Source organism: Streptomyces sp. DH37, from assembly GCF_029813835.1.
Lineage (GTDB): Bacteria > Actinomycetota > Actinomycetes > Streptomycetales > Streptomycetaceae > Streptomyces.
Map to the genome: position 1 here is coordinate 1 of NZ_JARVKV010000051.1, position 51234 is coordinate 51234.

Here is a 51234-nt window from a genome sequence, read left to right on the forward strand (position 1 = left end):
CTGAGCGCACGCCCCACGACGGGGGCGCCCGCCGGACGGCGGGCGCCCCCGTGGTGTCACACCGTGTTCAGGGAGTGCTCAGGGCGTGCTCAGAGCGCGACGCCCAGCAGGGCGTCCACGGCCCGCGAGACCAGGCCGGGCGCTCCGGCGTCCGTCCCGCCGCCCTCGCGCTGGCGCTCGGCCCAGCGGTCGACCGCGGCCAGCGCGGCGGGGGCGTCGAGGTCGTCGGCGAGGGCCTCGCGGACCTCCTCCACCAGCGCCTCGGCCGGCGGCCCGTCGGGGCGGGAGACGGCGGCGCGCCAGCGCCCGAGCCGGGCCGTGGCCTCGTCGAGGACGGCGTCCGTCCACTCCCAGTCGGTGCGGTAGTGGTGGGCCAGCAGCGCCAGGCGGATGGCGGCCGGGTCGGTGCCGTCGTTGCGCAGGGCGCTGACGAAGACCAGGTTCCCCTTGGACTTCGACATCTTCTCGCCGTGGAGCGCGACCATCCCGGCGTGGACGTAGGAGCGGGCGAAGGGGTGCCGCCCGGTGAGCGCCTGGGCGTGCGAGGCGCCCATCTCGTGGTGGGGGAAGGCCAGGTCGGAGCCGCCGCCCTGGACTTCGAAGCCCATGCCGAGGTGCTCCAGGGCGATGGCGACGCACTCGATGTGCCAGCCGGGGCGGCCGGGGCCGAGCGAGCCGCCGTCCCAGGAGGGCTCGCCCTCGCGGGCGGCCGTCCACAGCAGCGGGTCGAGCGGGTTCTTCTTGCCGGGACGGTCCGGGTCGCCGCCGCGCTCGGCCGACAGGTGCCGCATCGTCTCGGCGTCCAGGCCGGAGACCTCGCCGAAGTGGGGGTCGGAGGCGACGGAGAAGTAGACGTCGCCGTCGAGGTCGTAGGCGGCGCCGGCCTCCCGCAGTCTCTCGATGACGGGGACGATCCGGGGTATGGCCTCGACGGCCCCGACGTAGTGCTTCGGCGGGAGCATCCGCAGGGCGGTCATGTCCTCGCGGAAGAGGGCCGTCTCGCGCTCGGCGAGCGCCGTCCAGTCCTCGCCGGTGGCGGCGGCCCGCTCCAGCAGCGGGTCGTCGACGTCGGTGACGTTCTGCACGTAGTGGACCTGCCGCTTGGTGTCGAGCCACACGCGCTGCACGAGGTCGAACGCGTTGTAGGTCGCCGCGTGCCCGATGTGGGTCGCGTCGTACGGCGTGATGCCGCAGACGTAGAGGCGGGCGACGGGGCCGGGGGCGAGGGTCACCCGTCCGCCGGTCGCGGTGTCGTGGAGGCTGAGGTCGCGGCCCTGACCTGGCAGGGCGGGCACCTCGGAAGCGGGCCAGGCATGCATGGTCATGAGCGTAACCGGCACACGGTGATGCCCACGAACGGGATGTGCGCAATGGCCGGAACGGTGCGCCGCGGCCGGGGCGGCCCGCTTGACGGCCGGTCGGACGGCCCCTCCGGCGGATCCTCGCGGCGGGCCTCCGGCCGCCCGCCGGCGGCCCTCCGGGGTCTTCCGGCCGCCCTTCCGGGGGCCTTTCCGGGGCCCGCCTGACCGGCCCGGCGCGGCGGCCCGGTCAGACGGGCGGCCAGGGGATGGCGGGCCAGTCGCCGCCGGGCAGCGGGTGGCGTCCGGTGCCGATCAGGGCGTCGGTCCGCTTGCGCAGGGCGTCCAGCTCGGCGGGGGTGATCAGTTCGGCCAGCCGGGTGGCGAGCGGGCCGCCGTCGGCCAGCGCGGCGGACAGACCGCGCAGCGGCTCCAGCGTCCCGTCGGGCAGCGGCTCGCCCGCCCAGCCCCACAGCAGGGTGCGCAGCTTGTCGTCGGTGTGGAAGGTCACACCGTGGTCGATGCCGTACAGCCGCCCGCCGGGGGCGGTCAGCAGGTGCCCGCCCTTGCGGTCGGCGTTGTTGATCACCGCGTCGAGGACGGCCAGCCGGCGCAGCCGCGGGTCGTCGGCGTGCACCAGCAGAGCGGTGCGGCCCTCCCCCACGTCGACCGGGCCGACGGGCTTCCAGCCCGGCCCCGGCTCCCCGCCCTCCACCAGCGCGAGCAGCCCCGCGGCGGCGGGCTCGTCGCCGTCCTCCTCCGGTCCGTCCGGCCGGGGCCCGATCCACAGCTGGCACATGCCCTCGCCGTACGGGCCGTCGCGCAGCACGGTCGGCGGGACCAGGTGCCAGCCCAGCGCCTCGGAGACCTCGTACGCCGCCACCTCGCGCTGGGCGAGGGTGCCGTCGGGGAAGTCCCACAGCGGGCGCTCCCCGCGCACCGGCTTGTAGACGCAGGGCACCTCGCGCCCCGCGCCGGCGACGGTGCAGTACAGCACCGCGTTGGAGGCGTCGCGGAGTTGCCCGCGCACCGTCAGCTCGCCGCGGGCCAGCAGTTCGGCCGCCATCTCGTCGGCCGCGGCGTCGGGCGTCACGTCAGGCGTCGCGTCGGGCGCAGCGTCGGGCGTCACGGCCGGCGGCGGTATCCGTTCTGGCGCGGGCATACGTGTCCCTCCGGGTCGAGCGGCAGACTGCACAGCGGGCACGGCGGCCGGCCGGCCCTGACGACCTCCATGGCACGTTTGGCGAAGGCCCGGGCCATGGTGCCGCTGATCCTCACCCGCAGCACCGGCGGGCCGTTCTCGTCGTCCCGCAGCAGCCTCTCCTCGGCCTCGGCGAGGTCCTCCTCGGAGTCCGCGTCGATCTCGACGAGGGCCTGCGCCTCCACGATCACGCACTCGTCCTCGCCGTCCCAGGCCAGCGCCATGGTGCCGACCCGGAACTCCTCCTCCACCGGGGTCCGGAGCGGGGCGTTGTCGGCGGTCTCGGCGGGCGCGACGGCCGGGACCGGGGCGCTGCCGCCGGTCCGCCGCACGACCTCGTCCAGGAGCTCGTCTATGCGCTCGGCGAGCGCCTCGACCTGCGCCTTCTCCAGGGCGACGCTGGTGGTGCGGCCGGCCGCGGACGCCTGGAGGAAGAACGTCCGGCGGCCAGGCAGCCCGACCGTGCCGGCCACGAAGCGCTCCGGTGGGTCGTAGAGGAACACCTGACGGGACACGTCCTGCTCCATCGGGTCGACTGCTGGGACACTGGCACCCTACTGCGCCCGGCGATCACCGTGCCGACCACCGCGCTCGCCACCGTGTCCGGGCCGGGTGCGCGGACGGCGCGGACGGTGGGCGGGCGGGGTCTAGGCGCCGCCTCCGACGACCGCGCCGCCGTCGCCGTCCGCCGCCGGGGCGCTCTGCGCGGCGTCCGCCTCGCGCGGGGCGAGCGAGGCGAGGTCGCCGGTGTCGCCGAGCCGCAGCAGGAAGGGCCGCAGCGGGGTGTAGCGGATGGCGGTGACCGAGCAGGGCTCGACGTGGATGCGCTGGAAGAGGTCCAGGTGCATGCCGAGGGCGTCGGCGACCAGCGACTTGATGATGTCGCCGTGCGAGCACATCAGGTACGTGGCGTCCGGGCCGTGCTCCCGCCCGATCCGGTCGTTCCACTCCCGTACGGCCTCCACCGCCCGGGCCTGCATGCCGCGCATCGTCTCGCCGCCGGGGAAGGCCGCGGCGGAGGGGTGCTGCTGGACGGTGGCCATCAGCGGTTCGTCGTTGAGCTCGGCGAGCTTGCGGCCGGTCCAGTCGCCGTAGTCGCACTCGCCGATGCGCTCCTCGGTGTGCAGCGGGAGCTCCGGCCGGGTGCGGGCCAGCGGCGCCAGGGTCTGGCGGCAGCGCTCCAGCGGGCTGTGGACGGCGGCGGACAGCGGGAGCGCGGCCAGGCGTCCGGGCAGGGCGGCGGCCTGGGCGGTGCCGAGTTCGTCCAGGTCGACGCCGGGGGTGCGTCCGGCGAGCAGTCCGGAGGTGTTGGCGGTGGACCGGCCGTGCCGGACGAGGAGCAGCGTGGGCATGGCAGCCAGCGTAGGCGAGGACGGCGGAGGTGAGGAGGGGAGGGCCGGAGCGGAGGAGAGCCGAGGAGAGCGGAGGGGAGCCGGGGGGGGGGAGCCGAGGGGAGGGGACGGCCGCCGCGTGCTCCGGTGCGCGGAGGGGGAGAATCGCCGGTGTGATTGTGGACTGTGCGATCTACCGGGAGGGGCGGCGCGCCGAGGGGCCCTCCGGCCTGACCGAGGCGCTGGAGGCGGCTCGCGCGGACCGTGACGCCTTCCTGTGGATCGGGCTGCACGAGCCCGCCCAGGAGGAGTTCGACCAGGTCTCCGCGGAGTTCGGGCTGCACCCGCTGGCGGTGGAGGACGCCCTCTCGGCCCACCAGCGCCCCAAGCTGGAGGTCTACGAGGACTCGCTGTTCCTGGTGCTCAAGCCGGTGGACTACGACGACGAGGCCGACACCGTCGCCACCGGGGAGCTGATGCTGTTCGTCGGCGACTCCTTCGTGGTGTCGGTGCGGCACGGCGGGACCAACCCGCTGGGCTCGGTGCGCGAGCGGCTGGAGCGGAACCCGGGTGTGCTGCAGCACGGTCCGACGGCCGTGATGTACGCGGTGAGCGACGCGGTGGTCGACCACTACATGGACGTGGCCGCCGAGCTGCAGACGGACCTCGAGGAGCTGGAGGAGGAGGTCTTCACCCCCGACGGCCCGGCCCGCGGCACCATCGCGGGCCGCATCTACGCCTTCAAGCGCCAGGTGCTGGAGTTCCGCCGGGCCGCGGGGCCGCTGGCGGAGCCGATGGAGCGGCTGGCGGGCAGCGGGGTGCCGTTCGTGCACGACGACTCGCGTCCGTTCTTCCGCGACGTGAGCGACCATCTGACCCGGGCGAACGAGCAGGTGGAGGCGTTGGACCGGCTGCTGTCGGACATCCTGTCCGCCTATCTGGCGCAGGTGGGCGTCCGGCAGAACGACGACATGCGCAAGATCTCGGCGTGGGCGGCGATGGCGGCGGTCCCCACCATGATCGCCGGGATCTACGGGATGAACTTCGACCACATGCCCGAGCTGACCCACCCGCTGGGCTACCCGGGGGTGGTGGTGGCGATGGTCGCCGTCAGCGCGGGCCTGTACCGGCTCTTCAAGCGCCGGGGCTGGCTGTAGCGGCCCTCTCGGGCGCCGTCCCCGGCGCGCTCCCGGGCACGGCGCGCGCGGCGCCGGGCGCGGGCGGGTCCAGTCGTACGGCGCGGCGCCAGCCGGCCAGCCGCTCGTAGGCGTACCGGGCCTGGACGCGCGCCTCCAGCGCCACCGACCTGGTCATGCGCCAGCCCAGCAGGTGGCCGGTGTGGGCCAGTACGGCGAGGCCGGCGTCGCGGTGGGCGCGGATCTCCGCCAGCGCGTTCTCCCGCAGCACCAGGTCGACGGCGGCGCCGTGCCCGGCGCGGGCGAAGCGCAGCAGCTCCTCGCGGCACCAGGCCAGGTGCTCCCGCTTGGTGCGGGAGACCTCCCGCACCGCCCGGCCGGCCCCGGGGTGGCCGGCGGCGTGCCCGGCGAGCACGGCGAGCCAGGCGGCGGCGCGGGCCGAGGCGACGTGCCCGTGCGCGAGGTGGGCGATGACGTCCCGCTCGTTCAGGGGCTCGCCGCGGCGCAGCTTGGCGTGCGCCAGGCAGCCTCCCCGCCGTTCCAGCAGCGCGGCGTGGTCCGCCCCGGGCGGCACCTCGACCGGCTCCAGGCCGCGGGCGGCGGGCAGTGCGGCCAGCAGCCGGGCGTGCCGCTCCTCCAGGTCGCCGAACCGGGCCATCGCGGGGGCCAGGTCGCGCCGGCCCTCCGGGACGAGGGCGGCGATCCTGCGGTTCTCCCGTCCGTTGCGGGCCTCGGTGGCGGCGGCCAGGGAGCACAGCAGCCGGAAGGAGGCGTCGTTGCCGAGGACCTCCCGCACCAGGTCCCTTCTCCAGAGCCTCCAGGGCATGGCCCGACACCTCCGTGGACATATCCGCAGAAGTCGAGTCAAACGGTACGGATGGGCGGCGGCAACAGCACACCGTCCCGCCTGCGCCGAACGGAGGTGCCCACCGCGCCGGGCGTAACCCGCGCGCGGCCGGGCCGTTGTGCCGGGGGACGGCCGTGGCGGGGAGGACCCCGAGCCCCCACCACGGCCGCGGGCACGTCCCGGTGCGGGGCGCGGCCGGACCCGCCGTCCGGCCGCGCCCCGCACGGCGGTTCCGGGAAGGCGGGGGCCGGGGGCCGGGGGAGGAACCGTCAGGAGGCGGTGCCGGACCGCTCCAGGGCCTCCACGCCGGCCCGCAGCGAGGCGATCCGCTCCTCGAGGGTGAAGCCCGCCGGCGCCAGCGACAGCGTGGTCACCCCGGCCTCGGCGTAGGCCCGCATCCGGTCGGCGATCCGCTCGACCGGGCCGAGCAGCGTGGTGGAGTCGATGAGCCGGCGGGGCACGGCGGCCGCGGCGCCCTCCTTGTCGCCGGACAGGTACCGCTCCTGGATCTCGGCGGCCTCCTTCTCGTACCCCATGCGCTGGGCGAGCCGGTTGTAGAAGTTCTGCTTGCGGCTGCCCATGCCGCCGACGTACAGCGCGGTGTACGGGCGGAAGGTGTCGGCCAGGGCGTCGATGTCGTCGCCGACGGCCAGGGGCACGGTGGGCACCACGTCGAAGCCCTCCATCGTCCTGCCCGCCTTCTCCCGCCCGGCGCGCAGCGCGCCGAGCGTGGTCTCCTCGGCGTGCTCGGGGGCGAAGAAGATCAGCAGGGCGCCGTCGGCGATCTCGCCGGTCTGCTCCAGGTTCTTCGGGCCGATGGCGGCGATGTAGAGCGGGACGTGCTCGCGGACGGGGTGGACGGTCAGCTTCAGCGGCTTGCCGGGGCCGTCCGGCAGCGGCAGCGTCCAGTGCTCGCCGGCGTGGGTCAGGCGCTCGCGGGACATCGCCTTGCGGATGATCTCCACGTACTCGCGGGTGCGGGCGAGCGGCTTGTCGAACCGCACCCCGTACCAGCCCTCGGAGACCTGCGGGCCGGAGACGCCCAGGCCCAGGCGGAAGCGCCCGCCGGAGAGCGTGTCGAGGGTGGCGGCGGTCATGGCCGTCATGGCGGGGGTGCGGGCGGGGATCTGGAAGATGGCCGAACCCACGTCGATCCGCTCGGTCTGGGCCGCCACCCAGGCCAGGACGGTGGGGGCGTCGGAGCCGTAGGCCTCCGCGGCCCAGCAGACGGAGTAGCCGAGCCGGTCGGCCTCCCGGGCCACCGCGAGATTGTCGGCGTCCATGCCGGCGCCCCAGTAGCCGAGGTTGATGCCGAGCTTCATCCGCGTCCCCTTACCGATCGGTAACGTGCCCGTCGCCGGGACTCTAGCGCGCGGCCGCAAGTACTCTCAACGCCCATGGAGCACAGGCACGTGGGCCGCACCGGCCTCCGCGTATCCCGGATCGGGCTCGGTACGCTCACCTGGGCGCGGAACACCGGGGAGAGGGAGGCAGCCGACCTGCTGAAGGCCTTCTGGGAGGCTGGCGGGACGCTGGTGGACACCGCCGACGTGTACGCCGACGGCGGGGCCGAGTACCTCCTGGGGCGGCTGGTGCAGGACCTGGTGCCCCGGCGGGACCTGGTGATCGCCACCAAGGCGGGCGGCGTGCCCGACCCCGAGCGCCGCTTCGACTGCTCGCGCGGCCATCTGCTCGACGCGCTGGACGCCTCCCTGGAGCGGCTGGGCACCGACTACGTGGACCTGTGGCAGGTCCACGCCTACGACCCCTTCACCCCTCTGGAGGAGACCCTCCAGGCCCTCGACACCGCGGTGGGCAGCGGCCGCGCCCGCTACGCCGGGGTGGCGGGCTTCTGCGGCTGGCAGCTGGCCAAGGCCGCCTCCTGGCAGCTCGCCGCCCCGGGCGCGCGCACCCGGCTGGCCAGTACGCAGATGGAGTACTCCCTGCTCCAGCGCGGTGTGGAGCGGGAGGTGCTGCCGGCCGCGCTGGACCTGGGGGTCGGGCTGCTGCCGTCCTCGCCGCTGGGCCGGGGCGTGCTCACGGGCAAGTACCGGCACTCCACGCCGCCGGACTCGCGCGGGGCCTCGGAGCGCCTGGCGCCCTTCGTGGCGCCCTACCTGGACGACGCGGCGGCGCGGATCGTCGACGCGGTCGCCATAGCCGCCGACGGCCTGGCCGTCACCCCGCTCCAGGTGGCGCTGGCCTGGGTGCGCGACCGGCCCGGGGTGGTCGCGCCGGTCATCGGCGCGCGCACGTCGCAGCAGCTCACCGAGGCGCTGTCAGTGGAGAGCCTTACGCTTCCTGACGAGATCTGCCGGGCGCTGGACGACGTGTCGGCCCCGGTGCACCGCTATCCCGATCACGACTGGAGCACGCTGTGACCGCGTCCGGCGCCGGCAACGCCGATCAGACCGACCAGGCCGGTCAGGCCCCGATCGCCCCGGCCGCCCCGGCCGGCCGGGACAAGGCCGCGGAACTCATGGCCGCCGTGCGCGCCGTGGAGAGCGGCGAACGCCCGGCCGCCGAGTTCTTCGCCGAGCCGAAGCCCGCGCCCCGGCCCCGTCGCACCGCCCCGGCTCCCCGGCCCGGCGCCGCCCCCGGCGGACCGCGGACGGCGCCGGGCGGCGGCCCGGTGGCCGTGCCCGAGGGCGTCGCCGCGCTGCTGGCCGAGGGCGGCGCGCCCGGGGCCCTGGGCGCGCGGGTGGTGGAGACCCTCGGCGAGGGCGCCGAGGAGGTGCTGCGCTCGGATCCGTGGGAGCTGCTGGCGGTCCCGGGCGTGCTGCCGGAGCAGGCGGACGGCTTCGCGCGGGCACTGCTGGGGTCCGGGTGCGGTCCGGGCGACGAGCGGCGCGCCCGGGCGCTGACGGTGTGGCTGCTGGAGCGGGCGGCGCTGGCCGGGCACACGGTGCTCGGCCCGGAGGCCCTCGCCGAGGGGCTGGCCCGGTACGGCGTGCCGGATCCGGACGCGGCGGTGGGCGAGGCCGTCGACGCGGGCGCGGTGCTGGCCTTCGAGGACGCCGCGGAGGACGCGGGCGCCGGAGGGGCCGGAGCTGCCGGGAGGGCCGTCCCCGAGGCGGACGGGGAGGACGCCGACGCGGACGGGGAGGGCGGCGAGCGGCCCGTACGGCTGCTCCTCGGCCTGGACCGCCACGCGCTGGCCGAGGAGAGCCTGGCCGAGGGCCTGGCCCGGCTGGGCAGCACCTTCACCCCGCCCGACGAGAAGGACGCGGTCCGCTGGGAGGAGGCCGCCGGCCGGGCGCCCGGCCCCTCCGCGGCCGAGCTGGTGCGCGCCGCCGCACGCAGCGGCCTGGTCGCGCACACCGGCGGCGAGGCCGCCCGCGCCGAGCCCGCGGCGCTGGTGGCCGCGGCCCGGTCGCTGGGGCTGCGGGCGTACGCCGCCGCGCACAGCGAGGACGGCAGGCGGCGGCTGGCGGAGCTGCTGGACGCCGGGAGCGGCGACGGGGGCGAAGGCGGTGACGGCGGACCGGACCCGGCGGCCGTCACCGTCGACGGGCTGCTGGCCGGGCGGGAGGGCCCCGGGCGCGACGAGGAGGGCGCGTACGCGCTGGACCTGCTCGCCGTGCTGGACGCCCCCCAACTCGACGCCGAACGCGCGGCGATGCTGGTCGAGGCGCTGCCGGACGGCGCCCGGCTGGTCCTCAGCGGCGATCCGCGGGTGCTCGGCGCGGCGGGTCCGGGCCAGGTGCTGGCCGACCTGCTCGCGGCGCGCGTCTGCCCGCAGGTGGTCTCCCGCACCCCGGATCCGGGGCCGGTCGGCGAGCTGGTCTCGGGCATCGGGATCGGCGAGCTGAACCGGGTGGAGGCGCCCGGCCGGGAGGTGGTGATCGTCCCGGTGCGCGACGCCGGGGAGGCGGTGCACCGCACCGTGCAGCTCGTCGCCGACTCGGTGCCGCGCGCGCTCGGGGTGCCCGCCGAGCGGACGCAGGTGATCACGCCCGGCCACGGGGGCGCCGCGGGCACCCGCGTGCTCAACGCCGCGCTCAAGGAGCGCCTCAACCCCGGCCCCGGCCGGTTCGGCGGCTTCGACCCGGGGGACCGGGTGGCCCACTCCCCCGCCCCCGGGCACACCGCGCTGGGCACGGTGGTCTCGGGGGACGAGGAGGGCCTGCGCCTGGACTGCTCCGGCCGCGCCGTCACCGTCCCGCGCGAGCGGGTGGCGCAGACGGTGCGGCACGGCTGGGCCCTCACCGCCCACCAGGCCGTCGGTACGCGCTGGCCGGCGGCCGTGGTGGTGCTGCCGGGCGACGCCGCCCCGGTCCTCGACCGGTCCTGGGTGTACACGGCGTTCGGCCGCGGCGAGCGGCATCTGTCCGTGGTGCACGGCGTGGACCAGGCGCTGCCGCGGGCGGTGGCGGAGGTCCCGGCCCCGGAGCGCACGACCCGCCTGCGCACGCTGCTGCGCGCGCAGGCCGTGGCGGCACCGGGGCCGGACGCGGCGGGCTAGCGGCCGGCGGGCCCTACCGGGCCGTGGGCCCCCTCAGCCGGCGGCCCGGGCCGCCGGCTGAGTCGTCCTCCTCGTCCCCGTCGTAGAAGCCGTCCTCCTCGTCGAAGACGGCGCTGACGTCGAAGCGGCAGACGACCCGCTCGGGATCGGCTCCCTCGAAGGGCGAGCCCAGCCACTCCCCGGGCTCGGCGGGCTCGTCGCCCGCGATCACCCAGAGCGTGGAGTCGCCCTCCTCCAGACCGAACTCCTCGTGCCGGGTGGCGATCTCGTCCGGCTCGTACTCGCCGAACAGCACGCTGAGCGCGGCGTGCACCCCGCTCCCGGCGAAGGGGCCCTCCAGCGCGTCCTCGTCCGCGTCCGCCGAGTCCGGGTCGAGCGCGGTGACGCGCTGCGCCTGGGCCATCAGCCGCTGCGGCTCCACGACGGTGTAGTCGCGGCGGACGAGGACGCTGAGGGAGCCGGGCTCCTCCGGTCCCGCGTAGGCGGGCATGCTGTCGCCGCTCGGGATCTCGAAGGGCGTGACCTCGTCGTAGGCGTCGTACAACAGCTCGTCGTACGCCTCGCCCGCCGCGGCGAGTTCGTCGAAGGCGGCGTGGACGGCGGCCTCGGCCCGGGCCGCCCCGGCGCCCGAACCCCCCTCGGCAGACCGTCGTTCGACGGCTTCGAGGTGACGGTCCAGCGCGGTCTTCAGCGCTTCGGCGGCGGCTCGTACCTCGGCAGCACTGGGCTGCGCAGCATCAGACATAGTGCAGACGCTATCCGTACCGGGGCCCTGCACGCACAATAGATGTGATGCCGGAATACGAATTTCGCGATGTGTACGTCCCGCGCGGGGTCTCCCGCAAGGCCACCACACGCCTGCTGACCGAACACGCCGAGTACGGACACTGGGAACTGGACCGCCTGAGGCTCAACTCCGACGGCAGCCGCCGGGTGCGGCTGCGGCGGCGGATCATCCGCCAGCTGCGCGCCACCTGGTGACCCGGAAGGCGAGGGAGCGGACCCCGGCCCCGTTGTGGGGGCGGAGTCCGCTCCTCGCCGTGCGCCGGGTCGTGTGCCGGGACGTCGGTCAGCCCCGCACGGCGCGGGCGCGCCGGTAGAGCAGGGCGCCGCCGAGCAGCGCCCCGGCGCCGACCGGGACCATCGTGCCCAGCCCGAGCCCGCCGGTCTGGGCCAGCTCGCCGCCCATGACCTGGGGAGCGGGCTTCCCGGGGGCCTCGGCACGGGGCTCGTCCCCGCCCCTCGGCTTCTCGGGACCGGGCTTCTCGTGTCCCGGCTTCCCGGGACCGGGCTTCTCCGGCCCCGGCTTCTCGGGACCGGGCTTCTCCGGCCCGGGCTTCTCGGGTCCGGGCTTCTCCGGCCCGGGCCGCTCCGGCGCCGGCCCGCGGTCGTCCACGTTGGCGCACTCGTTGCCGAAGGCCGGGTTGAGGGCGCCGACCGCGTTCACGGAGTTGCCGCAGACGTTCACCGGCGCGTGCACCGGGACCTGGACGGTGTTGCCGGACAGCACGCCCGGCGAACCCGCGGCGACGCCCTCGGCCTCGGCGCCGCCCTGGCCGCCGTGCTGCCGGGTGTGACCGCCGTCGTGCTTCCGGCCGCCGTCGGAACGGCCGCCCTCGTGGTGGCCACCGCCCTCGTGGTGACCGCCGGGGTACTCGTGGTGGCCGCCCTCCTGGGAGCCCACGTTGGCGCACTCGTTGCCGAAGGCCGGGTTGAGACCGCCGCCGGCCGTCACGGTGTTGCCGCAGGCGTTGACCGGCGCGTGCACGGGAGCCTGGACGGTGTTGCCGGACAGCACGCCCGGCGAACCCGCGGCGACGCCCTGGGCCTCGGCGTCCGCGTGGGCGTGGCCGCCCGCCATGGCCAGCACGCCACCGGCCGCGGCGATGGTGATCAGGCCCTTCCTTGTGACCTGTCGCATGTGTACTTCCCCTTGCCCTCTACTGTGCGGGTGGCTTGCGATCGCGGGCGAAGGGCACTCCTCGTCCCCCCGCCCGCCGAAACGGAGGCCCCGGAGCGCATGGCGCGCACTCCGGGGCCGCCGTGCGTCAGGCCCTCACGGGCCCGGACGCGACGTCAGTCGTTGACGCAGAAGTTGCCGAAGGCGGGGTTCAGCAGCCCGATCAGGGTGATCGTGTTGCCGCAGGCGTTCACCGGAATGTGGATCGGCGCCTGGACCACGTTGCCCGAGACGACACCGGGGGAGCCGATGGCAGCGCCCTGGGCACCGGCGTCGGCGGCGGCCACACCCGCACCCGCGAGCACGAGACCACTGGTGGCAGCCGCGACGGCGACGACCTTCTTGATCATTCTTCCTCCTTGTTGGCAATGCGATCCCAGCCGCGGACCGCACTCCCTGTAACGACGGCGGAGGAACCGGGCTACGGCCCGGAGGCGCTTTCACCCGTCCTGGTGACGGGCGTACACAGGGGCGATTACCGGTGCCGGGGCCGGCTCCGCGGAGGGCGCGCGGGCGCGGCCGCCGGGCGGCTCAGCACTGGTCGATGAAGCGGTCCAGCACCCGCACGCCGAACTTCAGCCCCTCCACCGGCACCCGCTCGTCCACCCCGTGGAACATCCCGGCGAAGTCCAGCTCCGGCGGCAGCTTCAGCGGGGCGAACCCGAAGCAGCGGATGCCCAGGTCGTCGAAGGACTTGGCGTCGGTGCCCCCGGAGAGCATGTACGGCACGGCCCGCGCGATCGGGTCCTCGGCCCGCAGCGCGGTCTGCATGGCGTCCACCAGGGCGCCGTCGAAGCCGGTCTCCAGCGCCTTGTCGGAGTGCACGTCCTCGCGCTTCACGCGCGGGCCCAGGATGCGGTCGAGGTCGGCCAGGAACTCCTCCTCGTACCCGGGCAGGAAGCGCCCGTCGACGTGGGCGGTGGCCTGGCCGGGGATGACGTTGACCTTGTAGCCGGCGCCGAGCATCGTCGGGGCCGCGGTGTTGCGCAGCGTCGCCCCGATGAGCTTGGCGATGCCGCCCAGCCTGGCGAGGGTCTCCTCCATGTCCTCGGGGTCCAGCTCGACCCCGAGGGCGTCGGAGAGCTCGTCGAGGAAGGAGCGGACCGTCTTGGTCACCCGGACCGGGAATCTGTGCCTGCCCAGCCGTCCGACCGCCTCGCACAGCTCGGTGATCGCGTTGTCGTGGTTGGTCATCGAACCGTGCCCGGCGGTGCCGTCCACGGTGAGCCGCATCCAGTGCATGCCCTTCTCGGCGGTCTCCACCAGGTACAGCCGCAGCTTCTCGTTGACGGTGAAGGAGAAGCCGCCGACCTCGCCGATCGCCTCCGTCACGCCCTCGAACAGCTCCGGGTGCCGGTTCACCAGGTGCTTGGCCCCGTAGGTGCCGCCCGCCTCCTCGTCGGCGAGGAAGGCCAGCACGATGTCGCGCGGGGGCCTGCGGCCGCTGCGCAGCCGGTCGCGGACGACCGCCAGCGTCATCGCGTCCATGTCCTTCATGTCGACCGCTCCGCGGCCCCACACGCAGCCGTCGGCGATCTCGCCGGAGAACGGGTGGTGGGTCCAGTCGTCGGCGTTGGCCGGGACGACGTCGGTGTGGCCGTGGATGAGGAGCGCGGGCCGCGAAGGGTCCTCCCCCTCGATCCGGGCGACGGTCGAGGCCCGGCCCGGGTGCGACTCGAAGATCCGCGGCTCCAGTCCCACCTCCGCGAGCTTCTCCGCCACGTACTCGGCCGCGGCCCGCTCGCCCGGCCCGGAGTGGTCGCCGTAGTTGCTGGTGTCGATCCGGATGAGATCACGGCACAGGTCGACGACCTCGTCCTCGCCCCTGACCGCGTCCGCCGCGGTGGTGGTCGCGTTCGGCTCGCTCACACTGCCTCCTCGTGTTGCGGGGTCCGCGCCCATCCTCCCGCGTCCGGGGCTCGTGGCACAGGAGCCGGGGTGATCGCCCGGCATCGCTCCAGTGCTATGGTTTACACGTCGCCACGACCGCGGTCGACGGCGCACCTGTCCGGGTGGCGGAATGGCAGACGCGCTAGCTTGAGGTGCTAGTGCCCTTTATCGGGCGTGGGGGTTCAAGTCCCCCTCCGGACACCGGTGGAACGAAGAGAGCCCCTCGCGGATTCCGCGAGGGGCTCTTCGCCGTCCGGCGGCGGCTACGGGCGCGGCGGGGAGCCGCCGACGCGTCCGCCCCGGGCGGCCCTGCCGCGCCGGACCAGCCCGGCCGCGGCGGCGAGCGGGAGGACGAGGACGGCGAGCGAGGTGGCGATCCACGCCGGGACGCCGCCCCAGGTGAGCAGCTCGTCGTCGTACTCCACGGCGCGGTAGGGGGTGTCGGCCTCCGCGCGGCGCAGCTCGTGGTCGCCGCTGATGCGCTCCGGGTGCGGGAAGTCCTGGGCGAGGGCGGTCAGGAACACCTCCCCGTCCGCCTCCCCACCCGCCGGCTCGCCCACCAGCTCGCGCAGCCCGGTCCGGCCCGCCAGCTCCGCCCCGGTCAGCCGGCCGGCGTGGAGGACCTCGGGGCGCTCCCCGCCGATGGGACCGGCGGGCTCCATGCGGTGGGGGGCCAGGACGTACAGCCGCAGGGCCTGGGGCGTGCGCGCGGCGCGGGACAGCCGCATGGGGTAGACCGGCCGGTCGGAGCCGAAGGTGATGCTCAGGGGGTCCAGGGCCCCGCCGAGGACCGGCGGCGGGGTGTCGCCGTTCTTGCCGTCGCCCTCGTTCCCGTCCTCCCGCGCGGGGGCGAGGCGGACGGCGACGTACTGCCACTCCTCCTCGACGTACGGCTCCAGTTCGCGGGCGAGGCGGTCGGGCAGCTCGAAGCCGTTGTCGCGCAGCCAGCCGTCCAGGGCGCCGGGGTCGGTGGCGGTGAGGCGGGCGACGTCGAAGGGGCCGAGCCGCTCGCGGCCGACGACGCCCACCGGCGGGGCGGCGCCGCCGGGCGGCGCGCCGGCCACGGCGCCGTCGGCCCCGTCGAAGGGCCAGTCGCCGGAGCGGGGCCAGAAGTGGCGGCGGGTCTCCCGGACGGGCGCGGTGACCTCCTCCAGCTCGTCGAAGAGCGCGCGGTCGCCCAGTTCCACGGTGGCCCGGCCGGGCACCGGCATGATCCAGGCGGCCTCGGAGGCGTCGCCGCCGACCGTGAGGCGCATGACGATCCGCTCGGTGCGGCCGTCCCAGCGCACCACGGAGGTCTCCTCCCGCACGCTGACGGTGGTGCCCCCGGCCGGCACCATGCCGCCGCAGCCGCAGGCGTGCGCGGGCCGGGCCAGCCAGACGGATTGAACGAGGAGCAGCAGGGCGGCCACCGCCGCCGCCCGGCGCCGCGCGCCCCCGTACCGCTCCCCCGCCCGTCCGGCGCGGATCGTCTCCGTCCCCACTCCCGCTCCCCCTCCGTGCGCCGTCCGCCGGCCGGAATCCCCGGCCGTGCGTTCCCGGCCACAGACGGTCCGGGCCCCCGCGCGGTTCCCGGCGGTGGGTGCCCTCCCCGCAGGCGGCCGGTCCACCGCCCGGCCGGATCAGCCCACGGCCTTCGCCGCCGCGCGGCCCGCGGCGCGGCCCGAGAAGAGGCAGCCGCCCAGGAAGGTGCCCTCCAGGGAGCGGTAGCCGTGCATGCCGCCCCCGCCGAACCCGGCGGCCTCCCCCGCCGCGTAGAGGCCGGGCAGCACCTCGCCGCCCCCGGTGAGGACGCGGGAGGACAGGTCGGTCTCCAGGCCGCCGAGGGTCTTGCGGGTGAGGATGTTCAGGCGCACGGCGATCAGCGGGCCCGCCCCGGGGTCCAGCAGGCGGTGCGGCGGGGCGACGCGGATCAGCTTGTCGCCGAGGTAGGTGCGGGCGCCGCGGACGGCCGTGATCTGGAGGTCCTTGGTGAAGGTGTTGCCGATCTCGCGGTCGCGGGCGGTGATCTCGCGGCGCAGGGCGGTCTCGTCGATCAGGTCCTCGCCGGTCAGCGCGTTCATGCCGCGCACCAGGGCGGACAGGTCGCGCTCGACGACGAAGTCGGCGCCCCGCTCCATGAAGGCGCGCACCGGGCCGGGCGCGCCCGCGCGGGCCCGGCCGAGGACCTGTCGGACGCTGCGGCCGGTGAGGTCGGGGTTCTGCTCGGAGCCCGAGAGCGCGAACTCCTTCTCGATGATCTTCCGGGTGAGGACGAACCAGGTGTACTCGTGGCCGGTCCGCATGATGTGCTCGAGGGTGCCGAGGGTGTCGAAGCCGGGGAAGAGCGGCACCGGCAGCCGCTTCCCGGTGGCGTCCAGCCACAGGGACGACGGGCCGGGCAGGATGCGGATGCCGTGCCGGGCCCAGACGGGGTTCCAGTTCTCGATGCCCTCGGTGTAGTGCCACATCCGGTCGCGGTTGACGATCCGGCCGCCGGCCTCCTCGGCGATGCCGAGCATCGCGCCGTCGACGTGGGCGGGGACGCCGGAGAGCATCCGCTTCGGCGGGGTGCCCAGCCGCTCCGGCCAGTTGGCGCGCACCAGGTCGTGGTTGCCGCCGATGCCGCCGGAGGCGACGACCACGGCCTGGGCCCGCAGGTCGAAGACGCCGGTCGCCTCCCGGCCGCTGGCCGTGCCGCGTTCGGCGCCGCTGGGGGCGAGCACCTCGCCGGTGACGGTGTCCACGGCGCCCGCGCTGCGGGCGAGGCCGGTGACGCGGTGCCGGAAGCGCAGGTCGACCAGGCCCCGCTCGGCCGCCTCCCGCACACGCCGCTCGAAGGGTTCGACCAGGCCGGGCCCGGTGCCCCAGGTGATGTGGAAGCGCGGCACCGAGTTGCCGTGGCCGGTGGCGCCGTAGCCGCCGCGCTCGGCCCAGCCGACGACGGGGAACAGCCGCACGCCCCGGGCGCGCAGCCAGGCCCGCTTCTCGCCGGCGGCGAAGTCGACGTACGCCTCGGCCCAGCGGCGCGGCCAGGCGTCCTCCTCGCGGTCGAAGCCGGCCGTGCCGAGCCAGTCCTGCCAGGCCAGTTCGCGGCTGTCGCGGATGCGCATGCGGCGCTGCTCGGGGGAGTCGACGAGGAACAGGCCGCCGAAGGACCAGTGCGCCTGGCCGCCCAGCGACGCCTCGGGCTCCTGGTCGAGCAGGATCACCTTCCGCCCGGCGTCGGCCAGTTCGGCGGTGGCCGCGAGCCCGGCCAGGCCGGCCCCGATCACGATCACGTCGGCGTCGTACGCCATCTGCCCACCCGCTCCTCGGCTCGTCCGCGCTGGTGAACCGGAGGGTAACCGCCCGCCCGGGCGCACGGCACCCCCCACGGGTTGCTTTGATGGTCGGATGACGAGCGAGGAGACGGCGGGCCGGTCCGCGGACGAGCTGCTGGACATCGTGGACGCGTACGACCGTGTGATCGGGCGGGCCCGGCGCGGTACGGCCGTCGCCCGGCGGATGCGGCACCGCTGCGTGTCGGTGCGGGTGCGCGACGCCGAGGGGCGGATCTTCGTGCACCGCCGCACCCCGGACAAGCTGGTCTTCCCCTCGATGTACGACGTGGTGGTCGGGGGCGTGGTCGGCGCGGGCGAGAGCTACGACGAGGCGGCACTGCGCGAGGCCGAGGAGGAGCTGGGGGTGAGCGGGCTGCCGCGCCCGGAGTACCGGCTGACGTTCCTGTACGAGTCGCCGGAGCACACCTGGTTCCTGGCCGTGTACGAGGTGCGGTGCGACCTGCCGGTGCGCCCGCAGGCCGAGGAGGTCGCCTGGTGGGACTTCCTGCCGGAGGACGAGCTGGAGCGGCGGCTGGCGGAGTGGGACGTGGTGCCCGACGGGCTGGAGTGCCACCGGCGGCTGAGGGAGTGGCACCGGGAGCGCGGCGGGAGCCCCGCGTAGGGTCGGGAGCATGATCGAACGCCTCTGGGACCGGCTCCGGGACCCGGTGCGGCTGTGGCTGGCGCCGGAGCGGATGCGGACCGAGGGCACCACCCCCGACTACCGCTTCTCGCTGGCCAACGAGCGGACCTTCCTGGCGTGGATCCGCACCTCGCTGGCGCTGGTCGCGGGCGGCATCGCGGTGGACCAGTTCCTGACGGGGATGCGCGCCGGGGCGCGGACGGCGATCGCCGTGGTGCTGCTGGCGGGCGGCGCGCTGTGCGCGGTGCGGGCGGTCAACCACTGGCTGCGCACCGAGCGGGCCATGCGGCGCGGCGAGGACCTGCCGCTGTCCCGCTTCCCCGTCCTGCTGGCGCTGGGCACGGCGGTGGCCGCGCTGGTGGTGGTGGCCGGGGTGGTGCTCGGGGAGCTGGGCCGGTGAGCGCGGACCGCCGGCCCCGCGACGGCGGGTCCCGCGGGGCCGGGGCGGCCGTACGCGATCCGGCCGCGCAGCCGGAGCGCACCCGGATGGCGTGGCGGCGCACCACCCTCGCCTTCGCGGTGGTGGTGGCGCTGCTGGCCCGCGGGGCGGTGCACGACGGCGGGCCGCCGCGGGCGTACGCGGCGGCGCTGGGGGCGCTGGTGTGGCTGGCGTTCCTGGCAGTGGCCCACCGCCGCGCCCGCGCGCTGGATGTGCCCCGCCCGGGTCCGCTGGGTACGCGCACGGCGTACGCGGCGGTCGTCTGTACGCTGGCCGTGCCGATTTCAGGAGTGGTGGTGTGGCTGTGGTGAGTGCGCTCGTCGTGGTGATGGGTGTGTCCGGGTCCGGGAAGACGACGGTGGGCACGGCCCTGGCGGAACGGCTGGGGGTGCCGTACGCGGAGGCCGACGACTTCCACCCGCCGGAGAACGTGGCGAAGATGGCGTCGGGCGTCCCGCTGACCGACGCCGACCGCGACCCCTGGCTGGACGCGATCGCCGCCTGGCTCAAGGCCCAGGACGGGGAGGGCGGCGTGGTCACCTGCTCCGCCCTCAAGCGCGCCTACCGCGACCGGTTGCGCCGGGCCGCGCCGGAGGTGTTCTTCCTCCACCTCGACGGCTCCCCCGAGCTGATCGGCGGTCGACTGGCGGGCCGCGAGGGCCACTTCATGCCGCCCGCGCTGCTGAGGTCCCAGTTCGAGACGCTGGAGCCGCTGGACGCGGACGAGGCGGGCGCGGCCGTCCCCATCGACGGGACGCCGGACGAGGTCACGGAGCTGGCCGTCGCCGCCGTCCCCCGCTGACGCGCCGCCGGCTCCGGGGCGCGTGCCGCAGCCGGTGGGCCAGGGCGCGGACCGCGCGGTCGGCGGCCGCGGGCTCGGCGAGCATGCCGCGCGCCAGGGCCTGGCGGACCTCGGGGGTGCGCCCCGCGGCGACCACGGCCAGGGACTCGGCGAGCGCCCGGGGAAGCGCCTGGTGGCGGGGCGGCCGGCCGGCGTCCTCGTCGAACCAGCGCTCCGCGGGGAACGAGCGGTGCACCTTGGGCTGGTGGTCGCCGAACCAGCCCCACACCGCCCCGTGCAGCGAGACGTTCACCACGTTGCCCGCGGGCAGCGTGCGCGTCCAGGCGTGGCTCCCGCTCTGCTGCCAGCGGGGGTGGTGGGGGCTGGTCCTGCCGCGCCAGGTGACGCCGACGTACCGCAGGGTGCGGCGGATCACCGGCCACGGCTCGCGGTTCTCCTCGGCCCAGGCGGCGATCTCGCGGTGCAGGAGGGCGAAGGTGTCGCCGGAGTGCACCACGTCCACCAGGGCGACCGGCCGTCCGCGGCGGGCCAGGTCGTACGGGCTCAGCCCGGTGGCGGCGAGGTGTTCGCGCAGCCTGGCCCGGGCCCCGGGGGGAACGCCCCGCCACAGCCCGGCGCCGGAGACCGGCAGCCGCCGCAGGCCCGGCCGGTCGCGCGGGGGCACGTCCTCGACGGCGCCGGTGAGCAGGTCGTACATGCTGTCCAGGGAGCGTCCGACGAAGCACAGGTCCCCGGCGCCGGAGCGGGCCAGCACCTTGGCCGCGCAGTCGGTGAGCTCGTCCAGGTACCACAGGTCGGCGGGCGGGGCGCCGGCGGCGAGGGCGCCGATCCGGTCGGGGCGGCCCGTCCGGCCGGAGCCGGCCAGTGTCCAGCGGAAGGGGCGCGGCGGCGCGGGCCGCGGGGCCCGGGGCGGTCGGTGGGGCACGGCGCCAGTCCACCACCGCGCCGCCCGGCCGGTCATCCGGTTTTCCGGCCCCTCTCTGGACTCCATACCGACTGGTCGGCATCATTACCCGGTACGTACGACCACCTTCTCCCCGCCGAGGAGCCTTCCGATGACCGAGCACCACCCACCGGGCCTCGATCCCGCGCGGCTGCGCGCGTACCTGGACGCCGAGCGCCCGGGGCTCGTCCGGGGGCCCCTGAGCGCGGAGCTGATCGAGGGCGGCCGGTCGAACCTCACCTACCGGGTGACCGACGGCTCCTCCCGCTGGGTGGTGCGGCGGCCTCCGCTGGGCCACGTCCTGGCCACCGCCCACGACATGGCCCGCGAGCACCGGGTGATCAGCGCGCTGGGCCCCACCGACGTGCCCGTGCCCGGCACGGTGCTGCTGTGCGAGGACGACTCGGTCCTCGGTGCGCCCTTCTACGTGATGGAGTACGTGGAGGGCACGCCGTACCGCACCGCCGGACAACTCGTCCCGCTCGGCCCCGAGCGCACCCGCGCGCTGGTGCTCGGCCTGGCGGACGCCCTGGTGAAGCTGCACTCGGTCGACCCGGCCTCCGTCGGCCTGGGCGACTTCGGGCGGCCGGACGGCTTCCTGGAGCGGCAGCTCCGGCGCTGGGGCAAGCAGCTGGACGCCTCCCGCAGCCGCGAGCTGCCCGGCATCGACGAGCTGCACGCCTCCCTCGGCGGCCGGCTGCCCCGCTCCCCCGCCCCCGCGATCGTCCACGGCGACTACCGGCTGGACAACGTGCTCGTCGGCGCGGACGACGGGATCGCCGCCATCCTCGACTGGGAGATGTCCACCCTCGGCGACCCGCTGACCGACCTCGGCCTGCTGGTGATGTACAGCAGCCAGCGGCACGTCCCCGGCGCCCCCATCGCCACCACGCGCGAGGCGCCCGGCCACCCCGACGCGCGGGAGCTGATCGAGCGGTACGCGTCCCTGTCGGGCCGCGACGTCTCCGACATCGCCTGGTACACGGCGTTCGCCTACTTCAAGCTCGCCGTGATCCTGGAGGGCATCCACTACCGCTACACCCTCGGGCGGACCGTCGGCGCGGGCTTCGACCGCATCGGCGCCCTCGTCCCCCTCTTCGTCTCGAACGGCCTCACCACCCTTCAGGAGGGCTAGACAGCCATGGACTTCGAATTCGACGCCCGCACCGAGGAGCTCCGCGGGAGGCTGCTGGCCTTCATGGACGAGCACGTCTACCCGGCGGAGGCGGTGGCCGGCGAGCAGCGCGCGGCGCTGGACTCGCCGTGGCGCACCCCGCCGGTGGTGGCGGAGCTGAAGGCCGCGGCCCGCGAGCAGGGGCTGTGGAACCTCTTCCTGCCCGACGCCGAGCACGGCGCCGGGCTGACCAACCTCCAGTACGCGCCGCTGGCGGAGATCACCGGCCGCAGCCCGCAGCTCGCCCCGACCGCGACCAACTGCGCCGCCCCGGACACCGGCAACATGGAGGTGCTGGCGCAGTTCGGCAGCGCCGAGCAGCGCGAGCGGTGGCTGAAGCCGCTGCTGGCCGGGGAGATCCGGTCGGCCTTCGCGATGACCGAGCCGGAGGTCGCCTCCTCGGACGCCACCAACATCGAGACGCGGATCCGGCGCGAGGGCGACGAGTACGTCATCACCGGCCGCAAGTGGTACATCTCCGGGGCGATGAACCCCGACTGCGCGGTCTTCATCGTGATGGGCAAGACCGACCCGGACGGCGACGACATCCGCCGCCAGCAGTCCATGGTGCTGGTGCCGCGCGACACCCCGGGCGTCGAGGTGCGGCGGGCGATGACGGTCTACGGCTACGAGGACCACTGGCACGGCGGCCACGCCGAGGTGTTCTTCCACGACGTGCGCGTCCCCGTGGCCAACCTGATCGGCGAGGAGGGCGGCGGCTTCGCCATCGCCCAGGCCCGCCTGGGCCCCGGCCGCATCCACCACTGCATGCGGCTGATCGGCATGGCCGAGCGGGCCGTCGAGCTGATGTGCCGCCGCGCCACCTCCCGTACCGCCTTCGGCAGGCCGCTGGCCGCGCAGGGCGTCGTCCAGCAGTGGATCGCCGACGCGCGGGTGTCGGTGGAGCAGCTGCGGCTGCTGGTGCTCAAGACGGCCTGGCTGATGGACACCGTCGGCAACCGCGGCGCGCACACCGAGATCCAGGCCATCAAGATCGCGGTGCCGCGCACGGTCGTGGGCATCCTGGACCGCGCGGTGCAGCTGCACGGCGCGGGCGGCGTCAGCCAGGACTTCCCCCTCGCCGAGCTGTGGGCCGGCGCCCGCACCCTCCAGCTCGCGGACGGCCCGGACGAGGTCCACCAGCGCTCGCTGGCCCGCCGCGAGCTGAAGCGCTTCGCCGCCGACCGGCCCTGACGGCCCGCGCCCACGGGGCGTACGCGTGCCGGGGACCGCCGCGAGACCGCCGCGGCGGCCCCCGGCACGCGAGGGCGGTTGGGACCACACCCCTTGGAAGGACGCTCCTGACGCCCGGAGCGGGATGCGGCGCCCGGACCGCCCCACCGAGTCGTCCCCCTCCCGCGGCCCGTCCGGAGTCCTGTCCTGCGCTCCTCGCATGGACGGCTTCCCCTGCTCCTGCCTCCTTTGCGAACCCCCGGCGAGGGGAACCGCCCGGGAGGAGCGCGACCGCCGGACAGCCGCGAGCGTGACCGACTTCGGCCGGCATGTGAGGGGCGTGGGTGCGAATGGCGACGCACCTGCTAACCGGGCCTACTCCAACGGGCCCTGGCGCACACTGCGCGGTCCCGGGGTCTGCGTCTTCGGGCTGCGCGTCGAGACGACGACGCCGATCGTGAACACCGTGGGCGCAGCGATCCGCGACGGACACCAGGCCGCGATCCGTCCTGTTCACCCCAGATGGTACACGGACTTCCTCGGCGCCGGCATCGACTTCCACCAGGCTCCTCCACTGCCGATCACGCGGCTTTTCCGGCCGGACGGGGCCGGGCGTTTCCCGTGGGAAGAGGAGGCCGAGGAGCACTGCCGCGCAAGCCGGCCGCTGTTCTGGGTTCCGAGGAGCGGAACCGCCGGCCCGTGGTCCGGGATCGGGTGAGGTTGGCGCGACCTGCTGCGTCGCGTGTGTCCGGGCCGGGAGATCGAGGAGGGTACGGGCTCAAGTCTTCAGGACGGCGTGTACCCGCTCGTTGCGGCCGGCGTCGGCCGACCCGGCCGACAGCGGTTGTCAACGCGGGCCGCCTTCCGCCGTCCTCGGACGGCCGGGGTCCCCCGTTTCCGTCAACCACCGCTTCCGGGCACTGTGCCGCACCCACGTACCGGTGAGCGCCACAGTGAGTCCGTACGCCAGGGCCGCCCATGGGTAAGGGGCGATCTTCATAAGCTTCACCACCCCCAGCGCAACGACGATCAGAGCCGGCAGCAGAAGGGGGATCGTGAGGGCGTGACGCAGTACGTATCCGGTCGGAGGACCGGACGGCAGGGGTTTCCGTATCACGACGGTGTCCTGATCAGGCTCCATGATGCGACCGTATCGCCGGTGCACGGCTGTTGACGCCGAAGGAGTACCTCTCAGGTGAAACAGAGCAGTGGTCAGGCTTCGTCGGCGGCCTGAGCCCGGTGCTTGCTCCGCTGTTTGAGGCCGGCCCCGGCGGTGTTGCGAATCCGCTTGGTGCGGCCGCTTTCGGCGAGAACCTCGATGGCCTCAGCGCTCGGCCCACCGGCCGTTTTGAGCTGGAGCCAGTCGGAGGACGCGAGCAGGTCGTCCCGGTGCCAGGGCAGTTCGAGGGCGATGGCTCGGAAGAGGGACCACTCCCGCAGGCGTCGGACCAGAAAGGGGTGGCGGATCACCACCTGGGTCATCGCCTCCGCCCACTCCTCGTAGGCGGGGCCGAGGCAGAGCTCCGCGGCTCGGCGGTCCAGGTGCCGCAGTACGGCGGACCGGGCCATCATCTGGTCCGGATCGGTGAGAACGCTGCCGACCAGGCCGATCTCGTCCGCGGCGGCGACCTGCCGCAACTCGTCCAGGTAGGCCGCGAAGCGAACGTGCTCGTCCGGCTCCCCCAAGATGTCGTGGACCTTCATGCGGCCTGCTCCTGTCGCTCGACCGGGACACCCTTTTCGAAGTGCGCGCCGACGCGGACGACAGTACTCAGGGCGGCGAGGAGGTGGCGGACGGCGTCGGGAGTGCGGGCGATGGCCTCGCACCGGTGGGAGCGGGCGGCCGGCCCGAGGGGGCGGCCGGGCGCTGGCCGACTGGTGCTTCACCGACCCGGGCCTGTTCCGCCTGGAGCCAGGGCACCGCACCGACAATCCGGCCTCCTGTCGCATGGCCCGCGCGGCGGGGTCCGCACCCGAGGGCCTGCAACGGCGGAAGCTCGCCCATGACGGTGTCCGCTACGACGTCGAGCTGCACGCACGGCCGGCGACGGACCCGCGCCCGGGGTAGCCAGGCCGAAACGCCGTGGAAGCGGCGTGGTCCTCCTCATCGGGTGACATCGGCTGCCAGGCGTTCCGCACACGCCAGGTGAGAATCCACTGCGCCGCACCACGGAAGCAGTGTCGGTGAGGTGCCTACCTACGGACGTCTCCGATGTGAAGGAGAGGTGCCGCACGTCCGTGATCGGACTCGACATCGATGACGACGCCCCGGAGCGCGCCATGTCGCCGGCCGAGGGCAGGACCAGGACGGAGACGGCCGACCCGGCCCTCGACTTCTACGTGGAGCGGCAGGAGCGTGCGACGCGCATCGGCCTTCACCTCGAGCGTGCGCGCACGTGGGGCGCCGTCGAGGACGCCGAGCACCTGCACGATGCGGGGAAGCGCAACCGGTGAACTCCTCCTGACCTTTCCGGCTGCGCGAGGGCCGTGTGCGGCGCCCGGGACCGCCGCCTCATCAGCCGTGTGTCCCCGGACCGCCCGGCGGTCCGGGGACACACGGCGTCGGCGGGCGGTCCGGCAGGGCTCAGGGCCGGACGACGACGCGGCCGGTGGTGGTGCCGTCGGCGACGCGCTGGACGGCGTCGGCCGCGTCCTCCATCGGCACGCGCTCGCTCACCAGCGGCCTGACCGCGCCCTGCTCGGCGAGCTTGGTCAGCTCCTCGTGGCAGGCCCGGACGGCGGCCGGGTCGTGGGTGTTGTACAGACCCCAGTGCAGGCCGAGGATCGCGTAGTTCTTCACCAGGACGTGGTTGAGGCCGGGGCTGGGGATGGTGCCGCCGGCGAAGCCGACGACCACGATCCGGCCCTCGAAGGCGACGCACTTGGTGGAGGCGGTGTACGCGTCGCCGCCGACCGGGTCGTAGACCACGTCCGCGCCGTGGCCGCCGGTGGCCTCCTTGACCGCCTCGGCCAGGCCCCGTACGCCGTCGACCGCGCGCCGGTCGATCACCGCGTCGCAGCCCAGCTCCCGGGCCACCGCGGCCTTCTCCGGGCCGCCCACCACGCCGATCACGGTCGCGCCCGCCGCCTTGCCGAGCTGGACGGCCGCGCTGCCCACGCCTCCGGCGGCGGCGTGGACCAGCAGCGTCTCGCCGGCCCGGAGGCGGGCGCGGCGGTGGAGGCCGAACCAGCCGGTCTGGTAGCCGATGTGGAGGGCGGCGGCCTCGGCGTCGTCCAGCGCCTCGGGGGCGGGGGCGCACCGGGCCTCGTCGACCGCCACCAGTTCGGCGAAGGCGCCGTGGGGCAGATCGGGCTGGGCGATGACCCGGGTGCCGGTCCCGGTGGCCGTGCCCTCCCCCGCCGCCACGACCTCGCCGCACAGCTCCACGCCGGGGGTGAAGGGCAGCGGGGGCCTCACCTGGTAGTGGCCGCGGCACAGCAGCGCGTCGGGGAAGTTGACGTTCGCCGCCCGTACGCGCAGCAGGAGGCGGCCGGGGCCCGGTTCGGGGTCCGGGACCTCCTCCAGCCGCATCGCCTCGCGCGGTTCGCCGTTCTCGTGGACGCGCCATGCCTTCACCTGAGGCCTCCGCCCTGTTCGTGGTCGTGGGTCGTGGGTCGTGGGTCGTGGGTCGTGTCGGATTCTTCGGGGGCACCGGGGCCGCGGGCCCACGGTGGGGGCCTACGGCCGCAGCGCCCGCAGCAGCAGGTCCGCCAGGTGGTCGGCGACCTCCTGCGGGGTCATGCGGCCGCCGGGCCGGTACCAGGTGCTGAGGTGGTGGACGGAGCCGAAGTGGTAGTCCACCACCAGGTCGGCCGGGGTGGCGGTGCTGAACACCCCCGCCTTCTGCCCCTCCTCGATCAGGGCGCGGAACCGCTCGTGGTAGCGGCGGCGCTCCGCCCTCACCTGCTTCTGCTTGTCCTCGCTGAGCTGGTGCATGGAGCGGAAGAAGATCGACGCGTCGTCGAGGTTGTCGATGGTGGTGACGACGACGTCGGCCGCGGCGTCGCGCAGCCGCCGCTCCACGGGGGCGTCGGCCTCCGCGAAGGCGTCCAGGCGCTCCTGCTGGAGGCGCAGCACCCGGCCGTAGATCTCGTGCAGCAGATCGTCCTTGGAGCCGAAGTAGTGGTAGAGGGCGCCCTTGGTGACGCCCGCCGCCTCGACGATCTCCTGGACGGACGTGCGGTCGTAGCCGCGGTCGGCGAACAGCCGGGTGGCGGCGGCCAGCAGCCGCTGCGGGACCGGCTGGTCGGTGGTGCCCTGCCGCTGGTTCGCCGAGCTCGTCATGGCGCTTCCTCCTGCTCCTGGTGGTCTTACCGGACCTGCTGGTCCCGCTGGATTGTCTCCAGCTTCCGCTGCACATGATTCATCGCGTCCAGCCACGCGTCGGTGTCGGATGCCCGGGCGACGGCGTAGCGGCCGACCTCCGGGTGCGGCAGGACCAGGAAGCGCCCGGCGTCGATCGCCTCCAGCACGGCCCGCGCGACGTCCTCCGGCTCGATGGCCGTGCCCTTGAGGACCAGGTCGCCGGCGGTGGAGGAGGCGGCGAGCATGTCGGTGCGCACGCCCTGCGGGCAGACCGCGTGGACGTCGATCCCGCGGTGGCGGTAGGTGACCGACAGCCACTCGGCGAAGGCGAGGGCGGCGTGCTTGGAGACGCTGTAGGGCGCGGTGCCGACCATGGTGAGCATCCCGGCGGCCGAGACGGTGGCGACGAAGCGGCCCCGGCCGCGCTCCAGCCACTCGGGCAGCAGCGCGCGCGCCGCGCGTACGTGGGCCATGACGTTGACGTCCCAGGCGGCGTCCCAGACGGCGTCCTCGGCCTCGGGGCCGCCGACGGGGGCGATGCCGGCGTTGGCGCAGAAGACGTCGACCGCGCCGCCGAGGGCCTCGCGGGCGGCGGGGACGACCTCCGAGGCGTCGCCGGGCACCGCCGTGCCGCCGATCTCGGCGGCGACGGCCCGCGCCCGCCCGGCGTCGAGGTCGTTGACGACGACCCGGGCGCCGCGCGCGGCGAAGGCGCGGGCCAGGGCCGCGCCGATGCCGCCGCCCGCTCCGGTCACCACGACGCCCGCGTCCCGCAGGTTCTCCATGTGCCCACCCCTCGTCTCGTGCCGGCCGCCGGAACCGGCCGCTGGGACCGGTCATCGGAGGTTCACGGAATTTCCTCACAGACTAACCAGTCGGTATGTGGCATCGGAAGATTCGGGGGCACACGGATCCATTAGAGGGTCCGGTACGTCCCAACGATGACGGCTGTGGTCACTTACGTCGGAGGTGGTACGCGTTGGCCGGTTTCAACGCCCTGGCAGAACAGGTTCGTGATCCCGGGAGAGACCCGTCCCAGCGCAGGCAGGCGCTGCGCAAGTGCCTTGAGCGCTTCGCACCGTACGGGCACCGTGCCACCTGGCACCACCTGTGCGCCCGCGCGGGCATCTCCCCGGACGACCGCAGTCCCGATCCGGAGCGGCTGGTGGCCGCCCTGGAGGAGTTGGAGGAGGCCCGGGAGGTGTGGCTGGCGTACGAGCGCGACTTCGCGCGGCGGCGCAGGGAGCAGAAGTACGAGGGCGTCCGGCAGCCGCCGGGAGACGCCTGGCACCGGCGCTGCTGGGGCGGTCGCGGGCTCCTGCCCGTCGAGGACCCGGACGCCGCGCCGCCCGCCCCGCTGGCGGACGTCGTACGCCGGCTGGTCCGGGAGGCCGAGGCGCGCGAGGCGCAGCGCGCGGCGCAGGCGATGCACAGAGCCCGGCAGGCGCAGCGGGGAGCGGCGGCGCACCGTTCCGTGGGTTCCGTGGGGAGGATGGCGGTCAGCCACTGACGGTCCGGAGGTCCGGTCACGGGGCCGCGAGGGGGCCTGGTTCCGCGCGGCCCGGACACGGCCGGGCCTTCGGTCCGGACGGGCTCGGGGAGTTCCGGTGGGGTACGGACGCGCCACGGCGGGTCCCGGATGTCCGGGGCCCGCCGTGGCGCGTCACGGGGCGGGCGCGGGACGGACCGTTGACATGTCCGAAGCCGCCCACCATCCTGAGCAAGCGCTTAGTCGCATGCAGGACACCATGGACACCACGGTCACCACGGTTGGGGAGGCGAGCTTCGATGGCGGAGCCGCGGGTTTTCACATCGGTCGACGAGCTGCGGGCTGCGGTCGGCGAGGAGTTGGGCACCAGCGACTGGCTGGAGGTCGACCAGAAGCGGATCGACCTGTTCGCGGACGCGACCGGCGACCACCAGTGGATCCACGTCGACCCGGAGAAGGCCGCCGCCGGGCCGTTCGGCACGACCATCGCGCACGGCTACCTGACGCTCTCGCTGCTGCCGGTGCTGGTGCCGCAGCTGATCCGCGTCGAGGGCGTGCGCATGGGCATCAACTACGGCGTGAACAAGGTCCGCTTCCCCTCCCCCGTGCCGGTCGGCTCGCGGGTGCGCGCGGGCGCGCGGATCGCGGACGTCACGGCGGTGGCGGAGGACTGCGCGCAGCTCACGGTGCAGGTCACGGTCGAGCGCGAGGGCGGCGACAAGCCGGTGTGCGTCGCCGAGAGCGTCGTGCGCTACTACCTCTAGCCCGCATCCGGCCGGCCGACGCCGCCTCGGGATTCACGCGCCCCGGCCGCCCCCCTCGCCGGAGGGGCCGGCCGGGGCTCCGACCATCCTCAGCACCAGCCCGGCGTAGAGCTCGCCGATCTCCCCGGGGGTGCGCGTCCCGCCGGAGCGGAACCAGCGGGCGACGTCGATGCAGAGCGAGAGCACGGCCAGCGCCGTGCCCCGGATGTCGGGGACGGTGAAGTCCCCGGCGGCGACCCCGTCCTCCAGGATGCCGCGCAGGATCTCCTCGCTGCGCCGGCGCAGGGCGACGATCTCGGCGTAGTGCTCCTCGGCCAGCGCGTTCAGCTCGTACTGCACCACCCGGGCGGTGGTGTGGCGCTCGGCGTGCCAGCGGACGAAGGCGCGCACCGCGGCGGCGAGCCGGTCGGCGGGGGCCACGGCGCTGTTGCCGGCCTCGGTGAGGATGCGCACCGAGCGCTCGTGGCCGACCCGGCTGATCTGGTAGAGCAGCTCTTCCTTGGTGCGGTAGTGGATGTAGAGCGCGGCCGGGCTCATTCCGGCGCGGGAGGCGATGTCCCGGGTGGTGGTGGCGTGGAAGCCGCGCTCGGCGAACGCCTCGACCGCCGCCAGCAGCAGCCGGCGGGCGGCGTCGGGGGCCACCTCGCCCCAGGAGTCGTCCGGCTCCCCGGCGCCGTTCGCGCCGTCCGGGGCCTCCTTCACGGTGTCCGGGGCCTCCTTCACGGTGTCCGCGGCGCCCGTAGTGCCCGCGGTGCTCGCGGTGTCCGCGGCGCCCGCGGCATCCACGGCCTTCGCTCCCGTCTCCGCAGCCATCAGCACCTCGCCCGTTCGTCCCACCGGGCGAACACCATACATCGGTTGCTGAGCAGCCGCTTAGAGGACCTGACGGAAGTCGCCCGGCGGCCGGGCGCCGGTCCGCCCGGCCGCCGGGCCGGCCACGGGGGACCGCCGGCCCGGCCCCGTGCCGTACGGAGCCGGACGGGAGCGCTCCCACGACGGAGGCGGGGATACCCCCGCCTCCGGGACCGGACCCCGGGACCGGACCGGCGGACCGGCGGCTCAGCGGCCGATGGCGCAGGCGTCCCCGTTGAGCGTGAACCGCGGCGGCGCCGAGGCGTCGCCGGTGTGCCGGGCGAGGTAGCCGAGGGTCACGCTCGCGCCGGGCGCGATCGTGGCGTTGTGCGGGGCGTTGGTCGCCGTGACCACGTTGCTTCCCTGGGTGGTGTCCGTGTTCCAGTCGGAGACGACGGTCTGCCCGAGGGCCAGCGGGAACTCCAGCGTCCAGCCGTTCACCGGGGAGTCGCCGGTGTTGGTGACGGTGAGGTCCACCGTCGTGCCGGTGCCCCAGGACACCACGGTGCGGTCGATCCGGCAGGTGGGCTCCTCCCGCTCGAACGACACCCGGTGCAGGCCGCCGGGCAGGTCGTTGACCATGTAGAACTCCCCCTCGGCCGTGGTGCCGATCGACGTCACCTGGGTGGGCGTCTCCCCGATCTCGGCCTGCTCGTAGCCGCCCCTGCCGTCGGGGCGCAGCGCCCAGACCGTGGACGAGCAGTAGTCGGTGGCGATGTACGTGCCGCCGACCAGGTCGGCGTACTCCCGGCCCCGGTAGACGTGGCCGCCGATGACGGAGCAGCCGCCGGTGTACGGCGAGTACGTGAAGACCGGCTCGGTGTACTCCTCACCGGGCACGCAGTGGCCGCCCTCGAACCTCTCCAGGCCCTCGTAGCAGGACCAGCCCAGGTTCAGCCCGCCCCGTCCGGGCGCGAGGTGGTCGATCTCCTCCCAGCGGCCCTGGCCCACGTCGCCGATCCACATCGAGCCGTCGGCGCTGTCGAAGGAGAACCGCCACGGGTTGCGCAGTCCGTACAGCCATATCTCGTCGCGGGCGCCGGCGGTGCCGACGAAGGGGTTGTCCGCGGGGACGCAGTACGCGAGCGCGCCGCAGGCGCGGCTCACGTCGAGGCGCAGGATCTTGCCCAGCAGGGTGTCCAGCCGCTGTCCGGCGCGGAAGGGGTCCCCGGAGCCGCCGCCGTCGCCGATGCTCCAGTACAGGTTGCCGTCGGGGCCGAAGGCGAGCTGGCCGCCGTTGTGGTTGCTGTACTCGGCGTGCTCCTGGGAGAGCAGGGGCTCCAGGCGGGACTCGTCGAGCCGGTAGCGGGCGAGGGTGACCGCGCCGTCGGGCAGCGCGGTGTACGCCAGGTACAGGTCCTGGCTCTCGGCGAAGTCGGGCGGCAGGGCCATGCCGAGCAGGCCGCGCTCGTTGCCCGACAGGTCCACGGCCGAGGTGATGTCGAGGAGCGGGGTCCGGGCGAGGCCGGTGTCCGGGTGGTAGACGCGGACGGTGCCGGGCTTCTCGGTGATGAACAGCCGGCCCGTGCCGTCGTCGGGGGCGGCGACGGCGGTGGGCCGCCTCAGTCCGGAGGCGACCTGGGTGGTGGTCGCGCTGAGCGACGGCAGGGGCACCGTCGAGGTGTCCGCCGCACCCGTGCGGGGCGGGGCGGTCCCCGCGGCGGCGGGGGGAGCCGCCGCGGAGGGCCGGGCGGCGGCGGGCAGCGGGGCGAGCACGGTCAGCAGGAGTGCGAGCAGGAGGGGACCGGTCCAGCGGCGTCGTAACATGTCGGCTCCAGGAACGGGGACGCTTGCACGGCGGTGGCGCTCTCCGGAGGCGGGCGCGACCGGACCGCGGCCCGCCGGCCCCGCCGGTCACGGGCAGCCGCGGGCGGGAGACGGGGAACGCGGTGCGGGAGCCGGCCGGACCGGGCCGGCCGGGCGGCCGGGTTCCGTCCTCCGATGCGCCTTTCCGGGACCGTATCGGTTCCCCCTCCGCCACACCAGGTCCGTGCCGCGACTTCCGGCCCTCCCGGCCCTCCCCACCCTTCCGGCCCCACCGCTTCGGCCTCCTCGGCGGCGGGCGGCCGGAGGGCCGTCAGAACGCCGAGACCCCCGTCAGGGAGCGGCCGATGAGCAGCTTGTGGATCTGGCTGGTGCCCTCGTACAGCGTCATCACGCGGGCGTCGCGCAGCAGCTTGCCGACCGGGTACTCGTCGATGTAGCCGTAGCCGCCGAAGACCTGGAGGGCGTTGTTGGCGGCGCGCACCGCGGCCTCGGAGGCGTAGAGCTTGGCGACGGAGGACTCGGTGGCGAAGGGCAGGCCCCGGTCGATGTGGTCGGCCACGCGCCAGGTCAGCAGCCGGGCGGCGTCGACGTCCACGGAGATGTCGCTGATCAGCTCCTGGACGAGCTGGTGGCCGGCGATGGGCCTGCCGAACTGCTCGCGCTCGGTCGCGTAGGACACGGCCGCGTCCAGCGCCGCCTGCGCGATGCCGACGCATCCGGCCGCCACCGACATGCGTCCCTTGGCAAGGGCCGACATGGCGACGGAGAATCCCTTGCCCTCGGGGGCGAGGCGGCAGTCGTCGGGTACGCGGACGCCGTCGAGCACCAGCTCGGCGGTGGCCTGTCCGCGCAGGCCGAGCTTGCCGTGGATCTCCCGGCGGGTCAGGCCCGGGGTGTCGGTGGGGACGAGGAAGGCGGTGATCCCCTTGTGGCCGGGCTCGGTGCCCGAGCGGGCGAAGAGCAGCACCACGTCGGCCCAGGTGCCGTTGGTGATGAAGGTCTTGGCGCCGTCGATGACCCAGTCGCCGCCGGAGCCGCCGTCGCGGCGGGCGCGGGTGGTGAGGTTGGCGGCGTCGGATCCGGTGCCGGGCTCGGTCAGGCCGAAGCAGCCGACGGCCTCGCCCGCGCAGAGCCGGGGCAGCCACCGCCGCTTCTGCTCCTCGCTCCCCCAGGCCGCGATCGACTTGGCGACCAGGCCGAGGGAGACCGACAGCACCCCGCGCACGGCGGAGTCGCCGCGGCCGAGCTCCTCGGTGACCAGGCAGTACGCGAGGTGGTCGCCGCCGGAGCCGCCGTACCCCTCCGGGACGGTCAGGCCCAGGAAGCCCAGGTCACCCAGGGCCTTCACCACGGACCGGTCGATGCTCTCGGCGCGGTCCCACTCGGTGGCGTGCGGGACGATCTCCCGGTCGACGAACTCCTTGGCCAGCCGCCGTACGGCAGCCTGCTCCTCCGACAGCTCCAGATCCATGCCCCATAAACTAGCAGCGCTAGTTACAGCTTCACAGACATCGAACGAGACCCGAGGATGTGATCCGTGGCACGCCCACGTACCCCCCTGCTGAGCCGTGAGCGGATCGTGGCGGCGGCGCTCGCGCTGGTGGACGACGAGGGCCTGCCCGCGGTCTCGACGCGCAGGCTCGCCGCCGGGCTGGGCGTCAGCGGTCCGTCGCTCTACAACCACTTCCGCACCAAGGACGAGATCCTGGACGCGGTCGCCGACGCGGTGTGCGCCGATGTCGACCTGTCGATGTTCACCGACGGCACCGACTGGCGCGAGGCGCTGGTGGCCTGGGCCCGCTCCTACCGGGCGGCCCTCACCGCGCACCCGAACATCGTCCCGTACCTGGCGCAGGGGCCGGGCCGCCGCCCGAGCCAGCTGCGGATGGCCGACGCCGTCTACGGGGCGATGCGCGACGCCGGGTGGCCGCGCGCCCAGGCCACCCACATCGGCGCGCTGATGCGGTACTTCGTGGCCGGCTCGGCGCTGGGGTCCTTCGCGCGCGGCTTCGTCGACGACGCGGCGCTGTACGAGCGCGACTACCCGCACCTGGACCAGGCCCACCTGCTGGCCGAGCACCAGCAGCGCGTCGACGAGGGCGCCTTCGAGGCGGGCCTGCGCGCCCTCGTCGACGGGCTGGCGCTCCAGTTCCCCGGCGGGACCGGGCGGGAGCGGGCGGCGGAGGGCTAGAAGACCACCAGCGCCCGGCCGCCGCGCCCGGCGAGCATCGCCCCGAAGGCCGCCGGCACGTCCTCCAGGCCGATCCGGTCGGTGACCAGCACGCCCAGGTCCAGCCGGCCGGAGCGGACGTGCCCGGCGAGCACCGGCAGGTCGCGCACGGGGTCGCAGTTGCCGTAGACGCAGCCGGACAGGGTGCGGGCGAAGTGGAAGATCTCCAGCGGCGAGAAGGACACCTGCGTGTCCTTGCCGCCGATGCCGACGACCGAGGTGCGGCCGCCGCGCCGGGTGGAGGACCAGGCCGCGCGGATGGTCTCCGCGCGGCCGACGCACTCGACGGCCGCGTCCGCGCCCAGTCCGCCGGTGATCCTCCGGATCTCCTTGGAGGTGGCGTCGGAGGCGATCAGGAAGTCGGTGGCCCCGGCGCGGCGCGCCAGTTCCTCCTTCTCCGGGGAGACGTCCACGGCGACGATCCGGTCGGCGCCCGCGATCCGCGCCGACTGGATCACCGCCAGGCCCACCCCGCCGACGCCGAAGACGGCGACCGACTCGCCCTCGCGCACCCGGGCGCTGTGGTTGACCGCGCCGTAGCCGGTGAGGACCGCGCAGCCCAGCAGCGCGGCGTCGGTCAGCGGTACGCCGTCGGGCAGCGGCAGCACGCCGCGCTCGGCGACGACCGTCTCCTCGGCGAACGCGGCCGTGCCCAGCCCCGGGTACAGGTCGCGGCCGTCGGCGGAGCGGGCGTAGGGGACGCCGCTGGCCGCGTTGGCCTCGGTGCACAGCCAGGGCTCGCCCAGCCTCGCGCAGAAGTGGCAGCTCCCGCAGGAGGGCGCCCAGTTGAGGACCACCTCGTCGCCCGGGGCGACCGTGGTCACGCCCTCGCCCACGGCGGTCACGGTGCCCGCGCCCTCGTGCCCGAGGACGGCGGGCACGGGCTGGCGCAGGGTGCCGTTGGACAGCGACAGGTCGGAGTGGCAGACCCCGGCGGCGGCGAGGCGGACCCTCACCCGGCCGGGGCCGGGCTCCGGCAGGTCGATCTCCCCGAGTTCGAGCGGGGCTTGGGCGGCGGGCAGGACTACGGCGCGGACCACGTGGCGTTTCCTCTCGTGTCCTTGGCGGACGTGCGGCTTCCCACGGACGGGACGGGACGGGGCGGGCGGGCTGGGTCGGACGGGTCGGGACAGGCGGGCCGGGTCGGACGGGGCCGGCCCGGAGGGCTCAGAACTGCAGGGACTTGGTCTGGAGGTACTCGGTCAGGCCGTGCGGGCCCAGTTCCCTGCCCACGCCGGACTGCTTGTAGCCGCCGAAGGGGGCCAGGGGGTTGAACCGGCCGCCGTTGATGTCCACCTGGCCGGTCTGGAGGCGGCGGGCGAAGGCGACGGCCTCCTCGTCGTCGCCGGCCCACACCGCGCCGGACAGGCCGTAGGCGGAGTCGTTGGCGATCCGGGCGGCGTCCTCGGCGTCCTCGTACCGCAGGACGCTCAGGACGGGGCCGAAGATCTCCTCCCGGGCGATGGTCATCTCCGGGGTGACGCCGGCGAAGACGGTGGGGCGCACGTAATAACCGCGCTCCAGGCCCTCGGGCGCGTCGGGGCCGCCCGCGACGAGGGCGGCGCCCTCCTCGACGCCGGTGCGGATGTAGCCGGTGACGCGCTCGCGCTGCCTGGCGCTGACCACCGGGCCGAGGCGGGTGGCGGGGTCGGTGGGGTCGCCGGGCACGTACTTGGCCGCCGCGGCGGCGGCGATCTCCACGGCCTCGTCGTAGCGGTCGGCGTGGACCAGCATGCGGGTCCAGGCGCTGCACGTCTGGCCGGAGTTGGCCATCACGTTGCCCACGCCGATCTTCACGGCCCTCACCAGGTCGGCGCTGGGCAGGATGACGTTGGCGGACTTGCCGCCGAGCTCCAGGGCGACCCGCTTGACCGCACCGCCCGCGACGGCGCCGATGCGGCGGCCGACGACGGTGGAGCCGGTGAAGGAGACCAGGTCCACGCCGTCGTGCTCGGCCAGCGCCTGCCCGGCGACCGGGCCGAGTCCGGTGACGAGGTTGAACACCCCGGCGGGCAGCCCCGCCTCGTGGACGGCCTCGGCGAAGAGCCGGGCGACCAGCGGGGTGTCCTCGGCGGGCTTGAGGACGAGGGTGCAGCCGGCGGCCAGCGCCGGGGCGACCTTGGCGACGATCTGGTGCAGCGGGTAGTTCCAGGGCGTGATCGCGCCGACGACCCCGACCGGCTCGTGCAGCACGCGGGAGTTGCCCAGCTCCTCCTCGAAGGGGTGCTCGGCGGCGAGTCGGGCGTACGTCCCGGCGACCGTGGTGGGCAGGTCGGCGTGGACGGCCCGGGAGAAGGAGAGCGGGGCGCCCAGCTCCGCGGTGACGGTGGCGGCGATCTCCTCGCGCCGGGCGGCCAGGGCGTCGTGCAGCGCGCCGATCCGCGCCGCGCGTTCCGCGGGCGGTACGGCGGCCCAGCCGGGCAGGGCCGCGCGGGCCGCGCGCACGGCCGCGTCGACGTCCTCGGCGGTGCCCGCCGGGACGGTCCCGATGATCTCCTCGGTGGCCGGGTCGACGACCTCGATCGTCTCCGTGCCCGCGGCGGGGCGCCATTCTCCGTCGATGTACATGCCGTTGTGTGCCTGCATGACCCCAAACTAGCGGCGCTAGTTTGGGGTGTCAGCAGGACGGCGCATGCCGTGGATCACACGGCGGAGGGGACGGACGCCGGGGAGGTCCCCCCGGCGTGTCCGGGGGCCGCCGCGGGGGCCACCCGGACCGGGAACCCGTTGAGCACGGCGGTCCCCGACAGCGGGTCGAGCAGCCGCCCGTCCAGGAGCTGGTTGACGTTGGCCCCGGGGTCGGCGGAGGCCACCGGCGTACGGGTGCCGGGCCGGTCGTGGCCCCAGCCGTGCGGCAGGCTGACGACCCCCGGCGCCACCTCGTCGGTCACCTCCACCGGCGCCCGGACCGCTCCCCCGTCGCCGCGGACCTCGGCGAGGGAGCCGTCGGCCAGGCCGAGCCGGGCGGCGTCGGCGGGGTGGACGTGGAGGGTGCAGCGGTTGCTGCCGCCCGTCAGCGCCGGGACGTTGTGCATCCAGCTGTTGTTGGAGCGCAGGTGGCGGCGGCCGACCAGCACCAGGGCGCCGGGCCCGTCCCGGCGGTCCGTCAGGAGGCGGCGCAGCCGGGGCACGTCGGCGGCGATCGGCTCCGGGCACAGCTCGACCGTGCCGGAGGGGGTGCGCAGCACCTCGGGCAGGCGGGGGCGCAGCGGGCCGAGGTCGATGCCGTGCGGGTGCTCCAGCAGCCTCGCCAGGGTGAGGCCGCCGGGGTCGGCCCCGAAGCCGTCGCCGTAGGGGCCCAGCCGCAGCATCATGTCCAGCCGGCGCTCGGCGCCGTCCTCGCCCGTCAGCAGACCCGCCAGTTCGCCCGCGTCCCGGCCGTGGACCGGGGAGCGGGGGTCGGCGACGGCGGCGGACAGGGTGTGCTCGACGACCGCGGCGTCGACCGCCTCCGGGTCCCCTCCCGGCGCTCCGGAGGCGCACAGCACCAGGCGGGCCAGGATCCCCGCCTCGCTCACCTCCCCCTCGGCGAGGGGGATCACGGGCCGGGTGTAGCGCACCTGGTTGCGGACGGCCAGGGCGTTGAGGCCGAAGTCGAAGTGCGGGGAGCGGCTGGGCCGGGGCGGCGGCAGCACGACGTGGGCGTGGCGGGAGGTCTCGTTGAGGTACGGGTCGACGCTGACCATGAAGTCCAGCCCGGCCAGGGCCCTCTCCAGCCGGGCGCCGTCCGGCGCGGAGAGCACGGGGTTGCCGGCGACGCAGATCAGCGCCCGCACCCGCCCCTCGCCCGGGGTGTCGATCTCCTCGGCCAGCGCGGCCGCCGGGAACTCCCCCTTGACCTCCGGGTGCCCGCCGACCCGGCTGCGCCTGCGGCCGGTGGCGAAGCCCCGGCCCGGGGCGGGCGGCCGGGGGGCGCGGGCGGTGGCCGACAGCGGGAACATCGCGCCGCCGGGCCGGTCGAGGTTCCCGGTCAGCGCGTTGAGGACGTCGACCAGCCAGCTGGCCGTGGTGCCGAACTCCACGGCCGTGCTGCCGATGCGGCCGTAGACCGCGGCGCGTTCGGCGGCGGCCAGTTCGCGGGCCAGGGCGCGGATGACGTCGGGCTCGACGCCGCAGGCGCCGGAGACGGCCTCGGGGGTGAAGTCCGCGGCGAGCCGGGCCACGTCCTCCACGCCGCTCAGGTGCTCGCCGGCCGCGCCGGTGTCGGCCAGGTCCTCGGCGAAGAGGACCTGGACCATCGCCATCAGCAGCAGGGCGTCGCCGCCCGGCCGTACGGCCACGTGCCGGTCGGCCAGGCGCGCGGTGCGGGTGCGGCGCGGGTCGACGACGGTGAGGGTGCCTCCGCGCCGCCGCAGCGCCCTGAGGCGGCCGGGGAAGTCGGGGGCGGTGCACAGGCTGCCGTTGGACTCCAGCGGGTTGGCGCCGACGACCAGCAGGTGGTCGGTGCGGTCCAGATCGGGGACGGGGATGGCCAGGGGGTCGCCGTACAGCAGTCCGCAGGAGACGTGCTTGGGCATCTGGTCGAGGGTGGAGGCGGTGAAGAGGTTGGGGGTGCGCAGGGCCCTGAGCAGGACGGGCGGGTAGAGGGCCCCGGCGACGGTGTGGACGTTGGGGTTGCCCAGGAAGAGGGCCACCGCGCGGGGGTCGCCGTCCGCCAGGACGCCGCCCAGTCCCCCGGCGACCGCGGCGAACGCCTCCTCCCAGCTCGCCTCCCGCAGTTCGCCGCCGCGGCGGACCAGCGGGCGGGTGAGGCGGTGGGGGTCGTCGTCCAGCTCGCCGAAGAGGGCTCCCTTGGGGCAGACGAAGCCGCGGCTGAAGACGTCGTCGCGGTCGCCGCGCGCCGCGGTGATCCGCTCCCGTCCGCCGCCGTCCCGGCCGACGGTGACGCTCAGCCCGCAGGTGGCCTCGCACAGCGGGCAGATCCGCCGGGCCGTACGGCTGTCCGGGCCGGTACCGGCGCCGGCCTCCGCGGTCGTCCGGGTGCTGGCACTCTGCGACATCGGTCCCCCTCGTGGGCGGTGTCCGGGTGGGCGCGGCGGATCGGCGGCACCATACCGACCGGCCGGTAAGCGAACCCTAGCCCCGTCGCCCCGCGCTCGCCCAGGGGTGGGAGCCGAATCGGCGGCACGTCCGTCAGAGGTTCGCCGTTGACGTGCGGACCTTCCCATTCCTATGGTTGTCAGCAGGAAACCCTGAGCACCGGGAGCGTTGCGATGAGTGGCACCACGAGCGGTTTCGAGCAGGCGCGCAAGACCGCGGAGGGGCTGGCGTACTCCTCCGGCTTCGGCAACGAACACGCCTCGGAAGCCGTTCCGGGAGCGCTCCCGGTCGGCCGCAACTCCCCCCAGCGCGCTCCGCTCGGGCTCTACGCCGAGCAGCTCAGCGGCACCGCCTTCACCGAGCCGCGCGCCCACAACCGCCGCTCGTGGCTGTACCGCATCCGCCCCTCGGCGGCCCACCCGCGCTTCGTCCGCGCCGGGAACGGGACCCTGCGCGGCGCCCCCTTCACCGAGACCGAGCCGGACCCCAACCGGCTGCGCTGGGACCCGCTGCCCGACCCGGCCCCCGGCACCGACTTCCTGGACGGGCTGTGGACCCTGGGCGGCAACGGCGACGCCGCGCGGCGCGAGGGCGTCGCCATCCACCTCTACGCCGCGAACGCCCCCATGGAGCGCCGGGTGTTCAGCAGCGCCGACGGCGAGCTGCTGATCGTGCCCGAGCGCGGCGGTCTGCTGCTGCGCACCGAGTTCGGCCTGCTGCGCGCCGAACCGGGCCACGTCGCGCTGATCCCGCGCGGGGTGCGCTTCCGCGTCGAGCCGCTGGAGGCGGTGGCGCGCGGCTACGTCTGCGAGAACATGGGCCGCCCCTTCGTCCTGCCCGACCTCGGCCCCATCGGGGCCAACGGGCTGGCCAACCCCCGCGACTTCCTCGCCCCCACCGCCGCGTACGAGGACGTGGAGGGCCCGGTGGAGGTGGTCAACAAGTTCTGCGGCACCCTCTGGACGGCCACCTACGACCACTCGCCGCTGGACGTCGTCGCCTGGCACGGCAACCACGTCCCCTACGTCTACGACCTGCGCCGCTTCAACGTGCTCGGCAGCATCAGCTACGACCACCCCGACCCGTCGGTCTTCACCGTCCTCACCTCCCCCTCCGACACCCCCGGGCTGGCGGGCGTGGACTTCGTGGTGTTCGCCCCGCGCTGGCTGGTGGGCGAGGACACCTTCCGGCCGCCGTACTTCCACCGCAACGTGATGAGCGAGTACATGGGCCTGATCGAGGGCGCCTACGACGCGAAGACGGCCGGTCCGGGGGGCTTCGTCCCCGGCGGCGGCTCGCTGCACAACATGATGTCCGCCCACGGCCCGGACCGCGAGACGTTCGACAGGGCGAGCGCCGCCGAACTGGTCCCGCAGAAGGTGGACGACGGGCTGGCCTTCATGTTCGAGACCCGCTGGCCGGTGACGCTGACCGCCCAGGCCCGGGACGCCGGGCACCTGCAGCGCGGCTACGACGACGTGTGGCAGGGCCTGGAGCGCCACTTCCGGGGATGACCCGCCCGCGTCCGCGGGCGGCGGCGCGTACCGTGACCCACGACGTGTCGCCGCGGTGCCGCGGCGCAGCAACCCAGCCTGGTCGTCCGGAGGACGCCGTGACCACCTTCGCCCCCGACTCGCTCGCGCTGAACCGCAAGCTGCCGCTGTGGTACCAGGTCTCGCAGTCCCTGCGCGCCTCGATACTCGGCCGCTCCCCCGGCGCCCCCCTGCGCCTGCCGACCGAGGAGCGGCTCGCCGAGCACTACGGCGTCAGCGTGCTGACCATGCGCCAGGCGCTCAAGGAGCTGGAGAACGAAGGGCTGATCACCCGGCACCGGCGGCGCGGCACCTTCATCGAGCCGAGCGCCCGCAGCGGGTCGCCCGTGCGGCTGCTCGGCTCGGTGGACGCCATCGTGGCCCAGCAGTCGGGCGAGGAGACGGTGCTGCTGGGCCACGGCCCCGAGCCGGTCCCCGGGGAGCTGGTCGAGCACTTCCCGGACCTGGATGAGGCGGTGGCCTACCGGCGGCTGCGCCGCGACCGGGAGACGGGCGAGCCGACCAACTGGGCGGAGAACCTGGTCCGTCCCGAGGTCGCCGAACACGTCGACCTGGAGGACCTGGCGCGCTGGCCGATGACGAAGGTGCTGCGCGACACGGCGGGAGTGCGGATCAGCCGCATCACCGACACCGTCCAGGCCCGGCTCGCCGACCCCGAGACGGCCGACCTGCTGGACGTTCCGCTGCTCAGCCCGATCCTGCACTACACCGGCGTCACCTACGACGAGGGCGGCAGGGTGGTGGACGTGGCCCGCATCCGCTACCGCGGCGACCGCTTCTCCTTCTCCGTCACCGTGGAGGCGGACTGACCTCCGTCCGTAGCATGCGTGCGGTGGGCGACACGGGGAGGGACGTGGGCAGGAGCGGGGCGCGCGCCGGGACGGGCGGCGGGACGGGCGGCGGAGTCACCGGCGGGGCCGCCGCGGGCGCGCCCCTGCTCGGCGATCTGATGCCCTGGTCGGTCCGGCCGCCGCGGCCGGGCCGGGACTGGGTGACGGCGCCGGACGCGGCGTCGCTGAAGGCCCGCTGGGCCGCGCTGCTGCGGGCCTCCGGCGGCGAGCGCGAGGCGCTGTTCGTGCCCACCCGCGCCCGGACCACCCGCACCCCCGCCCCCCAGCTGCCGGGCCCGGCCGGGGGCGCGGGCGCCTCCACCGTCCGGCTGGAGCGGGAGGACGGGCCGTGCCCCGAGCCGGTGCGGGTGCTGTGCGGGCCGTACGACCGGCAGTGGCTGATACCGGACCACCGCCTCCTCGACGCCGCCCGGCCGGAGCTGTGGCGGGTCGCCGACGACCGGCAGATCCATCTGGTCGAGACCGCCGCCGCGCCCCGCTCCCCCGCCCCGGAGCCGGTCTTCACCGAACTGCTCCCGGTCGGCGGCCCCTCCGCCGTCCGCCCCGGCCGCGTACGCCCCCTCTACCGGCGCCCCGGCGGGCGCGAGCCCAACCTCGCACCGGGTCTGCTCGGCCTGCTGGCCGGGGCGCTGGGCACGCCCGTGACGGCCGAGGACCTCCTCGCCTGGACCGCCGCCGCGGTCCGCCCCGCCCCCGCCGGGCTCGCCGTACCGCTCACCGCGGACCGCGAGGTGTGGGAGGAGGGGGTCGCGCTGGGCCGCCGCGCGCTGTGGGCGCACACCCGCGGCGCCCGCTGCGGCGACGGCGGCCGTCCGCGTCTGCCGGGCGGGCGGCGGCCCTACGTACGGGCCGCGCTGCCCGGGCGTCCCGCCCCGGACGGGTTGCGCTACGACGCGGACGAGGAGGCGCTGTGGGTGGGGGAGGGCCGGATAGCGCCGGTGGCGCGGAGCGCCTGGGAGTTCGAGGCGGGCGGCGTCCGCGTGCTCGAGGAGTGGTTCGCGCGGCGTACGGCGCCGGCGGCGCCCGGCACGCTGGAGGCGGTGCGCCCGAAGGCGTGGCCGCCGGAGTGGACCTCGGAGCTGCTGGAGCTGATCACCGTGCTCACCCTCCTCGGCGGGCTCCGGGACGCCCGGGCGGAGTTCGCCGGCCGGCTGGCCGGGCGTCCGGCCGTCGACGCCGCCGCGCTGCGCGGGGCCGGGGTGCTGCCTCCGCCACCGGGGTCACGGCGTCCGGCCTCGGTCCTGGACCACCGCGAGGAGGGCCCGGACGGCCAGCTGGCCCTGCTGTGACCGGGCGCCGCGCCCCGTCGTCCGCGGCCGGCCCCGGCAGGGAAGCGGGAGCGGGCGGGCACGGCCGGACGGCCGTGGGAAGACCTCCAAGGGCACGGAAGGGCACGGAAAGGACCTGGAAGGGCGCGGAAAGGGCGCGGAGGGACGCGGAGGGACGCGGAGGAACGGACGGGGGCCGGGCGGCTGCGCCCGGCCCACCGCGGGGAGGCCGGCCTCCCGGGCTCTGCGCCGGGCCCGGGGTTCCGCTCCCGCTCTAGGCGTGCCCGCCGAAGAGGGAGCGCCGCAGCCGGCGCAGCGGCGCGAAGAGGGACACCCGCGCGCCCCGGTTCCGCGACCGGACGTGCGCCGCGTCGCGCGCGGTCAGTTCGCGCATGAGCAAGGTCGCCTCCGCCGTGTCATGCTGGGGGACGGCGGGACCCGCCAGCACGCTCAAGTGCCGGTCGAGGCGCGAACTGGTCGCACCGCTCCCGCACTGGACCGCAGGGACCCGCGCCCTGCTGCGCACCGTTATCTGTTCCATGACACTCCCCACCCAAACGAGGGCTCCCGGCCCGGGCAGGCTAACCCTATCTCCCGACCGTGACCCACGGGTATTCCGGCCACTCGATTCACCTTCCCCGCAAGGGGGTTGACGAACACCGTACGAGACAACAGCATCCGATCGACCCCATGACGGGGCCGGGGACGGGGGACGACGATGAACACCGGTGACACCGGACGGCTGCTCGCCGACCGGTACCGCCTCACCGCCGAGCTGGGCCGCGGCGAGGTGGGCGTGGTCTGGCAGGGGCGCGACGAGGTGCTGGGACGCGAGGTCGCGGTCAAGGAGATCCGGGCGGCGGAGGAGCTCTCCCCGGCCGAGGTGCGCACCCTCTACGCCGGGCTGGAGCGGGAGGCCATGACGGCCGGGCGCATCTCCCACCGCAACGCCACCACCGTCCACAACGTGGTGGTCGAGGACGGCCGCCTGTGGATCGTGATGGAACTGGTACCGGGCCTGTCGCTGGCCGCCGTGCTGGAGGCCGAGGGGCCCATGTCCCCGCCCCGCGCCGCGCGGATCGGCGCCGAGGCGGTCTCGGCGCTGCGCAGCGCGCACGAGGCGGGCATCACCCACCGCGACATCAAGCCCTCCAACATCCTGCTGGGCAACGACGGGCGCGTCGTCCTCACCGACTTCGGCACCGCGCTGGTGAAGGCCGACACCGCGCACGACCGGCCCGGGGCGCCGGTCGGCCGGCCGGAGTTCCTGTCCCCGGAGTGCGCGCGGGGCCAGGCCCCCGGCCCCGCCGCGGACCTGTGGGCCCTGGGCGTCCTGCTGTACCTGGCCGTGGAGGGCGTCTCGCCGTTCCGCCGCGACACGCCCGAGGAGACCCTGCGCTCCCTCGCCTCGTACACCGACGCCGATCTCCCGCCCGTGCGGCGGGCGGGCCCGCTGGCGCCGGTGCTGGAGGGGCTGCTGCGGGCGGATCCGGCCGAGCGCGCGACCGCCGCCCAGGGGGAGCGGCTGCTGCGCGTGGCCGCGGCCGGCGGCGGCCCGCGGGCGGCGGCTCCCCCGCCCTCTGCGGAGCCCGTGCGGTCCGCGTCCGGCGAGGACGGGGACGGGGGCGAGGACGGGCGCCGGGGCGCGCCGGGCGCGGCTCCCGGGACGCGGGAGCCGTCCGCGCCGTCCTCCTGGGACGCCGACCGGGGGCCGCGCGGGGTGCTGGCGCTCGTCGCCGGGCTGCTGGTCCTGCTGCTGGCCGCCCTCGCCGTGGCCGTCGTCCTGCGCTGAGCGCCCGCCGGTCCCCGGTCGGCGTCCCAGGGGGACCGCACCGCGCCCCGCCCGGCGACGGCGCCGGAAACCTGCGTGCGCGGGGACCGCCCGTGCCGGATCATGGGGCCATGTGTGCCGACCGCCGTGCCGTGCCGACCGAGGACTCGCTGCCCATCCGCCTCAACATCGACGACAACGACTCCCCCTCCGACGTCATCGACGCCCTGTTCCTGGGCCGCTTCACCACCGGCGAGCAGCCGCACGCCCGCAGCCGTTCGGTGGAGCGGGTCAGGAAGGGCACGGCACTGCTGCCGCCGGGCGCGACCGTGCTGCGCTCCGCCCGCGACGGCGACCGCGGCGCGACGCTGGCCGAGGGCGACGGCTGGACGGTGCTGGTCTCCCGCTGGAACCGCGGCGCCGACGTGACCGTGACGGCCGTCAGCGAGGACCTGGCGGAGCGGACGCTGAAGTCCGCGGTGGACGGCGCCGAGGACGAGCCGGAGCCGCAGCCGGACGACGTCACCATGGGCTTCTGGTACAACTCCCCGCGGCGCGGCCCGTACCGCACCACGCGCCGGATCACCGCCGGGAGCTGGGAGCGGATCCGCGGCAACTACACGGCGCCGGTCGCCGAGGCGCTGGACGGGCTGATGAAGACGACCCCGGACGACATCGCGGGGCGGCTGCTGCTGCTCCACGGCCCGCCGGGCACCGGCAAGACCTCCGCCCTGCGGACGCTGGCGCGCTCCTGGCGGGAGTGGTGCCAGGTCGACTGCGTACTGGATCCGGAGCGGCTGTTCAACGAGGTCGGCTATCTGATGGACATCGCCATCGGCGAGGACGACGGCGCGCCGGGCCTGCCGGGCGGGGAGCGCTGGCGGCTGCTGCTCCTGGAGGACTGCGACGAGCTGATCCGCGGCGAGGCCAAGCACGCCACCGGCCAGGCCCTCTCCCGTCTGCTGAACCTGACCGACGGGCTGCTGGGCCAGGGCCGCAACGTCCTGGTGGGCCTGACGACCAACGAGGACCTGGAGCGGCTGCACCCGGCGGTGGTGCGGCCCGGCCGCTGCCTGGCCCGCATCGAGGTCGGTCCGCTGACGCGCGCGGAGGCCGTGAACTGGCTCGGCACGGACGAGGGCGTGGGCCGCGACGGGGCGACCCTGGCCGAGCTGTACGCGCTGCGCCGCGGCTCGGGTCCGGCCTCGGTGCCGCCGCAGCCGGGGCGGCCGGACGAGGGGATGTACCTGTGAGGCCCGGCGGGAGCGCGTACGACCGGGTGGCGGAGCTGGTCGGGCGGCAGGCGCGCGGTGAGCGGCTCCGCTACGTCCACTTCTGGGGGCACACCCCGCGGCGGGGCCGGGGGGACGGCTCGCCCGGTCCCTGGTGCCTCAGCCAGTGGTGGCCCGCGCCGTTCACGGTGGAGGGCGTCGAGTACGCCACCGCGGAGCACTGGATGATGGCCTGCAAGGCACGGCTGTTCGGCGACGCGGAGGCCGAGGAGCGGGTGCTCGCCGCGGCGGACCCGGGCGCCGCCAAGGCGGCGGGCCGCACGGTGCGGGGCTTCGACGAGGAGGTCTGGGCACGGCACCGCTTCGGGATCGTGGTCGAGGGCGGCGTCCACAAGTTCGGGCAGGACGCCGGGCTGCGCGCGTACCTGCTGGCCACCGGAGACGGTGGAGGCGGGCGGGTGCTGGTGGAGGCCAGTCCGCTGGACCGGGTGTGGGGCATCGGGCTGGCCGCGGACGACGAGCGGGCGGCCGATCCGGCGCGCTGGCGCGGACTCAACCTGCTGGGCTTCGCGCTGATGGAGGCCCGGGAGCGGCTGGCGGCGGGCTGACGCCCGCCGGCCCCCTCCGCGTCAGCCCTCCCGTCCGTACTCGGCGCCTATCGCCTCCTCGACGGCGGCGAGCGCGGCGGTCCGGTCCAGGCCCAGGCGGCGGGCCCGCCGGGCGTACGTCCGCGCCGCCTCGGCGGCCTCGCGGGCGGCGGCGTCCCCGGTGGCGGCGACGAAGGTGCCGTGGCGGCCGCGGGTCTCGATCACCCCGTCGGACTCCAGCGCGCGGTACGCCTTGGCCACCGTGTTGGCCGCCAGTCCCAGTTCCTCGGCGAGTCCGCGCACGGTGGGCAGCCGGTATCCGGCCGGCAGCCCGCCCCCGCGGGCCTGCTCGGCGATCTGGGCGCGCACCTGCTCGTAGGGGGCGGTGGGGGCGTCCGGGTCGACGGTGAGTCTCAGGGGCACGGCTGCTTCTCCTGCGGCGGGGTCGGGCGTCGGGTGCGTCGATTGTGCACCAGCGCGTCAGCCGCGCTCCCAGGTCCCGGTCTCCAGCGCCCAGCCGTACTCCGGCCGGCCCTTCGCGCCGCTCGTGCGGAAGGGCCGGCCGCCGTCGTCGATGCGGAGGGTGCCGCCGCCTCCCCCGCCGCTCCACTCCAGTTCGATGTACCAGTCGCAGTCGCAGCCCTCGGTCCGCGCCTCCACGCGCAGCGCGAGGGGGTCGTCGGCGGTGACGCGGTACGGCAGGCGGGTGGCGGGCAGGCGTCGGCCGCCGTCGCCGTCGTAGCCGTCCACGGGTTTCGCCAGCGGGCGCGGGGCGTCCAGGTCGACGGAGAAGGCGGCCGGGGAGAGGGATCCGCCGCAGCCGCCGTTCATCGCGAAGGACGACCGGGCCGGGGGCGTACGGCGGGCCGCCACCCGGACGTGCACGGCCTCGACCACGACGGGGGCCGTCCCGGTGCCGTGCACGGTGGCCTCCACGATGGTCTCGCCGCCGTGCACGGCGTCCAGGGAGCGGGCCCAGCCGGCCGCGTCCTGCTCCACCGGGGGCGGGGGGACGCGGGAGGGCGGCAGGTCGATCAGGTAGCGGTGGTCGCAGCCGTGCCGCCACACGTGGGAGCGGGCGGACCAGCTCGGCGGGGCCGCTCCCGGCGCGCCGCCGCGCCCGCGCTCCCGGGCGCTCCCGTCCGGCGCCCGGGAGGAGGCCGTCCGCGGCGCGCGGTCCGGCTCCGCGTCGCCTGCTGTGTTCCCGCCGTTCCCGCCGTTCCCGCCGTTTCCACCGTTCCCGGCCGGGGACGGGGGCGGGGCGGAACGGGAGGCGGGGGAGGACGGTGAGGCGTCGGGGCCGCCGGGGGTCCCCGGCGCGGGGACGGTGGGCCCGCCCACGGCGCGGCGCTCCGGACCGGTGCGGCCGGGGAGGGCGTTCACCGCGGCGGTGACCGCGACGACGAGGACCACGGCGAGTACGGCGAGCACGGCCGGCAGCGGCCACGGCGGCACCCGGCTGCTCCGCCCGGAGCCGGCCTCCGGCGCGCGTTCCGGCTCGGACTCGGGCTCCGGCTCGGGCGCGCGTTCCGGTTCGGAACCGGACTCGGACTCGGGCTCGGGTCCGGGCTCGGAACGCTCCTCGGGAGCGGGCTCCGCCGCCGGGCCCGGCCGCTCCGGCTCCCGTCCGCGCAGCGCGTCGGCCCGCATCCACCGCCGGTGCAGCTCCAGCAGCTCCTCCGGGGTCGCGCCGCACAGCCTCGCCAGCCGTTCCACCGGGGCGTACCGCGCGGGGACGGCCTTGCCGTTGCAGTAGCGGTGCAGCGTGGACGTGCTGGTGTGCAGCCGCCGCGCCAGCGTGCCGTAGCTGTGGCCCGACCGTTCCTTCAACTCCCTCAGGCAGGCGGCGAACTCCTCCGTCTCCCGCACGGTCCCCATGGCCTCCCCCTCGTCCCCGCCGTTCCGGGAGCGCGTTCCAGGCGCGCGCGTTTCCACTGGTCAGCCTAGGCGCGAACGTTCCCGCGTCCCGCTTTCCGCGGCATCTGTTGCCACCGTGTGACAGGGCGGCGCAGGCTCACGGTGACAACCGCCGACACGACGATCCGGGGGGACCCGCACATGACCATCCGCACACGGCACGGCCGTACCGCCACCGCCGCGGCGGTGGCGGCCGCCACCGTCACCGCACTGACCGCACTGACCGCCGCGGGCACGGCCCAGGCCGCGCCGGAGCGGAGCGCCGCACCGGGGTTCCTCTCCGCGGGGCAGCTTCCGCCGCACCCGTCCTCGCCCTGGTACGCGGGCGAGGTCACCCGGGGGCTCCCGGAGTTCCCGGTGTTCTGCCTGGAGGAGGCGCTGCCCGCGGAGGGCGCCTGGCACCGGCAGTTCGGCACGGAGTACGACACCTGGGCCGTACAGGTCTCGGTGCGGACGGCGGGCGACCGCGCGGCCCGCAGGCTGGCCGCCGCCGCCGAGGCGTCGGTGCGCGACTGCGCGGCCGACTACCTGGAGCGGTACCCGGAGGCCTCCGCCCAGTGGAAGGACTACGGCCGTCTCGACGTCGAGGAGGGCGCCCACGTCTACGGCGTCCACACCGCCCAGCCGGAGTCCGAGCACGGGATCCACCTGTTCGGCGTGGGCCGCGACGGACGCACCGTCACGGTCGTCGCCTGGGCGCAGATGGGCACCTTCGAGCACGCCCCGGTGAAGGGGTTCCGGAAGACGACGCGCACGGCGGTGGACCGGCTCCACGGCTGACCGGCGCCGGACGCCGCCGGGGGCGAGGGGCCCCGTCACCGCCGCGGGGCGGGGCGGGGTCCCTCGCGGCGTTCCCGTTCCGCGTTCCCGTTCCCGTTCCCGTTCCGCGTTCCGCCCGCTCAGTCGCGCAGCCGGCGGCCGACCTTCCCGAGCGCCTCGGCGAGCACGGCGAGCTGTTCGCGGTCGAGGACGTCGATGAGCGTCTCGCGCACCGCCGCCACGTGCCCGGGGGCGGCTCGGTGGAGCAGTGCGCGCCCGGAGTCGGTGAGGACGGCGAAGACGCCGCGCACGTCGGTGGGGCAGGCGCGCCGCCGCACCAGGCCGCGCCTCTCCAACTGGCCGACCTGGTAGGTCAGGCCGCTCTTGGAGGTGATCAGCCGTTCGGCCAGCTCGGTCATGCGGATCTCGCCGCCGGGGGCCTCGGCGAGGTGGACCAGGATCTCGTACTGCGGATGGGACAGCCCCGCCTCGTCCTTGAGCTGCTGCTCCAGCCGCCGGGTGACGCGGTTGCCGGCCTCCAGGAAGCCCTGCCAGGCCGCCATCTCCAGCTCGTCCAGCCATCGGGGCTCGTTCATGCGTCCATCGTACGCGGTTGTTCAAATTCGAACCAAGCTGTACGCTCGCCACGACCGAGTGGTTCGAATTTGAATCACCACAGCGGCAGAGCAGGAGAACACGCATGGCCACCTCCACCGGCGCCTTCCCCCGCACCGACGCCACCGCCGGCCCCCGCGGCGGCGCACCGCAGCCCTCGTCCGCCGCGCACGACGCCGGGCTCCTGCTGCTGCGGCTCGCGCTCGGTCTGACGATGGCCGTGCACGGCGCGCAGAAGCTGTTCGGCTGGTTCGGCGGCGGCGGCCTCGAGGGCACCGGGCAGTTCTTCGCCTCGCTGGGCTACCCGTCCCCCGAGGCGATGGCCGTGGTCGCCGGTCTCACCGAGACCGCGGGCGGCCTCGCCCTCGTCCTCGGCCTGCTCACCCCGCTCGCCGGGGCGGCCGTGCTGGGGACCATGGTCAACGCGGTGGCGGTGAAGTGGGGCGGCGGCTTCTTCGCCCCGCAGGGCGTGGAGTACGAGCTCCTCCTCGCCGCGGCCGCCGCCGCGCTCACCCTCTCCGGCCCCGGCCGCTGGGCCGTGGACCGCGCCCTGCCCGTGCTGCGCTCGCACCGGCTCTCCCACGGCGCGGCCGCCGTCGCGCTGGCCGCCGTGGTCGCGGGCGCGACCCTGCTGGCCCGCTCCTGACCCACCCGTGCCCCGGCCCCCGAGGAACCGCGGGGGCCGGGGCGGCGGGAAGCACGAAGCGAGAAGGAAGCGAGAGTCACCGCCATGACCGCGTCCGTCCCACAATCCGCCCCGCAGCCCGTCCCACAGCCCGCCCCGCCCTCCCCGCGCCCCGCGGCGGGCCGCATGCCCGTGCTCTACCTCGGCCACGGCGCCCCGCCGCTGGCCGACGACGCCCTGTGGACCGCGCAGCTCGCCGACTGGTCCGGCGCACTGCCGCGCCCGGAGGCCGTGCTGATCGTCTCCGCCCACTGGGAGTCCGCCCCGGTGACGCTGGGCGCCACGCGGACCGTCCCGCTGGTGTACGACTTCCACGGCTTCCCCGAGCGCTACTACCGCGTCACCTATCCGGCCCCCGGCGCCCCCGCCCTGGCCGCGAAGGTGCGGGCGCTGCTCGCCGGGCCGGGCACCCCGGTGCACGACGCCCCAGGCCGGGGCCTGGACCACGGCGCGTACGTACCGCTGGCCGAGATGTACCCCGATGCCGACGTCCCCGTGCTCCAGCTCTCGATGCCCACCCTCGACCCCGGAGAGCTGATGGGGCTGGGCCGCAGGCTGGCCCCGCTGCGCGACGAGGGCGTGCTGATCGTCGGCAGCGGATTCTTCACCCACAACCTGCGCGGCCTGAGGTGGGGCGCGGGGCCGGACGAGGCCCCGTCCTGGTCGAAGGAGTTCGACGCGTGGGGCGGTGAGGCCCTGGCGCGGGCGGATCTCGACGCCCTGCTCGACTTCGAGCACCGGGCCCCGGCGGGCCGGATCGCCCATCCGCGCGCCGACCACTTCGCACCGCTGTTCGTGGCCCTCGGAGCGGGTGAGGCCGACCTGTCGGCCCAGCGCACGGTCATCGACGGCTTCTGGGGCGGGCTGTCCAAGCGCTCGGTCCAGCTCGGCTGAGGCGGCGCGGGCCCGCACCGGGCCCGCGCCGCCTCCGGCGTCAGGTGGCC

General features: G+C 75.5%; 51 protein-coding genes, 1 tRNA gene and 1 pseudogene. 26 read left to right on the forward strand and 27 right to left on the reverse strand.

What is annotated here, in order from left to right; genetic code table 11:
* Nucleotides 1-89: 89 nt before the first annotated feature.
* From mshC to QC029_RS22115, 4 genes are all read right to left on the reverse strand, one after another.
* Nucleotides 90-1319 carry a cysteine--1-D-myo-inosityl 2-amino-2-deoxy-alpha-D-glucopyranoside ligase gene (gene mshC / locus QC029_RS22100; RefSeq protein ID WP_279557486.1) on the reverse strand — a complete coding sequence of 410 codons (1230 nt, stop codon included), beginning with the start codon at nucleotides 1317-1319 and terminating at the stop codon, nucleotides 90-92.
* 229 nt (nucleotides 1320-1548) lie between these two features.
* Nucleotides 1549-2460, reverse strand: coding sequence for an SCO1664 family protein (locus tag QC029_RS22105; RefSeq protein ID WP_279557487.1), 912 nt, complete (start codon nucleotides 2458-2460; stop codon nucleotides 1549-1551).
* Complete coding sequence (locus QC029_RS22110) at nucleotides 2424-3014, reverse strand: DUF3090 domain-containing protein (RefSeq protein WP_279557488.1); 591 nt, start codon at nucleotides 3012-3014, stop codon at nucleotides 2424-2426. The genes QC029_RS22105 and QC029_RS22110 overlap by 37 nt, the downstream gene beginning before the upstream one ends.
* Before the next feature lie 132 nt (nucleotides 3015-3146).
* Complete coding sequence (locus QC029_RS22115; protein WP_279557489.1) at nucleotides 3147-3851, reverse strand: histidine phosphatase family protein; 705 nt, start codon at nucleotides 3849-3851, stop codon at nucleotides 3147-3149.
* 143 nt (nucleotides 3852-3994) lie between these two features.
* Between QC029_RS22115 and corA the strand changes: the two genes are divergently transcribed.
* Nucleotides 3995-4987 (forward strand): magnesium/cobalt transporter CorA, encoded by a 993-nt coding sequence (corA, locus tag QC029_RS22120; protein WP_279557531.1) that lies wholly within the window; start codon nucleotides 3995-3997, stop codon nucleotides 4985-4987.
* Here corA and QC029_RS22125 read toward each other — a convergent pair.
* Nucleotides 4965-5792, reverse strand: coding sequence for a ferritin-like domain-containing protein (locus tag QC029_RS22125; RefSeq protein ID WP_279557490.1), 828 nt, complete (start codon nucleotides 5790-5792; stop codon nucleotides 4965-4967). The two genes, corA and QC029_RS22125, sit on opposite strands and share 23 nt — an antisense overlap.
* A gap of 290 nt (nucleotides 5793-6082) precedes the next feature.
* Nucleotides 6083-7135, reverse strand: coding sequence for an LLM class F420-dependent oxidoreductase (locus QC029_RS22130; protein ID WP_279557491.1), 1053 nt, complete (start codon nucleotides 7133-7135; stop codon nucleotides 6083-6085).
* A 75-nt stretch (nucleotides 7136-7210) separates the two neighbouring features.
* Here QC029_RS22130 and QC029_RS22135 point away from each other — a divergent pair, with 75 nt between their 5' ends.
* Together QC029_RS22135 and QC029_RS22140 are read left to right on the forward strand one after the other, a co-directional pair.
* Entirely contained in the window at nucleotides 7211-8194 is a 984-nt protein-coding gene (locus tag QC029_RS22135; RefSeq protein ID WP_279557492.1) for an aldo/keto reductase, read from the forward strand.
* Nucleotides 8195-8292: 98 nt separating this feature from the next.
* Complete coding sequence (locus QC029_RS22140) at nucleotides 8293-10278, forward strand: helix-hairpin-helix domain-containing protein (RefSeq protein ID WP_279557532.1); 1986 nt, start codon at nucleotides 8293-8295, stop codon at nucleotides 10276-10278.
* Between the two features lie 13 nt (nucleotides 10279-10291).
* Here QC029_RS22140 and QC029_RS22145 read toward each other — a convergent pair whose 3' ends face one another.
* On the reverse strand, nucleotides 10292-11023 hold the full coding sequence (locus QC029_RS22145) for a hypothetical protein (RefSeq protein ID WP_279557493.1): 732 nt from the start codon (nucleotides 11021-11023) through the stop codon (nucleotides 10292-10294).
* Between the two features lie 47 nt (nucleotides 11024-11070).
* Here QC029_RS22145 and QC029_RS22150 point away from each other — a divergent pair, with 47 nt between their 5' ends.
* Entirely contained in the window at nucleotides 11071-11259 is a 189-nt protein-coding gene (locus QC029_RS22150; RefSeq protein ID WP_279557494.1) for a DUF5703 family protein, read from the forward strand.
* A gap of 88 nt (nucleotides 11260-11347) precedes the next feature.
* Here QC029_RS22150 and QC029_RS22155 read toward each other — a convergent pair whose 3' ends face one another.
* From QC029_RS22155 to QC029_RS22165, 3 genes are all read right to left on the reverse strand, one after another.
* A complete protein-coding gene (locus QC029_RS22155) occupies nucleotides 11348-12199 on the reverse strand; it encodes a chaplin (protein ID WP_279557495.1) in 852 nt (283 codons plus the stop codon).
* 155 nt (nucleotides 12200-12354) lie between these two features.
* Nucleotides 12355-12588 (reverse strand): chaplin, encoded by a 234-nt coding sequence (locus tag QC029_RS22160; protein ID WP_279557496.1) that lies wholly within the window; start codon nucleotides 12586-12588, stop codon nucleotides 12355-12357.
* 181 nt (nucleotides 12589-12769) lie between these two features.
* Nucleotides 12770-14140 carry a M20/M25/M40 family metallo-hydrolase gene (locus QC029_RS22165; RefSeq protein ID WP_279557497.1) on the reverse strand — a complete coding sequence of 457 codons (1371 nt, stop codon included), beginning with the start codon at nucleotides 14138-14140 and terminating at the stop codon, nucleotides 12770-12772.
* Between the two features lie 104 nt (nucleotides 14141-14244).
* Here QC029_RS22165 and QC029_RS22170 point away from each other — a divergent pair.
* Nucleotides 14245-14329, forward strand: a tRNA-Leu gene (locus QC029_RS22170).
* A 62-nt stretch (nucleotides 14330-14391) separates the two neighbouring features.
* Here the strand turns inward: QC029_RS22170 and QC029_RS22175 are convergent.
* Nucleotides 14392-15531 (reverse strand): DUF2330 domain-containing protein, encoded by a 1140-nt coding sequence (locus QC029_RS22175; RefSeq protein ID WP_279557533.1) that lies wholly within the window; start codon nucleotides 15529-15531, stop codon nucleotides 14392-14394.
* Nucleotides 15532-15750: 219 nt separating this feature from the next.
* Entirely contained in the window at nucleotides 15751-17406 is a 1656-nt protein-coding gene (locus QC029_RS22180; protein ID WP_279557498.1) for an FAD-binding dehydrogenase, read from the reverse strand.
* A 97-nt stretch (nucleotides 17407-17503) separates the two neighbouring features.
* On the opposite strand from QC029_RS22180, the gene QC029_RS22185 reads away from it, so the two are divergent.
* Genes QC029_RS22185 through QC029_RS22200 form a run of 4 tightly spaced genes read left to right on the forward strand, consistent with a single transcriptional unit; the run spans nucleotide 17504 to nucleotide 19314 of the window.
* Nucleotides 17504-18052: an NUDIX domain-containing protein gene (locus QC029_RS22185; protein ID WP_279557499.1), complete on the forward strand. Its 549-nt coding sequence runs from the start codon at nucleotides 17504-17506 to the stop codon at nucleotides 18050-18052.
* A 10-nt stretch (nucleotides 18053-18062) separates the two neighbouring features.
* Complete coding sequence (locus tag QC029_RS22190) at nucleotides 18063-18473, forward strand: YidH family protein (RefSeq protein WP_279557500.1); 411 nt, start codon at nucleotides 18063-18065, stop codon at nucleotides 18471-18473.
* Nucleotides 18470-18823, forward strand: coding sequence for a DUF202 domain-containing protein (locus QC029_RS22195; RefSeq protein ID WP_279557501.1), 354 nt, complete (start codon nucleotides 18470-18472; stop codon nucleotides 18821-18823). Before QC029_RS22190 ends, QC029_RS22195 begins: the two co-directional genes overlap by 4 nt.
* A gap of 17 nt (nucleotides 18824-18840) precedes the next feature.
* Nucleotides 18841-19314, forward strand: coding sequence for a gluconokinase (locus tag QC029_RS22200; protein WP_279557534.1), 474 nt, complete (start codon nucleotides 18841-18843; stop codon nucleotides 19312-19314).
* Here QC029_RS22200 and QC029_RS22205 read toward each other — a convergent pair.
* Nucleotides 19280-20239 (reverse strand): hypothetical protein, encoded by a 960-nt coding sequence (locus tag QC029_RS22205; RefSeq protein WP_279557502.1) that lies wholly within the window; start codon nucleotides 20237-20239, stop codon nucleotides 19280-19282. The genes QC029_RS22200 and QC029_RS22205 overlap by 35 nt on opposite strands.
* 130 nt (nucleotides 20240-20369) lie before the next feature.
* Between QC029_RS22205 and QC029_RS22210 the strand changes: the two genes are divergently transcribed.
* From QC029_RS22210 to QC029_RS22220, 3 genes are all read left to right on the forward strand, one after another.
* Nucleotides 20370-21392, forward strand: coding sequence for a phosphotransferase family protein (locus tag QC029_RS22210; RefSeq protein WP_279557503.1), 1023 nt, complete (start codon nucleotides 20370-20372; stop codon nucleotides 21390-21392).
* Nucleotides 21393-21398: 6 nt separating this feature from the next.
* A complete protein-coding gene (locus tag QC029_RS22215; RefSeq protein WP_279557504.1) occupies nucleotides 21399-22625 on the forward strand; it encodes an acyl-CoA dehydrogenase family protein in 1227 nt (408 codons plus the stop codon).
* 289 nt (nucleotides 22626-22914) lie between these two features.
* Nucleotides 22915-23322: a DUF4262 domain-containing protein gene (locus QC029_RS22220; RefSeq protein WP_279557505.1), complete on the forward strand. Its 408-nt coding sequence runs from the start codon at nucleotides 22915-22917 to the stop codon at nucleotides 23320-23322.
* A gap of 494 nt (nucleotides 23323-23816) precedes the next feature.
* Here QC029_RS22220 and QC029_RS22225 read toward each other — a convergent pair whose 3' ends face one another.
* Entirely contained in the window at nucleotides 23817-24308 is a 492-nt protein-coding gene (locus QC029_RS22225) for a hypothetical protein (RefSeq protein ID WP_279557506.1), read from the reverse strand.
* 151 nt (nucleotides 24309-24459) lie between these two features.
* On the opposite strand from QC029_RS22225, the pseudogene QC029_RS22230 reads away from it, so the two are divergent.
* Together QC029_RS22230 and QC029_RS22235 are read left to right on the forward strand one after the other, a co-directional pair.
* A pseudogene (locus QC029_RS22230) lies at nucleotides 24460-24672 on the forward strand (GNAT family N-acetyltransferase); the annotation flags it as partial.
* A gap of 170 nt (nucleotides 24673-24842) precedes the next feature.
* Nucleotides 24843-25058, forward strand: coding sequence for a type II toxin-antitoxin system VapB family antitoxin (locus tag QC029_RS22235; protein WP_279557507.1), 216 nt, complete (start codon nucleotides 24843-24845; stop codon nucleotides 25056-25058).
* A 130-nt stretch (nucleotides 25059-25188) separates the two neighbouring features.
* Here the strand turns inward: QC029_RS22235 and QC029_RS22240 are convergent, their stop codons facing one another.
* From QC029_RS22240 to QC029_RS22250, 3 genes are all read right to left on the reverse strand, one after another.
* Nucleotides 25189-26181 (reverse strand): NADPH:quinone oxidoreductase family protein, encoded by a 993-nt coding sequence (locus QC029_RS22240; protein WP_279557508.1) that lies wholly within the window; start codon nucleotides 26179-26181, stop codon nucleotides 25189-25191.
* Nucleotides 26182-26283: 102 nt separating this feature from the next.
* Nucleotides 26284-26889: a TetR/AcrR family transcriptional regulator gene (locus QC029_RS22245; RefSeq protein WP_279557509.1), complete on the reverse strand. Its 606-nt coding sequence runs from the start codon at nucleotides 26887-26889 to the stop codon at nucleotides 26284-26286.
* 26 nt (nucleotides 26890-26915) lie between these two features.
* A complete protein-coding gene (locus tag QC029_RS22250; RefSeq protein WP_279557510.1) occupies nucleotides 26916-27695 on the reverse strand; it encodes an SDR family oxidoreductase in 780 nt (259 codons plus the stop codon).
* A gap of 194 nt (nucleotides 27696-27889) precedes the next feature.
* Between QC029_RS22250 and QC029_RS22255 the strand changes: the two genes are divergently transcribed.
* Together QC029_RS22255 and QC029_RS22260 are read left to right on the forward strand one after the other, a co-directional pair.
* Nucleotides 27890-28420 (forward strand): hypothetical protein, encoded by a 531-nt coding sequence (locus QC029_RS22255; protein ID WP_279557511.1) that lies wholly within the window; start codon nucleotides 27890-27892, stop codon nucleotides 28418-28420.
* Between the two features lie 278 nt (nucleotides 28421-28698).
* Entirely contained in the window at nucleotides 28699-29163 is a 465-nt protein-coding gene (locus QC029_RS22260; RefSeq protein WP_279557512.1) for a MaoC family dehydratase, read from the forward strand.
* A 33-nt stretch (nucleotides 29164-29196) separates the two neighbouring features.
* On the opposite strand, the gene QC029_RS22265 is transcribed toward QC029_RS22260, so the two are convergent.
* The 3 genes from QC029_RS22265 to QC029_RS22275 form a co-directional block, all read right to left on the reverse strand.
* The gene (locus tag QC029_RS22265; protein WP_279557513.1) at nucleotides 29197-29976 is read right to left on the reverse strand and encodes a TetR/AcrR family transcriptional regulator; all 780 of its coding nucleotides are present in this window, start codon (nucleotides 29974-29976) and stop codon (nucleotides 29197-29199) included.
* Between the two features lie 246 nt (nucleotides 29977-30222).
* Nucleotides 30223-31782 (reverse strand): PQQ-dependent sugar dehydrogenase, encoded by a 1560-nt coding sequence (locus tag QC029_RS22270; RefSeq protein WP_279557514.1) that lies wholly within the window; start codon nucleotides 31780-31782, stop codon nucleotides 30223-30225.
* A gap of 310 nt (nucleotides 31783-32092) precedes the next feature.
* On the reverse strand, nucleotides 32093-33253 hold the full coding sequence (locus tag QC029_RS22275; RefSeq protein ID WP_279557515.1) for an acyl-CoA dehydrogenase family protein: 1161 nt from the start codon (nucleotides 33251-33253) through the stop codon (nucleotides 32093-32095).
* A gap of 66 nt (nucleotides 33254-33319) precedes the next feature.
* Here QC029_RS22275 and QC029_RS22280 point away from each other — a divergent pair, with 66 nt between their 5' ends.
* The gene (locus QC029_RS22280; protein ID WP_279557516.1) at nucleotides 33320-33973 is read left to right on the forward strand and encodes a TetR/AcrR family transcriptional regulator; all 654 of its coding nucleotides are present in this window, start codon (nucleotides 33320-33322) and stop codon (nucleotides 33971-33973) included.
* On the opposite strand, the gene QC029_RS22285 is transcribed toward QC029_RS22280, so the two are convergent.
* The 3 genes from QC029_RS22285 to QC029_RS22295 all read right to left on the reverse strand — a co-directional run bounded on the left by QC029_RS22285 (nucleotide 33970) and on the right by QC029_RS22295 (nucleotide 39012).
* Nucleotides 33970-35052, reverse strand: a complete 1083-nt coding sequence (locus QC029_RS22285; RefSeq protein WP_279557517.1) for a Zn-dependent alcohol dehydrogenase — start codon at nucleotides 35050-35052, stop codon at nucleotides 33970-33972. The two genes, QC029_RS22280 and QC029_RS22285, sit on opposite strands and share 4 nt — an antisense overlap.
* 127 nt (nucleotides 35053-35179) lie before the next feature.
* Nucleotides 35180-36598 carry an aldehyde dehydrogenase family protein gene (locus tag QC029_RS22290; RefSeq protein ID WP_279557518.1) on the reverse strand — a complete coding sequence of 473 codons (1419 nt, stop codon included), beginning with the start codon at nucleotides 36596-36598 and terminating at the stop codon, nucleotides 35180-35182.
* A gap of 56 nt (nucleotides 36599-36654) precedes the next feature.
* On the reverse strand, nucleotides 36655-39012 hold the full coding sequence (locus tag QC029_RS22295; protein WP_279557519.1) for a molybdopterin-dependent oxidoreductase: 2358 nt from the start codon (nucleotides 39010-39012) through the stop codon (nucleotides 36655-36657).
* Nucleotides 39013-39225: 213 nt separating this feature from the next.
* Here QC029_RS22295 and hmgA point away from each other — a divergent pair, with 213 nt between their 5' ends.
* The 3 genes from hmgA (at nucleotide 39226) to QC029_RS22310 (ending at nucleotide 42745) form a co-directional block, all read left to right on the forward strand.
* Entirely contained in the window at nucleotides 39226-40566 is a 1341-nt protein-coding gene (hmgA, locus tag QC029_RS22300; protein WP_279557520.1) for a homogentisate 1,2-dioxygenase, read from the forward strand.
* Nucleotides 40567-40664: 98 nt separating this feature from the next.
* A complete protein-coding gene (locus QC029_RS22305) occupies nucleotides 40665-41414 on the forward strand; it encodes a GntR family transcriptional regulator (RefSeq protein ID WP_279557521.1) in 750 nt (249 codons plus the stop codon).
* A 140-nt stretch (nucleotides 41415-41554) separates the two neighbouring features.
* Nucleotides 41555-42745: a type ISP restriction/modification enzyme gene (locus QC029_RS22310; RefSeq protein WP_279557535.1), complete on the forward strand. Its 1191-nt coding sequence runs from the start codon at nucleotides 41555-41557 to the stop codon at nucleotides 42743-42745.
* A 253-nt stretch (nucleotides 42746-42998) separates the two neighbouring features.
* Here the strand turns inward: QC029_RS22310 and QC029_RS22315 are convergent, their stop codons facing one another.
* Nucleotides 42999-43265 carry a hypothetical protein gene (locus QC029_RS22315; RefSeq protein ID WP_279557522.1) on the reverse strand — a complete coding sequence of 89 codons (267 nt, stop codon included), beginning with the start codon at nucleotides 43263-43265 and terminating at the stop codon, nucleotides 42999-43001.
* A 177-nt stretch (nucleotides 43266-43442) separates the two neighbouring features.
* Between QC029_RS22315 and QC029_RS22320 the strand changes: the two genes are divergently transcribed.
* The 3 genes from QC029_RS22320 (at nucleotide 43443) to QC029_RS22330 (ending at nucleotide 46335) form a co-directional block, all read left to right on the forward strand.
* On the forward strand, nucleotides 43443-44516 hold the full coding sequence (locus QC029_RS22320; RefSeq protein ID WP_279557523.1) for a serine/threonine-protein kinase: 1074 nt from the start codon (nucleotides 43443-43445) through the stop codon (nucleotides 44514-44516).
* Between the two features lie 110 nt (nucleotides 44517-44626).
* On the forward strand, nucleotides 44627-45748 hold the full coding sequence (locus QC029_RS22325) for a DUF5925 domain-containing protein (protein WP_279557524.1): 1122 nt from the start codon (nucleotides 44627-44629) through the stop codon (nucleotides 45746-45748).
* A complete protein-coding gene (locus tag QC029_RS22330; protein WP_279557525.1) occupies nucleotides 45745-46335 on the forward strand; it encodes an NADAR family protein in 591 nt (196 codons plus the stop codon). Before QC029_RS22325 ends, QC029_RS22330 begins: the two co-directional genes overlap by 4 nt.
* A gap of 21 nt (nucleotides 46336-46356) precedes the next feature.
* On the opposite strand, the gene QC029_RS22335 is transcribed toward QC029_RS22330, so the two are convergent.
* Nucleotides 46357-46737 carry a GntR family transcriptional regulator gene (locus tag QC029_RS22335; protein ID WP_279557526.1) on the reverse strand — a complete coding sequence of 127 codons (381 nt, stop codon included), beginning with the start codon at nucleotides 46735-46737 and terminating at the stop codon, nucleotides 46357-46359.
* A gap of 57 nt (nucleotides 46738-46794) precedes the next feature.
* Nucleotides 46795-48192: a helix-turn-helix transcriptional regulator gene (locus tag QC029_RS22340; protein WP_279557527.1), complete on the reverse strand. Its 1398-nt coding sequence runs from the start codon at nucleotides 48190-48192 to the stop codon at nucleotides 46795-46797.
* Nucleotides 48193-48372: 180 nt separating this feature from the next.
* On the opposite strand from QC029_RS22340, the gene QC029_RS22345 reads away from it, so the two are divergent.
* On the forward strand, nucleotides 48373-49011 hold the full coding sequence (locus tag QC029_RS22345; RefSeq protein WP_279557528.1) for a hypothetical protein: 639 nt from the start codon (nucleotides 48373-48375) through the stop codon (nucleotides 49009-49011).
* Nucleotides 49012-49130: 119 nt separating this feature from the next.
* Here QC029_RS22345 and QC029_RS22350 read toward each other — a convergent pair whose 3' ends face one another.
* On the reverse strand, nucleotides 49131-49586 hold the full coding sequence (locus QC029_RS22350; RefSeq protein WP_279557529.1) for a MarR family winged helix-turn-helix transcriptional regulator: 456 nt from the start codon (nucleotides 49584-49586) through the stop codon (nucleotides 49131-49133).
* A gap of 104 nt (nucleotides 49587-49690) precedes the next feature.
* Between QC029_RS22350 and QC029_RS22355 the strand changes: the two genes are divergently transcribed.
* Both QC029_RS22355 and QC029_RS22360 read left to right on the forward strand, forming a co-directional pair.
* Nucleotides 49691-50251, forward strand: a complete 561-nt coding sequence (locus QC029_RS22355) for a DoxX family protein (protein ID WP_279557530.1) — start codon at nucleotides 49691-49693, stop codon at nucleotides 50249-50251.
* Nucleotides 50252-50416: 165 nt separating this feature from the next.
* The gene (locus QC029_RS22360; RefSeq protein WP_279557536.1) at nucleotides 50417-51184 is read left to right on the forward strand and encodes a dioxygenase; all 768 of its coding nucleotides are present in this window, start codon (nucleotides 50417-50419) and stop codon (nucleotides 51182-51184) included.
* Nucleotides 51185-51234 lie beyond the last annotated feature (50 nt).

What these genes read in the sequence shown, in the direction of transcription:
- mshC (WP_279557486.1), bottom strand. Translation starts at nt 1,319, where the DNA reads ATGCATGCCTGGCCCGCTTCCGAGGTGCCCGCCCTGCCAGGTCAGGGC.
- QC029_RS22105 (WP_279557487.1), bottom strand. Translation starts at nt 2,460, where the DNA reads ATGCCCGCGCCAGAACGGATACCGCCGCCGGCCGTGACGCCCGACGCT.
- QC029_RS22115 (WP_279557489.1), bottom strand. Translation starts at nt 3,851, where the DNA reads ATGCCCACGCTGCTCCTCGTCCGGCACGGCCGGTCCACCGCCAACACC.
- QC029_RS22125 (WP_279557490.1), bottom strand. Translation starts at nt 5,792, where the DNA reads ATGCCCTGGAGGCTCTGGAGAAGGGACCTGGTGCGGGAGGTCCTCGGC.
- QC029_RS22130 (WP_279557491.1), bottom strand. Translation starts at nt 7,135, where the DNA reads ATGAAGCTCGGCATCAACCTCGGCTACTGGGGCGCCGGCATGGACGCC.
- QC029_RS22135 (WP_279557492.1), top strand. Translation starts at nt 7,211, where the DNA reads ATGGAGCACAGGCACGTGGGCCGCACCGGCCTCCGCGTATCCCGGATC.
- QC029_RS22140 (WP_279557532.1), top strand. Translation starts at nt 8,293, where the DNA reads ATGGCCGCCGTGCGCGCCGTGGAGAGCGGCGAACGCCCGGCCGCCGAG.
- QC029_RS22145 (WP_279557493.1), bottom strand. Translation starts at nt 11,023, where the DNA reads ATGTCTGATGCTGCGCAGCCCAGTGCTGCCGAGGTACGAGCCGCCGCC.
- QC029_RS22150 (WP_279557494.1), top strand. Translation starts at nt 11,071, where the DNA reads ATGCCGGAATACGAATTTCGCGATGTGTACGTCCCGCGCGGGGTCTCC.
- QC029_RS22155 (WP_279557495.1), bottom strand. Translation starts at nt 12,199, where the DNA reads ATGCGACAGGTCACAAGGAAGGGCCTGATCACCATCGCCGCGGCCGGT.
- QC029_RS22160 (WP_279557496.1), bottom strand. Translation starts at nt 12,588, where the DNA reads ATGATCAAGAAGGTCGTCGCCGTCGCGGCTGCCACCAGTGGTCTCGTG.
- QC029_RS22165 (WP_279557497.1), bottom strand. Translation starts at nt 14,140, where the DNA reads ATGGGCGCGGACCCCGCAACACGAGGAGGCAGTGTGAGCGAGCCGAAC.
- QC029_RS22180 (WP_279557498.1), bottom strand. Translation starts at nt 17,406, where the DNA reads ATGGCGTACGACGCCGACGTGATCGTGATCGGGGCCGGCCTGGCCGGG.
- QC029_RS22185 (WP_279557499.1), top strand. Translation starts at nt 17,504, where the DNA reads ATGACGAGCGAGGAGACGGCGGGCCGGTCCGCGGACGAGCTGCTGGAC.
- QC029_RS22190 (WP_279557500.1), top strand. Translation starts at nt 18,063, where the DNA reads ATGATCGAACGCCTCTGGGACCGGCTCCGGGACCCGGTGCGGCTGTGG.
- QC029_RS22200 (WP_279557534.1), top strand. Translation starts at nt 18,841, where the DNA reads ATGGGTGTGTCCGGGTCCGGGAAGACGACGGTGGGCACGGCCCTGGCG.
- QC029_RS22210 (WP_279557503.1), top strand. Translation starts at nt 20,370, where the DNA reads ATGACCGAGCACCACCCACCGGGCCTCGATCCCGCGCGGCTGCGCGCG.
- QC029_RS22215 (WP_279557504.1), top strand. Translation starts at nt 21,399, where the DNA reads ATGGACTTCGAATTCGACGCCCGCACCGAGGAGCTCCGCGGGAGGCTG.
- QC029_RS22225 (WP_279557506.1), bottom strand. Translation starts at nt 24,308, where the DNA reads ATGAAGGTCCACGACATCTTGGGGGAGCCGGACGAGCACGTTCGCTTC.
- QC029_RS22245 (WP_279557509.1), bottom strand. Translation starts at nt 26,889, where the DNA reads ATGACGAGCTCGGCGAACCAGCGGCAGGGCACCACCGACCAGCCGGTC.
- QC029_RS22250 (WP_279557510.1), bottom strand. Translation starts at nt 27,695, where the DNA reads ATGGAGAACCTGCGGGACGCGGGCGTCGTGGTGACCGGAGCGGGCGGC.
- QC029_RS22260 (WP_279557512.1), top strand. Translation starts at nt 28,699, where the DNA reads ATGGCGGAGCCGCGGGTTTTCACATCGGTCGACGAGCTGCGGGCTGCG.
- QC029_RS22265 (WP_279557513.1), bottom strand. Translation starts at nt 29,976, where the DNA reads ATGGCTGCGGAGACGGGAGCGAAGGCCGTGGATGCCGCGGGCGCCGCG.
- QC029_RS22270 (WP_279557514.1), bottom strand. Translation starts at nt 31,782, where the DNA reads ATGTTACGACGCCGCTGGACCGGTCCCCTCCTGCTCGCACTCCTGCTG.
- QC029_RS22275 (WP_279557515.1), bottom strand. Translation starts at nt 33,253, where the DNA reads ATGGATCTGGAGCTGTCGGAGGAGCAGGCTGCCGTACGGCGGCTGGCC.
- QC029_RS22290 (WP_279557518.1), bottom strand. Translation starts at nt 36,598, where the DNA reads ATGCAGGCACACAACGGCATGTACATCGACGGAGAATGGCGCCCCGCC.
- QC029_RS22295 (WP_279557519.1), bottom strand. Translation starts at nt 39,012, where the DNA reads ATGTCGCAGAGTGCCAGCACCCGGACGACCGCGGAGGCCGGCGCCGGT.
- hmgA (WP_279557520.1), top strand. Translation starts at nt 39,226, where the DNA reads ATGAGTGGCACCACGAGCGGTTTCGAGCAGGCGCGCAAGACCGCGGAG.
- QC029_RS22310 (WP_279557535.1), top strand. Translation starts at nt 41,555, where the DNA reads ATGCCCTGGTCGGTCCGGCCGCCGCGGCCGGGCCGGGACTGGGTGACG.
- QC029_RS22315 (WP_279557522.1), bottom strand. Translation starts at nt 43,265, where the DNA reads ATGGAACAGATAACGGTGCGCAGCAGGGCGCGGGTCCCTGCGGTCCAG.
- QC029_RS22320 (WP_279557523.1), top strand. Translation starts at nt 43,443, where the DNA reads ATGAACACCGGTGACACCGGACGGCTGCTCGCCGACCGGTACCGCCTC.
- QC029_RS22325 (WP_279557524.1), top strand. Translation starts at nt 44,627, where the DNA reads ATGTGTGCCGACCGCCGTGCCGTGCCGACCGAGGACTCGCTGCCCATC.
- QC029_RS22340 (WP_279557527.1), bottom strand. Translation starts at nt 48,192, where the DNA reads ATGGGGACCGTGCGGGAGACGGAGGAGTTCGCCGCCTGCCTGAGGGAG.
- QC029_RS22345 (WP_279557528.1), top strand. Translation starts at nt 48,373, where the DNA reads ATGACCATCCGCACACGGCACGGCCGTACCGCCACCGCCGCGGCGGTG.
- QC029_RS22350 (WP_279557529.1), bottom strand. Translation starts at nt 49,586, where the DNA reads ATGAACGAGCCCCGATGGCTGGACGAGCTGGAGATGGCGGCCTGGCAG.
- QC029_RS22355 (WP_279557530.1), top strand. Translation starts at nt 49,691, where the DNA reads ATGGCCACCTCCACCGGCGCCTTCCCCCGCACCGACGCCACCGCCGGC.
- QC029_RS22360 (WP_279557536.1), top strand. Translation starts at nt 50,417, where the DNA reads ATGCCCGTGCTCTACCTCGGCCACGGCGCCCCGCCGCTGGCCGACGAC.